Origin of the sequence: Microlunatus ginsengisoli, assembly GCF_039537205.1 — a bacterium.
Taxonomy (GTDB): domain Bacteria; phylum Actinomycetota; class Actinomycetes; order Propionibacteriales; family Propionibacteriaceae; genus Microlunatus; species Microlunatus ginsengisoli.
Genome location: NZ_BAABAB010000056.1, coordinates 1 through 57,275, shown reverse-complemented (window position 1 = coordinate 57,275; position 57,275 = coordinate 1). Strand labels below are relative to the sequence as shown.

The 57,275-nt window shown below is 67.6% G+C and carries 53 protein-coding genes and 2 pseudogenes (1 of these 55 running past the window's edge); 29 read left to right on the top strand and 26 right to left on the bottom strand.

The genetic code is table 11. The features are described from left to right. The 3 genes from ABD747_RS25960 to ABD747_RS25950 form a co-directional block, all read right to left on the bottom strand. A protein-coding gene (locus tag ABD747_RS25960) for a flavin-containing monooxygenase (RefSeq protein ID WP_344810057.1) crosses the window boundary here: on the bottom strand, positions 1–1,465 show its 5' portion. The gene continues 23 nt to the left of window position 1, outside the view; the window shows 1,465 of its 1,488 coding nt (coding positions 1–1,465); its start codon is at positions 1,463–1,465; its stop codon lies off the left edge, out of view. Between the two features lie 114 nt (positions 1,466–1,579). Continuing rightward, on the bottom strand, positions 1,580–2,401 hold the full coding sequence (locus tag ABD747_RS25955; RefSeq protein WP_344810056.1) for an aldo/keto reductase: 822 nt from the start codon (positions 2,399–2,401) through the stop codon (positions 1,580–1,582). A gap of 165 nt (positions 2,402–2,566) precedes the next feature. After that, positions 2,567–3,454 carry an SDR family NAD(P)-dependent oxidoreductase gene (locus ABD747_RS25950; RefSeq protein ID WP_344810055.1) on the bottom strand — a complete coding sequence of 296 codons (888 nt, stop codon included), beginning with the start codon at positions 3,452–3,454 and terminating at the stop codon, positions 2,567–2,569. 223 nt (positions 3,455–3,677) lie between these two features. On the opposite strand from ABD747_RS25950, the gene tsaA reads away from it, so the two are divergent. Both tsaA and ABD747_RS25940 read left to right on the top strand, forming a co-directional pair. After that, entirely contained in the window at positions 3,678–4,481 is an 804-nt protein-coding gene (tsaA, locus tag ABD747_RS25945) for a tRNA (N6-threonylcarbamoyladenosine(37)-N6)-methyltransferase TrmO (protein ID WP_344810054.1), read from the top strand. A 229-nt stretch (positions 4,482–4,710) separates the two neighbouring features. Continuing rightward, positions 4,711–5,583, top strand: coding sequence for an LLM class F420-dependent oxidoreductase (locus tag ABD747_RS25940; RefSeq protein WP_344810053.1), 873 nt, complete (start codon positions 4,711–4,713; stop codon positions 5,581–5,583). 94 nt (positions 5,584–5,677) lie between these two features. Here ABD747_RS25940 and ABD747_RS25935 read toward each other — a convergent pair whose 3' ends face one another. Then, a complete protein-coding gene (locus ABD747_RS25935; protein WP_344810052.1) occupies positions 5,678–6,961 on the bottom strand; it encodes an MFS transporter in 1,284 nt (427 codons plus the stop codon). 514 nt (positions 6,962–7,475) lie between these two features. Between ABD747_RS25935 and ABD747_RS25930 the strand changes: the two genes are divergently transcribed. Then, positions 7,476–8,285 carry a hypothetical protein gene (locus tag ABD747_RS25930; RefSeq protein WP_344810051.1) on the top strand — a complete coding sequence of 270 codons (810 nt, stop codon included), beginning with the start codon at positions 7,476–7,478 and terminating at the stop codon, positions 8,283–8,285. A 23-nt stretch (positions 8,286–8,308) separates the two neighbouring features. Continuing rightward, positions 8,309–8,725, top strand: coding sequence for a nuclear transport factor 2 family protein (locus ABD747_RS25925; protein WP_344810050.1), 417 nt, complete (start codon positions 8,309–8,311; stop codon positions 8,723–8,725). A 443-nt stretch (positions 8,726–9,168) separates the two neighbouring features. Here ABD747_RS25925 and ABD747_RS25920 read toward each other — a convergent pair whose 3' ends face one another. Together ABD747_RS25920 and ABD747_RS25915 are read right to left on the bottom strand one after the other, a co-directional pair. Further along, positions 9,169–9,954, bottom strand: coding sequence for a nucleotidyltransferase domain-containing protein (locus ABD747_RS25920; RefSeq protein ID WP_344810049.1), 786 nt, complete (start codon positions 9,952–9,954; stop codon positions 9,169–9,171). Between the two features lie 60 nt (positions 9,955–10,014). Next, on the bottom strand, positions 10,015–10,878 hold the full coding sequence (locus ABD747_RS25915; RefSeq protein WP_344810048.1) for an NAD-dependent epimerase/dehydratase family protein: 864 nt from the start codon (positions 10,876–10,878) through the stop codon (positions 10,015–10,017). Between the two features lie 254 nt (positions 10,879–11,132). Between ABD747_RS25915 and ABD747_RS25910 the strand changes: the two genes are divergently transcribed. The 4 genes and pseudogenes from ABD747_RS25910 to ABD747_RS25895 all read left to right on the top strand — a co-directional run. Beyond that, entirely contained in the window at positions 11,133–11,618 is a 486-nt protein-coding gene (locus ABD747_RS25910) for a DUF2975 domain-containing protein (RefSeq protein WP_344810047.1), read from the top strand. Further along, positions 11,618–11,854, top strand: a complete 237-nt coding sequence (locus tag ABD747_RS25905) for a helix-turn-helix domain-containing protein (RefSeq protein WP_344810046.1) — start codon at positions 11,618–11,620, stop codon at positions 11,852–11,854. The genes ABD747_RS25910 and ABD747_RS25905 overlap by 1 nt, the downstream gene beginning before the upstream one ends. An 18-nt stretch (positions 11,855–11,872) precedes the next feature. Then, positions 11,873–12,259: an SRPBCC family protein gene (locus ABD747_RS25900; protein WP_344810045.1), complete on the top strand. Its 387-nt coding sequence runs from the start codon at positions 11,873–11,875 to the stop codon at positions 12,257–12,259. Between the two features lie 94 nt (positions 12,260–12,353). After that, positions 12,354–13,730: pseudogene (locus ABD747_RS25895) on the top strand (sensor histidine kinase); the annotation flags it as partial. Here the strand turns inward: ABD747_RS25895 and ABD747_RS26835 are convergent. Further along, positions 13,731–14,138, bottom strand: a complete 408-nt coding sequence (locus ABD747_RS26835) for a phosphatase PAP2 family protein (RefSeq protein WP_425562589.1) — start codon at positions 14,136–14,138, stop codon at positions 13,731–13,733. It abuts the pseudogene before it with no gap. Here ABD747_RS26835 and ABD747_RS25890 point away from each other — a divergent pair. Both ABD747_RS25890 and ABD747_RS25885 read left to right on the top strand, forming a co-directional pair. Continuing rightward, positions 14,107–14,292, top strand: coding sequence for a hypothetical protein (locus ABD747_RS25890; protein ID WP_344810043.1), 186 nt, complete (start codon positions 14,107–14,109; stop codon positions 14,290–14,292). The genes ABD747_RS26835 and ABD747_RS25890 overlap by 32 nt on opposite strands. Positions 14,293–14,660: 368 nt before the next feature. Next, the gene (locus ABD747_RS25885; RefSeq protein ID WP_344810042.1) at positions 14,661–15,386 is read left to right on the top strand and encodes a response regulator transcription factor; all 726 of its coding nucleotides are present in this window, start codon (positions 14,661–14,663) and stop codon (positions 15,384–15,386) included. Positions 15,387–15,444: 58 nt separating this feature from the next. Here the strand turns inward: ABD747_RS25885 and ABD747_RS26830 are convergent. From ABD747_RS26830 to ABD747_RS25870, 4 genes and pseudogenes are all read right to left on the bottom strand, one after another. After that, positions 15,445–16,419, bottom strand: a pseudogene (locus tag ABD747_RS26830) (glycosyltransferase); the annotation flags it as partial. Between the two features lie 3 nt (positions 16,420–16,422). Further along, a complete protein-coding gene (locus tag ABD747_RS25880) occupies positions 16,423–17,628 on the bottom strand; it encodes an NAD-dependent epimerase/dehydratase family protein (RefSeq protein WP_344810122.1) in 1,206 nt (401 codons plus the stop codon). Positions 17,629–17,675: 47 nt separating this feature from the next. Next, complete coding sequence (locus ABD747_RS25875) at positions 17,676–18,266, bottom strand: DUF2127 domain-containing protein (protein WP_344810041.1); 591 nt, start codon at positions 18,264–18,266, stop codon at positions 17,676–17,678. A 157-nt stretch (positions 18,267–18,423) separates the two neighbouring features. Next, complete coding sequence (locus ABD747_RS25870) at positions 18,424–19,938, bottom strand: glycosyltransferase 87 family protein (RefSeq protein WP_344810040.1); 1,515 nt, start codon at positions 19,936–19,938, stop codon at positions 18,424–18,426. Positions 19,939–20,268: 330 nt separating this feature from the next. Between ABD747_RS25870 and ABD747_RS25865 the strand changes: the two genes are divergently transcribed. Further along, positions 20,269–21,162 carry an aminoglycoside phosphotransferase family protein gene (locus tag ABD747_RS25865; protein WP_344810039.1) on the top strand — a complete coding sequence of 298 codons (894 nt, stop codon included), beginning with the start codon at positions 20,269–20,271 and terminating at the stop codon, positions 21,160–21,162. Between the two features lie 48 nt (positions 21,163–21,210). Here ABD747_RS25865 and ABD747_RS25860 read toward each other — a convergent pair whose 3' ends face one another. Continuing rightward, a complete protein-coding gene (locus tag ABD747_RS25860; protein ID WP_344810038.1) occupies positions 21,211–21,498 on the bottom strand; it encodes a hypothetical protein in 288 nt (95 codons plus the stop codon). A gap of 548 nt (positions 21,499–22,046) precedes the next feature. Here ABD747_RS25860 and ABD747_RS25855 point away from each other — a divergent pair. Together ABD747_RS25855 and ABD747_RS25850 are read left to right on the top strand one after the other, a co-directional pair. Continuing rightward, positions 22,047–23,039, top strand: coding sequence for a fatty acid desaturase family protein (locus ABD747_RS25855; RefSeq protein ID WP_344810037.1), 993 nt, complete (start codon positions 22,047–22,049; stop codon positions 23,037–23,039). Between the two features lie 89 nt (positions 23,040–23,128). After that, positions 23,129–23,935: an SDR family oxidoreductase gene (locus ABD747_RS25850; protein WP_344810036.1), complete on the top strand. Its 807-nt coding sequence runs from the start codon at positions 23,129–23,131 to the stop codon at positions 23,933–23,935. A gap of 228 nt (positions 23,936–24,163) precedes the next feature. On the opposite strand, the gene ABD747_RS25845 is transcribed toward ABD747_RS25850, so the two are convergent. Together ABD747_RS25845 and ABD747_RS25840 are read right to left on the bottom strand one after the other, a co-directional pair. Continuing rightward, positions 24,164–24,361 carry a hypothetical protein gene (locus tag ABD747_RS25845; protein WP_344810035.1) on the bottom strand — a complete coding sequence of 66 codons (198 nt, stop codon included), beginning with the start codon at positions 24,359–24,361 and terminating at the stop codon, positions 24,164–24,166. Positions 24,362–24,480: 119 nt separating this feature from the next. Further along, entirely contained in the window at positions 24,481–24,963 is a 483-nt protein-coding gene (locus ABD747_RS25840; RefSeq protein WP_344810034.1) for a hypothetical protein, read from the bottom strand. A 263-nt stretch (positions 24,964–25,226) separates the two neighbouring features. On the opposite strand from ABD747_RS25840, the gene ABD747_RS25835 reads away from it, so the two are divergent. The 3 genes from ABD747_RS25835 (at position 25,227) to ABD747_RS25825 (ending at position 28,667) form a co-directional block, all read left to right on the top strand. Next, positions 25,227–26,258, top strand: a complete 1,032-nt coding sequence (locus ABD747_RS25835; protein WP_344810033.1) for a YihY/virulence factor BrkB family protein — start codon at positions 25,227–25,229, stop codon at positions 26,256–26,258. Positions 26,259–26,305: 47 nt separating this feature from the next. After that, positions 26,306–26,890 carry a phosphoribosyltransferase family protein gene (locus ABD747_RS25830; RefSeq protein WP_344810032.1) on the top strand — a complete coding sequence of 195 codons (585 nt, stop codon included), beginning with the start codon at positions 26,306–26,308 and terminating at the stop codon, positions 26,888–26,890. A 538-nt stretch (positions 26,891–27,428) separates the two neighbouring features. Then, complete coding sequence (locus ABD747_RS25825; protein ID WP_344810031.1) at positions 27,429–28,667, top strand: alpha/beta hydrolase family protein; 1,239 nt, start codon at positions 27,429–27,431, stop codon at positions 28,665–28,667. On the opposite strand, the gene ABD747_RS25820 is transcribed toward ABD747_RS25825, so the two are convergent. From ABD747_RS25820 to ABD747_RS25790, 7 genes are all read right to left on the bottom strand, one after another. After that, positions 28,621–31,308 (bottom strand): LuxR C-terminal-related transcriptional regulator, encoded by a 2,688-nt coding sequence (locus ABD747_RS25820; protein WP_344810030.1) that lies wholly within the window; start codon positions 31,306–31,308, stop codon positions 28,621–28,623. The genes ABD747_RS25825 and ABD747_RS25820 overlap by 47 nt on opposite strands. A gap of 370 nt (positions 31,309–31,678) precedes the next feature. Then, entirely contained in the window at positions 31,679–32,047 is a 369-nt protein-coding gene (locus tag ABD747_RS25815; protein ID WP_344810029.1) for a nuclear transport factor 2 family protein, read from the bottom strand. Positions 32,048–32,213: 166 nt separating this feature from the next. Continuing rightward, positions 32,214–33,347, bottom strand: a complete 1,134-nt coding sequence (locus ABD747_RS25810; protein WP_344810028.1) for a hypothetical protein — start codon at positions 33,345–33,347, stop codon at positions 32,214–32,216. Between the two features lie 451 nt (positions 33,348–33,798). Continuing rightward, positions 33,799–34,437, bottom strand: coding sequence for a YdeI/OmpD-associated family protein (locus ABD747_RS25805; RefSeq protein ID WP_344810027.1), 639 nt, complete (start codon positions 34,435–34,437; stop codon positions 33,799–33,801). Positions 34,438–34,496: 59 nt separating this feature from the next. Next, on the bottom strand, positions 34,497–35,525 hold the full coding sequence (locus ABD747_RS25800; RefSeq protein ID WP_344810026.1) for an NADPH:quinone reductase: 1,029 nt from the start codon (positions 35,523–35,525) through the stop codon (positions 34,497–34,499). Between the two features lie 282 nt (positions 35,526–35,807). Continuing rightward, entirely contained in the window at positions 35,808–36,458 is a 651-nt protein-coding gene (locus ABD747_RS25795; protein WP_344810121.1) for a response regulator transcription factor, read from the bottom strand. Between the two features lie 32 nt (positions 36,459–36,490). Then, positions 36,491–37,690 carry a sensor histidine kinase gene (locus ABD747_RS25790; RefSeq protein ID WP_344810025.1) on the bottom strand — a complete coding sequence of 400 codons (1,200 nt, stop codon included), beginning with the start codon at positions 37,688–37,690 and terminating at the stop codon, positions 36,491–36,493. Positions 37,691–38,053: 363 nt separating this feature from the next. On the opposite strand from ABD747_RS25790, the gene ABD747_RS25785 reads away from it, so the two are divergent. Continuing rightward, positions 38,054–39,628 (top strand): Ig-like domain repeat protein, encoded by a 1,575-nt coding sequence (locus ABD747_RS25785; protein WP_344810024.1) that lies wholly within the window; start codon positions 38,054–38,056, stop codon positions 39,626–39,628. Positions 39,629–39,922: 294 nt separating this feature from the next. Here ABD747_RS25785 and ABD747_RS25780 read toward each other — a convergent pair whose 3' ends face one another. Both ABD747_RS25780 and ABD747_RS25775 read right to left on the bottom strand, forming a co-directional pair. Beyond that, positions 39,923–40,456, bottom strand: a complete 534-nt coding sequence (locus ABD747_RS25780) for an AAA family ATPase (protein ID WP_344810023.1) — start codon at positions 40,454–40,456, stop codon at positions 39,923–39,925. 290 nt (positions 40,457–40,746) lie between these two features. After that, the gene (locus ABD747_RS25775; protein ID WP_344810022.1) at positions 40,747–41,460 is read right to left on the bottom strand and encodes a hypothetical protein; all 714 of its coding nucleotides are present in this window, start codon (positions 41,458–41,460) and stop codon (positions 40,747–40,749) included. A gap of 574 nt (positions 41,461–42,034) precedes the next feature. Between ABD747_RS25775 and ABD747_RS25770 the strand changes: the two genes are divergently transcribed. Then, positions 42,035–43,027, top strand: coding sequence for a serine hydrolase domain-containing protein (locus ABD747_RS25770; RefSeq protein WP_344810021.1), 993 nt, complete (start codon positions 42,035–42,037; stop codon positions 43,025–43,027). Between the two features lie 540 nt (positions 43,028–43,567). After that, entirely contained in the window at positions 43,568–43,798 is a 231-nt protein-coding gene (locus ABD747_RS25765) for a hypothetical protein (protein ID WP_344810020.1), read from the top strand. Positions 43,799–44,825: 1,027 nt separating this feature from the next. On the opposite strand, the gene treS is transcribed toward ABD747_RS25765, so the two are convergent. Continuing rightward, a complete protein-coding gene (gene treS, locus ABD747_RS25760; RefSeq protein ID WP_344810019.1) occupies positions 44,826–46,910 on the bottom strand; it encodes a maltose alpha-D-glucosyltransferase in 2,085 nt (694 codons plus the stop codon). A gap of 942 nt (positions 46,911–47,852) precedes the next feature. Here treS and ABD747_RS25755 point away from each other — a divergent pair. The 6 genes from ABD747_RS25755 (at position 47,853) to ABD747_RS25730 (ending at position 51,614) form a co-directional block, all read left to right on the top strand. Then, entirely contained in the window at positions 47,853–48,155 is a 303-nt protein-coding gene (locus ABD747_RS25755) for a hypothetical protein (RefSeq protein WP_344810018.1), read from the top strand. After that, on the top strand, positions 48,152–48,766 hold the full coding sequence (locus ABD747_RS25750; protein WP_344810017.1) for a hypothetical protein: 615 nt from the start codon (positions 48,152–48,154) through the stop codon (positions 48,764–48,766). The genes ABD747_RS25755 and ABD747_RS25750 overlap by 4 nt, the downstream gene beginning before the upstream one ends. A gap of 69 nt (positions 48,767–48,835) precedes the next feature. Next, entirely contained in the window at positions 48,836–49,336 is a 501-nt protein-coding gene (locus tag ABD747_RS25745) for a MerR family transcriptional regulator (protein WP_344810016.1), read from the top strand. Then, positions 49,333–50,349 (top strand): aldo/keto reductase, encoded by a 1,017-nt coding sequence (locus tag ABD747_RS25740; RefSeq protein WP_344810015.1) that lies wholly within the window; start codon positions 49,333–49,335, stop codon positions 50,347–50,349. Before ABD747_RS25745 ends, ABD747_RS25740 begins: the two co-directional genes overlap by 4 nt. Before the next feature lie 183 nt (positions 50,350–50,532). Beyond that, positions 50,533–51,033, top strand: a complete 501-nt coding sequence (locus ABD747_RS25735) for a DUF998 domain-containing protein (protein ID WP_344810014.1) — start codon at positions 50,533–50,535, stop codon at positions 51,031–51,033. Positions 51,034–51,125: 92 nt separating this feature from the next. Next, positions 51,126–51,614, top strand: coding sequence for a RidA family protein (locus ABD747_RS25730; protein WP_344810013.1), 489 nt, complete (start codon positions 51,126–51,128; stop codon positions 51,612–51,614). A gap of 663 nt (positions 51,615–52,277) precedes the next feature. Here ABD747_RS25730 and ABD747_RS25725 read toward each other — a convergent pair. Then, the gene (locus ABD747_RS25725; RefSeq protein ID WP_344810012.1) at positions 52,278–52,490 is read right to left on the bottom strand and encodes a hypothetical protein; all 213 of its coding nucleotides are present in this window, start codon (positions 52,488–52,490) and stop codon (positions 52,278–52,280) included. Beyond that, positions 52,487–53,923 carry a glycosyltransferase family 2 protein gene (locus ABD747_RS25720; RefSeq protein ID WP_344810011.1) on the bottom strand — a complete coding sequence of 479 codons (1,437 nt, stop codon included), beginning with the start codon at positions 53,921–53,923 and terminating at the stop codon, positions 52,487–52,489. Before ABD747_RS25720 ends, ABD747_RS25725 begins: the two co-directional genes overlap by 4 nt. Positions 53,924–53,994: 71 nt before the next feature. On the opposite strand from ABD747_RS25720, the gene ABD747_RS25715 reads away from it, so the two are divergent. The 4 genes from ABD747_RS25715 (at position 53,995) to ABD747_RS25700 (ending at position 57,231) form a co-directional block, all read left to right on the top strand. Beyond that, complete coding sequence (locus ABD747_RS25715; protein ID WP_344810010.1) at positions 53,995–55,194, top strand: phosphotransferase; 1,200 nt, start codon at positions 53,995–53,997, stop codon at positions 55,192–55,194. A gap of 484 nt (positions 55,195–55,678) precedes the next feature. Continuing rightward, positions 55,679–56,047: an ArsR/SmtB family transcription factor gene (locus ABD747_RS25710; RefSeq protein WP_344810120.1), complete on the top strand. Its 369-nt coding sequence runs from the start codon at positions 55,679–55,681 to the stop codon at positions 56,045–56,047. A 22-nt stretch (positions 56,048–56,069) separates the two neighbouring features. After that, positions 56,070–56,516 carry an SRPBCC domain-containing protein gene (locus ABD747_RS25705; protein WP_344810009.1) on the top strand — a complete coding sequence of 149 codons (447 nt, stop codon included), beginning with the start codon at positions 56,070–56,072 and terminating at the stop codon, positions 56,514–56,516. 376 nt (positions 56,517–56,892) lie between these two features. Beyond that, positions 56,893–57,231, top strand: a complete 339-nt coding sequence (locus ABD747_RS25700) for a DDE-type integrase/transposase/recombinase (protein WP_344810008.1) — start codon at positions 56,893–56,895, stop codon at positions 57,229–57,231. Positions 57,232–57,275 lie beyond the last annotated feature (44 nt).

The following is a 57,275-nucleotide window of genomic DNA, read 5'->3' as shown; positions in this document are numbered from 1 at the left end:
GCGACCGGGCGCGCAGCAGCCGAAGGGAATCGTCGAGCACCGGCGCGTCGTGGAGCATCGCCACGTCGTCGCGGTAGCGCATCGTCATCCGCCACGGATCGACATCACCCTGCCGGGGTAGCGCGTCCTGCGCGCGCCGGACGTAGCCGGCCCCGAGCTCGAGCAGCGGTCGCACCCGCAGACCGGCGGGACGGACCGGGACGCAGGCGTCGTCGCCGTGATCGCGGAGGTAGCCGACCAGCCGGGTGAAATGATCCGCCACCAGGTCGACCTTCAGCGTCCAGGACGCATTGGTGTAGCCGATCGCGAAACCGAAGTTCGGCACACCGTCCAGCATGAAACCCTTGTACACGACGTGCTCGGGCAGGGTCACCGGAGTGTCGTCGACGGCGATCGGGAAGCCGCCGAACGGCTGCATCACCAGTCCGGTCGCCGTCACCACCACGTCGGCGTCGAGCTCTCGTCCGGAGGTCAACAGCAGGCCACGTTCGGTGAAGCGGGTCACCGAGTCGGTCACCAGCTGGACACTCCCCTCCCGGATGGCGGCGAAGAAGTCACCGTCCGCGGCAATGCACATCCGCTGGTCCCAGGGGTCGTACGGAGGATCGAAGTGGGTGTCCACGTCGAAGCCGGCCGGCAGCCGGGCGACGTTGATTCTCCGGATCAGCCGGCGGGCCGTCCGCGGGTGGCGTCGGCAGAACCGCCACAGTGCGGCCTGCGTGCCGACCTTGAACCGCCGCGCAGCCGCGTAGCCCCGTTCGGGACCGAGCACCCGCTCGAATCGGCCTACCAGCTTGTCCTCGCCCGCCACAGGGAGGACGTACGTCGGCGTGCGCTGCACCATCGTCACCAGGGCGGCTCGTTCCGCCAGTGCCGGAACGAGCGTGATCGCCGTCGCTCCGCTGCCGATCACCACCACCCGGCGGTCGGTGACATCGAGGTCGTCGGGCCAACGCTGCGGGTGCACCACCGTTCCGCCGAACCGGTCCAGCCCGTCGAACCGTGGCGTGTAGCCGGTGTCGTAGCGGTAGTAGCCGGCTGCGGCGAACACCCAGCGGCTCGTCAGCTGCAGGCGCTGCCCGGTGTCGGTCCGCTCCACGTCAACGCTCCAGCGGGCGTCACTCCCCGACCAGGAGATCGCGGTGACCCGATGGTTCAACCGGACGTGCTCGTCCACACCACCCGCCGCCGACGCGTCCCTGACGTAGCGAAGAATCTCGGCGGCGGGCGCCAGCATGACGGGCTCGCGCCAGGGCCGGTCGGCGTAGCCCAGCGTGACCATGTCCGAGTCCGCCCGAACACCGGGATATCGGAACAGATCCCACGTTCCGCCCGTCGCGGCCCGCGCCTCGAGCACGACGTAGCGCAGGTCCGGGCGCTGCCGAGACAGCCGGCGCGCCACACCGATCCCGGACAACCCCGCACCCACGACGACCACGTCGTACGTCGCGCTCGGCTCGGTCATCCGGGAAGTCTGCCACTCCTTCCCGAGGGTTGAGCACGTCGAGCGACGCCGCGCTCGGGCATCGCCTGCCCGTCGTACGTGCCAGCAAGCCGGCAGCGGCTATGGAACTGCCGGTCAGTCGACTGAGTTGGAGAGTTGGTCGAGGGCAGCCACGTCGTCTGCCGCCAAGTCGAAGTCGAGTTGAGCGTTCGCCTCGATCCGCGCGGGTGTCACCGACTTCGGCAGCGGCAGCACGCTCTTCTCCAGCAAGTAGCGAATCGACACCTGAGCGACACTCTTGCCGTACTTCTCGGCGATGCCGGACAGGCGGTCGTCGTCGAGCAGCTTGCCGGTGGCGAGCGGAGAATAACCCTCGACCAAGATGTCGCGGTCGTGGCAGTAGGCGGTCGTCTCAGGCTGGGTGTTGCCGATGAACCAACGGATCTGGTTCGCGTGCGGAGTCACCTCGGTATGGCCGGCCAGCGACTCGAGATCCTCGACGTCGAAGTTGGACACGCCGATCGATCGGACCTGTTCGGCTGCATACAGCTCCTCGAAGACCTTCCAGACCTCGATGTTGCCCGCCTTGTGATCCGAGCCGATGTCCTGCCAAGGCCACGGGGCGTGGATCAGCCAGAGATCGATGGGGCCGAGATCGAGATTGCTCCTCGATGTCTGGAAAGCCTCGCGCGCACCCTTGGCGTCCTTGATCTCAGCGGGCAGCTTCGTCGTGATGTAGACCTCCTCGCGCGGCACGCCGGAGTCACGGATGGCCCGACCCACGCTTCGCTCGTTGCCGTAGGCGAGCGCCGAGTCGATGTGGCGGTAGCCGACCCTCAGTGCCTCGGTCACCGCGTCGTAGGCCTCGGATCCTTCCGGAATCTGCCAGGTGCCGAACCCGACCTTCGGGATGCGGTGGCCGGAGGAGAGCGGAAACGTTTCGGTGAGAATGGACATCATGTGAAGCTACCTCTGTCAGCTCCTCACCTACCGATTGGGTACGCGCCGCAGCGTCGAGTGTCCTTCCCAGAGTGGGGTTGGCGACACCGGGCAGGAGGTCAGCGTGCTTGCCTCGGCACGGACGACTGCGGCAGCCGGACCACGTCGAAGGTGGCTCGGCGGCTACTCGACGACGTCAGCGCCGCCCGCGGAACGTTCCCCCACACCGCCGACGGATGTGTCATACCCGGGTTCGTCGGGGGTGAGCGAAACTGCACCCGGATGGGGATCGACCAGCGTGTAGACCCTCGCGAGCTCCGCAACCGTCACGCACTTCCCGGCATGCTCGGCCGGGTCCGGATCCCCGGCCAACGCGGCCACCGTGTTGCCCACGTGGATCGGTGACTCGGCGCTACTCATGTCGAAGTACTGCGCGTTCAGCTGGACGATCTCGGTGCGGACCAGGCCAGGATGCAGCCCCACGGACGTGACGCCGTACGGCCCCAAGGCGGCCTGCCACTCCCGGACGAGCCGGTTGGAGACGGTCTTGGCCGCCCCGTACGCCGGGTCGCCCGGATCGCAGTCGAACGACACCGTCACGACCAGCCCCCGGCCGGACTCGACCATCGCCGGCGCGGCCGCCCTCGTCACCACGTACGACCAACGCGGGCCGGCGAGGTTGATGTCCCACCACGACAGCGACTTCTCCCAGAACGGCGTATCGGGCGCTTCTGCGGCCCCGGTGGCATAGCCCTCGTAACCGGCCCAGGCGTTGTTCACGAGCACGTCGAGCCGACCCTGCTCGTCCAACACCTGTTGGACGGCCGCCTCGGACTGCTCGTCGTCAACGTGGTCGCAGACGATCCCGGTGACCCGACCGCCGCCGGCCGCGGCCTCGGCGACCGTACGCTCGACGCTGCCGCCGACCGGGACAGCCCCACTACCCTCGGTCCGCGTACGTCCCGTGATGTAGACCGTGGCGCCCGCAGCTGCAAGCGCGAGCGCGATGCCCTTGCCGATCCCTCGTGACCCTCCCGTCACGAGGGCCACCTTCCCCTCGAGTGTGCCCATGCTGCGGCATGCTGCCGCAGCCCACTGACAACTGAGCCCCGCACGACTCGGATGACGCCCGCTTCGAGGTTTCGGGTCAGAATCAGGCAGCAGATCTGGCGGCGCCAGTCCGGCGGACGGTATCGATCGTGCGAACAGCGTCGGGGTCGGTGTCGTGACACGGCAGCGCTCGCAACCGATGTCCGCCGAGGCACCATGGTCACGAGACCGGAGGGAGCCAGCGATGGCGACAGTAAGCATCCGCTACATCGTGGACGACATCGACGCAGCGATCGCCTTCTACTGCGGGCAGCTGGGCTTCGCCGAGCTGATGCATCCGGCGCCCTCTTTCGCGATGCTGGCACGCGGCGACCTGCGCCTGGTGCTCAGCGCGCCGGGGGGCGGTCCCGGCGGCGGCCAGGCGATGCCCGACGGCACTCTCCCCGCGCCCGGTGGCTGGAACCGGTTCTCGATCGAGGTCGACGACCTGGCCGAGACCGTGCGCACCCTGACCGCGGCCGGAGCGAGGTTCCGCAATGAGATGGTCACCGGTGTAGGGGGTCGGCAGATCCTGGTCGAGGACCCGGCCGGAAACCCGGTCGAGCTGGTCGAGCCGACCCGCCAGGAGGCGGCGTTGGCGGCCGGCGGCTATGACATCCGGCCGATCGGGCACGTCGAGTCGGCCCTGACCGATGTCGCCGAAGCGCCTCGCCAGGACTTCCTCGGCGCGCCGGACGCCTGGCTGGTCATCGATCCCGATGTCGTCGAGGGGATCCGCGATATCGCACCCGGCGCAGACCTGCTCGTGCTCACCTGGCTCCACCGCTCCCGGCGCGACGAGCTGACCACGGTGCCGGGCGACGACCCGGACGGGCCGGCGCGCGGCGTCTTCAGCACCAGGTCTCCCGCCCGGCCGAACCCGATCGGCCTGCACCGGGTCTCGGTGGTCGACGTCGCCGACGGCAGGTTGCTCGTCCGGCCCCTCGAAGCTGTCGACGGCACGCCCGTGGTCGATATCAAACCCGTCCTCCACGCTCAGGAGGCCTGACGACTGCCGTCCTTCGACGCGCGCTCGACGTCGCGCACCTCCCCCACTGGCCGGTGGTAGCAGCTGAGGCGAGACCCACGTTCTTTCGAGTACCTCTGGCGTTCTGTCGAGTACCTCTGGCGGTGGCCGGGTACCGGGTAATGGTGGGCGAGAGGATGGACACGTCGACCTCTGCCTCGGCGGCCGGCCCGCCCGAGGCGACCACGGCAAACGCTAACGAGGAGTGGGCATGAAGCTAGGACTGCACATCTCGGACTTCACCTGGGACGGTGGCCCCGCCGCCCTGCGAGAGCACCTGGGTGACGTCGCCGCCCGGGCCGAGCAGGCGGGCTACGACCGGGTCAGCGTGATGGACCATCTGTGGCAGATCGCGCACCTGGGCCCACCCGAGCACGAGATGCTCGAGGCCTACACCACGCTCGGGTTCCTCGCGGCAAAGACCGAGCGGGTGAAGCTGCTCACGGTCGTGACCGCGGTCGTCTACCGAGACCCCGGTCTCCTGGCGAAGGCGGTCACCACGCTGGACGTCTTGTCCGGCGGGCGCGCGATGCTGGGCATCGGCGCCGCCTGGAACGAGGAGGAGTCCCGGGGCCTGGGCCTGCTGTTCCCATCCACCGCCGAGCGGTTCGAACGGTTGGAGGAGGCGCTGCAGATCTGCCGGCAGATGTGGGCCGACGACGACGGCCCGTACGAGGGCAAGCACTACCGGCTCGAACGGACGTTGAACTCACCCCAGGCCCTGAGCCGCCCGCACCCACCGATCCTCGTCGGTGGTGCCGGTGAGCGGAAGACGCTCCGGCTGGTCGCCCAGTACGCCGATGCCTGCAACATCTTCGACAGCCCGGAGCTGGCGCACAAGCTGCAGGTCTTGCGCGACCACTGCGAGCGGCTCGGGCGGAACTACGACGAGATCGAGAAGACTGCCCAGCTGCGCTTCGATCTCGGCCCGAGCGGAGAGCGGGTCGAGGAGACGATCGAGCACCTGCACGAGCTCGCCGATCTGGGGATCGAGGTCGCGCACGGCGCCCTTGCCGGCGTCAGCAGGCCCGGCACGCTGGAGCTGATGGCAGAGCGCGTGATTCCCGCCGTTGCGGATCTCTAGCCGCCTCACCAGCGGGCAGATCATACCGTCAGTGGGAGATGTCGTCGTCCACCACCGCTGTCGCCGGTGGCCGGATCGAACACCGGCCGGACCGTTAGCTACCGGCGCCCGGCGTTGCCGTCCGAGTCTCGCCTATTGATTGCTCTCCCGATTCACCGCGAGGCGCGAGTGATCGCGCCAGCAGGCTGACCGCAAGCGCCAAACCAACGATCACCCAGAGGGCGGATCCCAGCGAGATCCGGTGGGCGAGCAGCCCCATTGCCGGCGCTCCGATCAGGAAGGCAGACCAGGCCATCGTCCACACGGTGGCGACCGTACGCGGCGCCTCCGCACCGCCGACATCGCTGGCGGCGGTCACGGTCAGCGGCAGGACCACCGACAAGCCCAACCCCCACAACGCCGCACCGAGATAAACGGCGGCACCCGGCAGGATGATCGTGACCGCCACCCCGACGGCCGCAAGCAGGCCGCAGATGCGGACCGTCCAGACCCGGCCGATCCGATCGATCACTCGGCCCCCGGTGAAGCGGCCGATCATCTCTGCAACCGCGTAGGTGGTCAAGACGGCGGCCGCGAGTGCTTCGGTGAAGCCCTTGTCGTCGTGCGCGTGGATCGCCAGCCAGTCCGATGTAGCGCCCTGAGCCATGGCACAGCAGAACGCCAGAAGACCGATCAGCAGAACCGGCATGGTGAGCGTGCTGGAGCGTCGCCCGCGACGAGGGCCAGTTCGTGGCTGCATGGGCCCGGCGTCGCGCTCCACGGTCGACGCCGTCTCAACTGGTGTGGTGCCGGCGCCGGCGGCATCCCCCTTGGTCCAGAACGCGGTGGCGACAACGACCGTCCCGGTCAGCAGCGGCACGACAATCCAGAAGTGCAACCCCAGCCCGACCCCGGCGGCGGCCAATAGCGCACCGCCTGCCGTGCCGAGGATGATGCCGCCGCTGCCCGCGCCATGAAACGCGGGCATGACGGCGCGGCCGAACTGTGCCTCGACGCCTGCCCCGTGCACGTTCATCGTCACATTCCAGATGCCGTAGCACGCGCCGGTCAGCAACAGCACGGCGGCGAAGGCCACCGTGGGGCGCTGGAGTGGAAGCATCGACATGAACAGGCCACCGCCGATCGTGCCCACCAGACAGACCGGTCGCGCCGAGAAGCGCTGGATCAGTCGACCGGCGAACGGCATCGAGAGCATGGAGCCGATCGCAAAGCACAGCAGGACGAACCCGAGCGTGCGGAGGTCGGCATGAAGCTGGTCACGCACAGCCGGGATACGCGAGAACCACGTACCGGCCACGGCCCCGTTCGCCGCGAAAACGACGAGTGTGGCAGCGACGTCGCGGCTGATTCGTCGACGCGCGACGGAAGTATCGGTCATCCCGCGCCCATCATGCACACCCCCACGCTGGCTCCTCCGCCGAGGCTGACCGGTGCAGTCATGCTCTCACAGGGATCCCGGAGGCGCCTGCCACCAGCACACGTACGTAAGGAGCCTTGGACCGGGCACCGGTGACGTCCCGATGGCTGACGACACGACCGCCACCGCCCGACCCCAGAATCTGATGACAGAAAGCAATCACCAGCAATAGAATGTCCTTCATCAACAGCGGTATTGTTGCCATGCCCGCCGGCGAATGCCTCTTGCAATTGTGGCCGCGAGACTATTGTTCTCTTTGACGTGCCGGTGCCATAGTCGTTTGCTGTGAGCGCTTCACCAAGCGACCGGCTCGACCCCGTTCAATCTGCATCGTCGACGACGGCACGATTGTTCTCCGCTCGACCTTCGCACTCGCCCAAAAAGAGACTCGCGATAAAGACAGGTCGCGATGCTCGCCGTTGACCACGAGTATCTGCCGGTCGGCTGAACACAGAAGGAACCGACGATGAAGAATATGGCCCGATCCGTAGCCGCCGCGATCAGCATTTTGGTGATCATCACCAGCTCTACCATCGCCCACGCGACCCCGGCCGCCCGTGACGGGAAAGCGGCGCGCGATCCTTCCGAGCCGTCGCTGCTGTCCTACCGCGAGAGCGGCTGTACCGAGATCAGCTATCAACGAGGTGGTCAGTCGAGCGTTCTGCGTCCACTGGTGCCCGAGAGGTTCACACTAACCGACTTCCCGCCTGCGCCCGGGCGGGTCTACCTGACCGTCACCGAGGTGACCTGCGACCGTCACCACGCCCCGCACCGCGGGTCGAGCCGAGGCGCCTACACATATCTGATCGTCAGCGCCCCGGTGACCGCAACCGAGGGCGCCCAACGCGGCGGGGAGTACGTGATCTTCTACGTCACCGAGGACCGGACTCAACTGACTGAGTTTCGTCGGCTGGGCTGGCCGATGACCGCCCTCAGCCAGCACACCAGAACACAGGTGACTCGAGACAGCGACGGCGTCGTCCTCGGCGCGGCCCTCGACGTCGTCGGGGCAGGCTGGGACCATGAACTCGCGGCCCTGGCCAGCGAGCGGCCCGCGGGTGCCGAGACAAGGACCGCGGAGTACTACCGCGACACCCCGACCGGGGCACAGACACTCTGCTTCATCAACCAGATCAGCGTCACGCCGGCGATCTACAGCGGTGATCTTCGCGGCACTCCCTTCGACACGATCGCCTATGCTCATGGTCCCCTCACCGCCTTTTCTGGTTGGCTGGTTCATGGCGGATGGGACGCCACCGTGACGACCCAGAATTGCCCGACCTGACGGGTGGCACTTGGTGTCAGAGAATGCGTGACAGTCAGCCGCAGCACTCCGCCCTCGAACTCTTGCAGCGCGGCCTTCAGGCCCTTGCCGCAAGCGACTGGGACGCGCTCCGATCATTGTGCGACGACCGGATCGTCTGGCGCCTCCCCGGGCGCAGTCCGATCGCCGGTGAGCTGGTGGGACCGGATGCCGTCATCGCCCGATTCCAAGAAATGCGTCGGGTGACCGCAGCGGACACGCCGGCCACGCTGGTTGCTCTGCTCGATGGCGGTGACTATGCCGCGGTTGTGCAACGCAACCACATCACCGGCGGCGGTCAGAGCGCCCAGCCAGTCACTGCCGTCACCCTCGCCGAAGCGAAAAACGGGCGGCTGATCGAATTGCACTACCTGGTCTCCGACCAATACGCGGTCGACGACTTGTGGTCCAGAATGCTCTAGGAAAAGAAGTCTCCGGGATGCACCGATCGCCCGCAGGTCAAGCCGCGACGGTCTTTAAGAGCAACTCCTGGTCGGGCCGATCACAGGCGTTTCGTGTGACTGCGGGCTCGACACTCCTTCGACTCCCATATCTGGACTACCTGTCAACCATCGATGGTCGGCTACCAGTCGAATAGCGGGTCTGGCACGCGACGACCGTGGACCAGGCAAAACGGGCTGCCGGCGACCGATCACCAGCGCGTCGACCCGTACCGCCGGCCGCGATGGCCGGATGGCGAGCACCCGCAGCACCTCCGTGCCGAGGATCTCGGCGTAGAAGTCGGCCAGGGCGCGCGGATCGGGCAGTGAAGACAGTCTTCTCGAGTCGGCCGATCACCTCCATCCTGCACCTGCGGCTCGACCGGGTCGGCTGCGGCCGCTTCGCGCGTGACCGACCCCTACGGCTATCCGGAAGGCCCTCGATCGGCGGCCGAGATCTCTTCCAGGACGCGTCGTTGGAACCTGCGTGCCCGCGAACCCGACGGCGGGAGTGCACCGAACCGCGCAGCGATCGACTGCTCTATCACCTCGACCGGCGTCCAGCCGGCCGCGAGCAACCGGCGGCCCGCCTCGACCTTGGACAGCCACGTCCCGTAGCGGTATCGAACCAGCGCCCGGCACGCTCCGAGGACTGCGTCATCGGCTCCGGTTCCTGGCTGATCGTCAGCCGGACCAGGCAGCGCCATCCACCAGCGCAGCGACTCGATGAGCAGGTTCCGCAGATCATCCGGCGGAAGGTCGGCGAAAACCTCCGAGGCTGGCGGACCCGCCAGCGCCCGGCCGCATTGGTGCAGGATGCTGCGGTCGAGGCCGTACCAGAAGGTTCCGTCGGCATCGGGACGGTCCGCTGGTCGGAGGGTCTGCCGGAAGGCCATGGCCGCGCCGTCGTTCAGCTCGACCTCGAATCCCGGTTCAGCGGTGCCCGACTGCGCCGTCCCCACTGTGAAGACGACCAGTTCCAATCCGCGAGCCGGACAGGGCAAGGCGCTGTGCCGCAAGCGAGCGATCAGCGTCAGCTTCACGGGCTCGCTCAACTGGTCACGGCAGAGCAAGGCGACGTCGATGTCACTTCGGCCAGCGTGGAAGGCGTTCAGGGCCAACGAACCAGCTGCGTACGCGCCGACGAACTCTGCGCCGAGCACCTCCCGCGCCGCCTTCACGACGGCATCGAGATACCGCTCCACGCTCATACCCGGCACCACCCCACCGTCCCGGTCCCTCGTGGTCCTCTGCGACAAGGAGGTCTGAGTTCAAGCCTGACGCGAGGGCTGTTCCCGCCAGCTGAATTGCGGGTCGTATCCGAGCAGGCGACGGGCCTTGTCGATCGAGAGCAGGGTGTCGTGAGTACCCAGCTCACCGCGCACCTCGACGGTCGGAAAGCACTCGGCCAAGAGCTCGGCGTTCGGCCGCTCCATGACGGTGTCGGCGTTGGCAATGACGAAGACCTCGCAACCGGTCAACTCCGACTCGAGTGCGCGGCGAACCGCCTGGGCGCCGTCTCGTGCGTCGATGTAGCCCCACAGGTTCCACTTCCGCTTCGTCGCGTCGTCCTGGAAGCCCGGAAACGCCGCATAGTCCTCGGGCCGCATCACGTTCGAGAAACGCAGCCCGATCATCTTCAATCGCGGATCCCAACGGCACAGCTGTGCCGCCATCGTCTCCTCCAGCGTCTTGACCAGGGAGTACGTCGACTCGGGCCGCGGCGCATACTCCTCGTCGACCGGGACGTACGGCGGAGGCGTGTCGAACGGCAGTCCCAGCACGGTCTCGCTCGAGGCCCAGACGATGTTGCGCACCAGCGCCCGCCGCGCTGCGCTCACGACATTCCAGGTCGAGTTCATGTTGTTCGCGAAAGTGGAGTGATCGGGCACGAGGCCCGGCGCCGGCACCGCCGCAAGATGGACCAGGGCATCGACACCGGAGTAGCGCTCCTCGACCCCGAGCATCGCGTCCAGCACCTGGCCGTAGTCGGTCAGGTCGACCGGAAGATAGACGGCGCCCTCCGGCGGCGTGGCCCGGTCGAAGATCACGACGTCCCAGCCGTGTTCACCCAAATCCGCCACCACCGCCCGACCCAGCTTCCCGGCGCCTCCGGTTACGACCACGGTCGGCATGCCCGCCCCTTTCGTCGACAGAACAAGCGTCACTGAAACGAATCACCAACGTACTCGGCCCCATGGCAGCGCTGAGAGGCAGCCGTCCGATCCTGGGCCGAGCACAGCCAGCGCACCAGGCAGCGGCGGCCGTCTCGGCTGCGGATCCGACATCGGGGTCGAGGCGTACTCCACAGGCAGTTCTCGCAGAAGCGCTTGCCCGTCTATCGATATTCGATAGAATATGATCGTCTTTCGATGAGAGGGGTCGATCGGTGGGAAAGCTGACAGTCGGCGCGCTGCGGGTGGTGCTCGTCGCGGTGTTCGTCGGCATCGTGGCAGTTCAGGCCGGGATGGTGTGGGCATTGGCCACGAAGCCGGACGACGGATCGCTTCCGCTGACCGCGCTGCGCATGGTCACCGTCCTGGGTTTGCTGGCGATCCAGGTCATCGTCGCCTGTGTGTGGCGGTTGGTGACGATGGTGCGGCGTGGGACCGTGTTCTCCCACGCCGCCTTCCGGTACGTGGACGTCGTGATCGGGGCGATCGTGGCGGCTGCTCTCGTCTGGTTCGCCGTCACGGCGCTGAACGCTCCGGGTCAGCGGGACGACCCGGGCGTCACTGTCATCATGGCCGGGATCGGTGTCGCCATCTTGGGAGTCGCGCTTCTCGTGCTCGTGCTCCGGATGCTGCTTGCGCAGGCCGTCGCGCGCGACATCGAAGCCGCACATCTGCAGGCTGAGCTCGACGAGGTGATCTGATGCCGATCGCGGTCGACATCGACGTGATGCTGGCCAGGCGGAAGATGTCCGTCGGTGAGCTGGCGGATCGGGTCGGGATCACCCCCGCCAACCTCGCAGTCCTCAAGAACGGCCGCGCCAAGGCGGTCCGCTTCGCGACGCTCTCCGCACTCTGCGAGGCGCTTCAATGCCAGCCCGGCGACGTACTGCGTTGGGAAGCCGAGGACGCCGCGAACCAAGGCGCGAGTCTGTCCTGATCGAAGCGAGGAGGGCGCATGCGATGGACCCTGACGCAGACAGAGCTTGCTGCGCCGGACCTGGTATGGCAGCGCTACGCCGACCTGGATGCGTGGTCGCAGTGGGCACCGCTCATCAGCGGAGTCGAGGCCGACAGCCGTGAACTCATCGGCGGTCTCAGCGGCACCGTCCGCGCCGTGGGCGGCCTTCGCGTCCAGTTCGCCGTCCTCGACCTCGACGACGCCACGCGATCGTGGACGTGGCGGGCAAACGTCGGCTTCGTCCACATGACGTTGCCGCACGGGGTGCTGTCCGATCCGGACGGCAGGACCCGCGCGGTGCTCGACCTCGACGGCGCGCCGCCGGTCGTCATCGGCTACCTTCTCCCGGCCACTCTGGCGCTGCGATCACTTGTGCGCCCGTAGCGCCCCGGCCCGCCCCGCCCCGCCGCGACACGCTTTGACAGTTCTCAGGACCGGCGTGCTCAACTGGAGGCACGGATACGGAAGGGCCGGTTCGATGATTCGCTCCGGGTGGCGCCGAGTCTCGGCTCTCACTCGCCAACGCGGGATACGACTCCGCTCGGTGGCGGCTGCCGTGACCGTGGTCTTGATCGCTCTGCTGGTCGGTGGCGGCGCGTTGCTCTACGTTCTGCAGGCCAACCTGGAGATCACGGCGAGAGCCGCGGCGACGACCAGGGCGGCGGAGGTCGCCGCGATGGTCCGCACACAGGGAGTCAGCGAGGCGACGACGACGATCCGAGCCGAGTCCCGTAGCGGTCAGCTGGTCCAGATCCTGACGGCCGATGGAGCGGTGCGCGGTGCGTCGAGCCACCTGGTGGCCACCCGACCGATGTCGCCACAACGACCGGCTCCGAAGACCACGACCATCACCGAGGAGGACCTCGACCATGTCGGGCCAGGCGGTGACTGGATCGTCGCCTCCACGGGACTCTCCGCCCACGGCCGGGCCTATATCGTCCAGGTGGCCGTTCCGATCGAGGTGCAGCACCAGACCGTTCAGACGGTGGCCGTCTTCCTGCTCGCCGCCAGCCCGGCGCTGCTCGTCGCGGTCGCGGTGGCGGTATGGCTCCTCGTCGGCCGGGCGCTCCGGACGGTGGAACACATCCGGTCCGAGGTGGCCACCATCGACGATCAGCGACTGGGACGCCGGATCGACGTGCCGGCGACACACGATGAGATCGCGGCGCTGGCGGTGACGATGAACACCATGCTGGATCGACTTCAGACATCCCAGCAGGCCCAGCGCGCATTCGTCTCCGATGCGAGCCACGAACTCCGCAGCCCGCTCGCGACCCTGACGACCGCGACCGAGCTTGCGATGACGGCCGATGAAGCCGGCCGAACGCGTCTTCTCGGCACCATCGGTGGTGAGCTCGGCCGGATGCGGGCGCTGGTGGACAACCTGATGACACTGGCCCGGGCGGACGCGCACGATCTCGTCATCGTCCGCGAGGACGTGGACCTCGACGACCTGGTCGACGCCGAGATTCGCCGTCTTCGAGCCACCAGCACGCATCGTGTGCTGGCCCGGCTGGAGCCGGTGCGGCTGACGGGCGGGGACCCGCTACGGATCGCCCAGGCTCTGCGGAACGTGGTGGACAATGCGGAGCGGCACGCGCGCACCACGATTCGACTCACCCTTCGGGCCGGCACCGACGCAGCAGTGCTCTGGGTGGACAACGATGGCGACCCCGTCCCGATCGCGGACCGGGAACGGATCTTCGAACGATTCGTCCGCCTGGACGAGAGCAGGAGCCGCGACGCAGGCGGCAGTGGTCTCGGCCTGGCCATCGCGCGCACCACCATCGACTCCCACCACGGAACCCTGCTCGCCGCCGAGAGCGACGACGGCTGGTGCCGGTTCGAGATGCGGCTACCGCTGCCAGGACCCGCCGGTGTCGCCGGACCCGTCGATCAGCGCGAACGCGTCGATCTGACGTCCCAACTGGAGCATCAAGCAGATCACGGTGATGGCGATGAGCCAGCCACTGATGACATCGGTCACCCAGTGATAGCCGAGATACACCCGGCTGAGTCCGATGGCGGCACAGACAAGGCAGGCGCCGATCATGGCGATGCCTCGGATCCGCCGATCAAGACCTACCGTGAGCAGGATGGTGGCGAGGACCCAGGTCACCGTGCCGTCGGCGGTATGCCCCGAGGGGAACGCATAGTCCCAGGTCGGGCCGTTGACCAGTAATGCGGTGGGCGGCCTCGGCCGCGCGATCGCGGCCTCCAGCAGGACCACGGTGCCGGCCACCGTAGCCAAGCCGAGCAGCATGATCACCGATCGTCCGATCCGCCCCGTCGACAGTGCCGTCCTTGCGGTGACCAGCACCGCGATCACCACCAGCACCGGGGACCTGTCGAGATTCGTGATCATGATTGCGGCGGATGACGCGGCGGGTGTGCGCAGCGATGCCGCCGAGGTCTGAACCGCTGCATCGAGCTTCGTGCTGCCATGCCCCGCGAGCACGACCAGCATGGTCACGAAAAACAGCGCCGCACTGGCGGCAGCCAGGAAGGCAAGGGTGTGTGTCGAACCGCGGATTCGGGAGTTCGAACCGGTCGAGCCGCGTACTGTCAGGTGACTCACGACAAACGTCTTTCGTTCTGGGTCTTTCGTTCTGCATCTTCGTTCTGGCCGGACCGTGCCGCCCGGCCAGGCCAGGGTGGCGGGTACGGACTGAGCGGTGGCTGAGCGCGTGACTGGCACGGCCCCGGAGCATGGGAGAGTGCGCTCAGGTCCGGCACAGGAAGAACGCGAGACGATGTGTGCGTCGTGGATGGAAGGTGAACGCGAATGCGAGTCCTGCTGGTGGAAGACGAGGAGGCGCTGGCGCACACCGTCAAGGAGGGCCTGGTCGGCGAGGGTTTCGTCGTCGACATCGTCCCGGACGGAATCTCCGCCGTATGGGCCGCGGCCGAGTTCAGCTATGACGTCGTCGTGCTCGACATCATGCTGCCGAAACTGAATGGTTACGACGTGCTCAAGCAGCTACGGGAGCGCAGGATCTGGACGCCTGTCCTGATGCTGACAGCCAAGGACGGCGAGTACGACCAGACCGACGCCTTCGATCTCGGCGCGGACGATTACCTCACCAAACCATTCAGCTTCATGATCTTGGTCGCCCGGCTGCGGGCACTGGTCCGGCGCGGGGCGCCGGAGCGTCCCGTACTGATCAGCGTCGGATCGCTCATTCTGGATCCGGCCCGACATCATGTCGAGCGGCGTGGTGTGGTGATCCGGCTGACAGCAAAGGAGTACGGGCTGCTGCTGTTCCTGATGCGCCGAGCGGGCGATGTGGTCAGCAAGTCCGAGATCCTCGACAACGTGTGGGACGCCGCGTACGAGGGCGGCGACAACGTGGTGGAGGTCTATGTCAGCTATCTGCGGCGCAAGATCGACGAGCCGTTCGGCCTGCAGACGTTGCGGACGGTGCGCGGACTCGGCTATCGGCTTGATCCCGACGATCCCGCCGACGGCGGTCCACCACCACGCGATATGCCGCGATCAGTTCGACGGTGACCTCGCCCCACGAAGCGACCGCGGCCGGTGCCGGTGGGCGACGACGACAAGCATCGTCGATCGCACGCACCCAGCCGGACGGCGATGCGCCGGCAGGCACCAGAACCGCCGGATATCCCCTCAGCGTGTACCGGGACGAAGGCGTGTCCGCGGCCACGATCGGCGCGCCGCAGGCAGCGGCCTCGAGCAGCACCAAGCCGACCGTCTCCGTGCGGGACGGCATGATCACCGCATCGGCTGTCCGATAGGCGTCGGCGACCTCGGCCGCAGGCCGGCTGCCCGCGAAGACAACCGGAAGTCCGCTGAATCGGCGCTGCAACCTACGGCGTTCCGGGCCGTCTCCGACGAACGTGAGCCGCCAGTTCAGACCGCTCTGCAGCCCTGCTCGCAACACGTCGGCCAGCAACTCGAGGTTCTTCTCCGGAGCAAGCCGCCCGACACAAACGACCTCCGAGCGCCCAGCGGGACGATCGGCGGCCCCGTTCTGATTCGGTGCGGTGAAGACGGCGGTGTCGACGGCAGCGGGCCAGAGGTCAGCCGTGACACCAAGCCGTCCTAGTCGCCGCTGCCCCGTCGGCGAGGTCGCCAGCACCAGGTCCGCGTGCCGGTAGGCATTGCGCATCAGCGATCGCAACACGGGTCCCAGCGGATTCAGCCCATAGCGGCTGAGGTAGGCCTCGAGATCGGTATGGAAGCTGGCCACCAACGGATATCGGGGAGCGAGTAAGCGCACCGCACCAGCGCCCATCGCTACCGGGTTGACGACGTGGACCACGTCGGGAGCGAATGTGGCGACCGCGGCCTGCAGCGGTTGCCGCGTCGGCACTGCGACCCGGCGACGCCGGTCGATGAGCGGCAGCGCGAGACCCGGCAGCGTCAGCTGCGTGACCCCGCGCATCGCGGGACCGGCGGTGGGTGCCAGCACCAGGATGTCGTGGCCGCCCGCGGCAAGGTGTTCGACGGTGTGTACCAGTCGGGTGACCACACCGTCGACGGACGGCAGCCAGGTTTCAGTGACGACCGCGACCCGCACGGATCATCCGTGCCCGGCGACGAGGTGCAACTCGGCCGCGCAGGATGGGGAACCCGATGGCGACGCGAGCCGACGCGGTCGCCACTGCGTCTCGGGCAAGATCGTATCGGCGTCGATCAGGCCCCGGTGGCGGTCGGCCGCCGCAAGCAGTTCGTCGATCACTGTGTCGGTCAGCGGATGCGGGCGAAGCCCGAGGTCGAGCAGGCCGGTGTTGATCGCGCGGTAGTGATGGTGTTCGAGCTCGACCCGTGGATTCGGCAGATGGTCCACCGCGACACCACTGCGCTGCGCCACGCGTTCGGCCAGACCGAGAACGGAGAACGTCTCCGTGAATTGGTTGAACACCCGGAACTCGCCGGGCTCGGCGGGATGCTCGGCCGCCAGCTCCAGGCAGGACATGGTGTCGAGGATGTTCAGGAACCCGCGGGTCTGCCCACCAGAACCGTACACGGTGAGGGCGTGGCCGGCGACGGCCTGCACGACGAACCGATTGAGGACTGTGCCGAAGGTTGCGTCGTAGTCGAAACGGGTCGCCAAGGCGGGATCCTGTTGTGTTTGGGGAGTGTCGCAGCCGTAGACGACACCCTGGTTCAGGTCCGTCGCACGCAGTCCCCAGGCGCGGCAACAGAACATGATGTTGTGGCTGTCGTGGACCTTCGACAGATGGTAGAACGACCCGGGCTGTTTGGGGAACGGCAATGTGTCCGACCGGCCGCGGTGGGTGACGTGGAGCCAGCCCTCTTCGATGTCGATGTCGGGCGTGCCGTATTCACCCATGGTGCCCAGCTTGATGAGGTGAATGGTCGAGTCGACCTCGGCGATCGCCCAGAGCAGGTTGAGCGTGCCGACCACATTGTTCACCTGGGTATGCACGGCATGCGCTCGATCGACCATCGAATAGGGGGCCGAACGCTGCTCAGCGAGGTGGATGATCGTCTGCGGCTTGAACCACTGCAGGGTGTTGGTGAGGAACTCGGGGTCGGTGATATCGCCGATGAAGCAATCGATCACGGTTCCGCTGACCTCGCGCCAGCAACCGATCCGGATGGAAAGCGGTGAGATCGGGACCAGGCTCGCCGTGCCGAGTTCGTCGTCATACCTGCGTCGCAGATAGTTGTCGACCACCGCCACCTCGTGTCCGGCCGCGGCGAAATGCAACGCGGTCGGCCAGCCGAGGTAGCCGTCTCCACCGAGAACGAGTACGCGCACGATCAATCACTCCATCGTCGAGGGCCGGACGAGCGGCCGGCTGGTGATCACAACGGTGATGCCTGCACGCTGAGACGGGCCTGAGCCGTGCCCTCGTCCGTCGAGGCAGCACGTGTCGACGCGGACTCCAGCGCCCGGCGTCCGCTGCGCTGACGGTGGAATTCCCGCCATGTCAACACGAGCACCACGACATCGAAGAGGCTCAGTACGACCAGTCCCGCGGACGGTCGATGCGCAAGCTGATAGCCCTGGAAGACGAGGAATCCGATCAGCACCGCGATCATCAGCGGATAGGCCCACAACTTGTTCCGAAGCAGCGCTCCGACGAGAACGACCTTGACAACCCCGTGAGCCAAGAGATACGAGGCCCCGAACGCAAGCCCGGTGATCGTCACGTGCTCCGCCGCGGTCACGGCCCACGCCGATACCGCGTCGGGAAGTAGCGATCCAACGAGGCTGCCGGCAAACTGGGCCGCTGCCGCCTCGACCTGTGGTGGGGTGATCAGCAGCAGCGCCAGTCCGGCGACGAGCTCGACGAGCCCGTCGAGACCCTTGATCACAACACTGACCGCGAACAGCCTGTCGAGGGTGTCTCGCGGCTGGAAGACGATCAAGCGGCGGGTGGGCGTGGGATGCATGCGGTCTCCGTCAGCTGGCGGGTGAGCCGAGTGACCGGCTCCGAACTCGGGTGCCGTCGACGGCCACGTCACACCCCAGACTGTGGGACCTGCGCTGAGCCGACGCTGAGCAACGCACCATCGCCGAGCCACGATCGCGGAGCCATCGCGTGACCGGTCAGTTCGGCATCCGCACCGCGTATCGGCCCGCTCTGATGATCACCGGCCACCTGGAGACCGTCGCGGTCGTTGTCGGAGCGAGCGCACCGAGCCCGCCGAAGCGGCAGGAGAGGGTGACATCACCCGATGCCAGATAGCCCAGATAGAGCCGCTGCCACCGCGGGTCGTCCTCCCGCCGGACCCACCCACCGCGCTCGGTGGCGAGCTCATAGGAGAACCCGCCGAGATCGGCGACGAACGGGCAGCCGTGATCCAGATCGCGAGTCAGCACGTTCAGGGCCACCAGGGTGGCCGGGTCGTCGGCCGTGACGCAGTCAGTCGGCGGCAGGGCGCGCATCGCGACAGCGAGCCGCTGTGCCGGGAACGCTGTCCCTAGCCGCAGAGCCGGCAGCGGTGCCGCACCGAACGCCAGGAGCAGACCGACCAGAACAGCGGCGCTCGCGCCAGCCCACCGGCGTCTCGCTGCCGCAGCACGAATCAGGAAGCCGGTCCCGGCGCCCACGCTGACCGCGAGCGGCCCGGTGGCCAGCCCCGGATAGTGCAGGAACCACGACGGGCTGATGGCCAGCAGCGTGCTCAGGCTCAGTGTCAACACCACGCACAACCTGGCCGGTGCCACCCGCGTCGCGGCCACGAGCACCGCCACTGCCACCACGAAGGCACCGGCGAGCAGCGCTGGGTGTGAGATCAAGCGGGCGTGCAGACCGAGGTCCAAGATGGCGGCGAGCCGCCGCGGGACACTCATTGCCGATCGGTTCCGACCCAGCTGATCGGTCACGACCATCCGCCACATCGCAACCGGCGCTGCGGCGAAGAAGGGAAGGCAGACGATGGTGGTGCCGGCGGCGGCGCCGAGCGCGATCCAACCGCCGGCACGCCATCGGCGCCGAAGGCCGTACCAAGCGAGCACGGTGACCACTGCGACGACACCCCAGATCTTGAACGTCGCCGAGATGCCGAGGAGGCCTCCTGCGCAAAACACCGGGAGCCACCGTGCGTCGCTATCTGCTTCGCAGCGGGCGAGCAACGCGACCGAGGCAAGGAGGCAGGTCTGGGCCGGCCCTTCCAGCAGCGGCGTCCACTCGATGTAGATCGCAGGGAAGGCGGTCGCGTAGAACGCCGCACCGACGAGCGCATGCACCCGACCGGCTGGCCGCAGGATGACCGCGACCAGCAAGGTGTTGATCGCCCCCAGCAGGACACACCCGAGTCGAGCAACAGCAAGTCCGGTCGGGTCGTGTCCCGCGACGCCGGCCAGCCCGAAGGGTGCGAGCAGCAGGATGATGCCGGGTGGATGGAGAAACACGTAGTCGCGGTAGGGAAGCAATCCGTGCAGCAGTGCCGTGCCGGCCGAATAGTAGACGCCGTCGTCGTAGTTCCCCAGCCCTGTCAGGCCGCCACCTCGGAGGAGGGGCAGCAGGCGCGCGGCGATAGCCAGCGTCGCCAGACCGATCGCCGTCAGAGCGACATGCCCGCGGTGATCCAGCCGGCGCCACCGCTCGTCCACGGACATCTGGACCTCACCCCACCCAATCGGAGCTCGTCGGACGACCGACGTGCGGCGACCGGGCAACCCCACGAGCGTAGGGAGAAACGCGTTCCCGACGCCAACGAAGCGGCTAAGCCTCATCTCAGGTTCGAGCCCGCGCCGAGATCCCTGGCTGATCCAGGCTGGACGAACTTGCCACCTGGGTACGGCGGCGGGAGCCGGTGACGAGAAGGGCCATCTGAGTGACTACTCCGGCGCCGTACGCTCTCTACTGACACGCTGAGCTGTTGTGCCTGCTCCGCACGACCCGCGGCGTCGGACAGTCATTTTCCACGCCACCCTGCAAGGAGGCACGTGATACTCGATGTCCCGGACGAGGTCCGCAACAAGGTGATCGCCGATGGAAACGCCACGTGGCTCGATGAGTTGCCGTCGGTGGTGGAGTCTCTCGCCGGGGACTGGTCACTCACGATCGGCGACACCCTGCGCGGCGGCCACGCGGCGCTGGTCGTCGACGCCACCCTCGCCGACGAGACGGCCGCCGTACTCAAGGTAGGCGTACCGGGGACCCGACGCGATCTGACCTTCGAGGCCACCGCGCTCCGACTCGCCGACGGCGCCGGCAGCGCCAGGCTGTTGCGCGACGACCTCGACCGCAGTGCTCTCCTGCTCGAAAGACTCGGGCCGGCCATGTACGACGTCGTGCCTGATCCTGCGACGCGGCACGACCTGCTGTGTGACGTCGCTGCCCGGTTCTGGCGCCCGGTCAGTCCGCTGGTCGACCTGCCGACGGGCGCAGACCGAGCAGGCGAGTACTGCGACCTGCTGCCCCGACTATGGGAGGAGACGGGTCGGGCGTGCTCGGAGGCAACCGTCGACGACGCCCTGGTCTGCGCCCGGCGTCGCCGCCGCGCCCACAACGAGCGGCACGCGGTGCTCGTGCACGGCGATGTCCACGACCTGAACGCGCTGCGGGCCGCCGACGGCACCTTCAAACTGGTCGACCCCGGCGGTCTGCGCGCCGAACGTGCCTACGATCTCGGCACGATCATCCGATGCAACCCCGACAGCGGCGACGACCTGCGAGCCAGGGCGGAGAGGCTGGCCGCCCGCACCGGTGTCGATGCCACCGCCATCTGGGAATGGGGAACGATCCACCGCGTGGTCGGCGGCCTTTACAGCCGGAAGATCGGGTTCCAGCCATTCGGTGATCTGTTGCTCGCCCAGGCAGATCACCTGACGCAATGAATCGAGGCACGGTCGACGGTGGTGGAGCTGGCTGGAGCGAAGCGAGTTCTACGCCCGGGCGTAGCGGCGCCGACCGGTCACGCCTCCACCGACCCAGTGACCGACGTCGAAGATGAAGCCGAGGACCACGAAGATCCAGCCCCAGCCGCTCAACCCCCCGAGGATCGGGTTGAACGCCAGCACATAGAACAGGGTCGCGTACGGGAAGAGGAGCAGCCCGAGCAGCGGGATGACGAACCCGTTGAAGGCGCGGTCGACGAGGTTCGTGAAGATCCATACCAGAGCGAGCGCGATTCTCGGGGCGAACCCGGCAAGCAACGCGAGGAGACACCCCATGAGCGGGCCCTTTCCGTCGGGCCTTCGTGGTGGCCCGGTCGACTCGATTGTGACAGCGTCACGGGGCTGCCCGCCTCACCCGTCTTGGGCGACCCTCGTCGCCAGAGGTCGGTTGGTTCCCGCCCTCGGCCGCTGGGTAACCGGGTGCCGATGATCGTTCCGTCTCGCCCGCGAACCTGAAGCCCACTCCGACCGAAAGGGATGTGGTGCATGACTGAATCCCTCGGGATCGGGCCGACCGGTCCCCGTGACGGCAAGAGGATGCGCCAGCGACCGAACAACGGCCGGCCGGGGTTTCGGCAGCTCGCCGACGGGTACGAGGGAGGTTCATCCAGCAAGAAAACGCACCGTCGAACGCCATGGCTGAGGTAGCCCATCGCCTGCCGCATCATCCCTGGGCGCAGACCCGAGCACCGGATCCCGACGACCTCCGCCAGGCCGCCGCCAGCCGGCACCCTCCGTAGAACGGAAAGGCGACAATGAGCAATTCAGGGCCCCCACGGGTTGGGCACGCAGTGACCCAGAGTTACACCAGTCTGGCTCGCACCGTGCGCAGTCTCGGACTGCAGGAACGGACCCGCTGGTTCTACGGACTGCTCTTCGGTGGCCTGGTGCTGGCCATCGGCGGCACGGTCACCGGCTTCCTGCTGCTCGAGGACTCCTGGCTGCAATTGCTGCTTGCGGGCGCCATGGGCGTCATCCTCACCCAACTCGCCTTCCTAGGTCATGAGGCCTCCCATCGGCAAGTGATGGCCTCGGGTCCGGCCAACGATCGCGTCGGCTGGGTGCTCGCGGTTGTCTTCGTCGGGATCAGCTACTCGTGGTGGATGAACAAGCACACCCGGCACCACGGCAACCCGAACAAGGTGGGCAAGGACCCCGACATCGTGAGCGATGCGTTCTCCTTCGTCGAGCAGGACGCCGTGGGAAGGCCGCGGATGCCGGCCTGGGTCACGCGTCGGCAGGGTAGATTCTTCTTTCCACTGATGCTCTTGGAGGGCCTCAACCTGCACGTCCAGTCGGTGCGCAGCCTGTGGGTGAACAGGCGCAACCCTGGCCGGTCACTCGAGTTGGCCGTGCTCTCGATCCGCTTCGTCGCGTACGTCGCAGCCGTGCTCTGGCTGCTCCCGCTGGGCATGGGACTTGCGTTCATCGGCGTACAGCTCGCTGTCTTCGGCCTCTACATGGGCGCCTCGTTCGCCCCGAACCACATCGGGATGCCCATCGTGGAGCGCGACGTGAAGCTCGACTTCTTCACCAAGCAGGTCTGCACGTCTCGCAACGTGACCGGCGGATGGTGGGCGACCGTGATCATGGGCGGCCTCAACTACCAGATCGAGCACCACCTGTTCCCGAGCATGCCGCGGCCGCACCTCGCGGCCGCGCGCCGCCTGGTCCGAGAGCACTGCAGAACCCTGGATGTGCCTTACACCGAGACCAATCTGATCGCCGCCTGGGAGATCGTCGTCCGGCATCTCAACCGGGTCGGTCTGGCCGCCGGTCGCGGCTTCCAGTGCCCCGTCGCCACCGGCCTCCGCTAGGCGGCGATCGGCCGGCGCCCGCCATGGGCGCGCGCCTCGGAGCCGGCATGCCGGTTTCGTGACGTGGCCGCCGGGATATCACCGCGGGCATGACCTCGAGCGACTTCAGCCCGCGTACCGCGATCGTGACCGGATCGGACTCAGGCATCGGCCGAGCCACCGCCGTAGCCCTGGCGCGGGCCGGACTGGACGTCGGCGTCACTTGGCACAGCGACGAGCAAGGTGCTCAGGACACGGCGGGCGAGGTGCGCCGGGCGGGAAAGAATGCCGTGGTGGCACAGCTCGACACCACCGACCTGACCGCCGCCGGCGATGTGATCGACGGGATGATCGAGGCGCTGGGCGGCTGCGACGTGTTCGTCAACAACTCCGGAACCGGTGACAACAAGCCGTTGCTGGAGCTGTCCCTGGACGAGTGGCGGCACACGGTGGCGGCCGATCTCGACGGCGCATTCGTGTGCATCCAGCGGGCGGCGCGGCAGATGGTCGCGGCCGGAAACGGCGGTCGGATCATCGCCGTGACCAGCGTGCACGAGCACCAGCCACGGGTCGGGTCGAGCGCATACGACGCTGCGAAGCACGGACTGGGTGGACTGATCAAGACGGCCGCCCTCGAGCTCGGACGGCACGGGATCACCTGCAATGCCGTCGCTCCCGGAGAGATCGCCACACCGATGACCGGTCAGACCGATACCGACCCCACGCAGGAGAAGCGGCCCGGCGTGCCGCTCGGCCGGCCGGGCAATGCCTGGGAGATCGCCGATGTGATCGCCTTCCTGGCGTCCCCGCAATCGAGCTACGTGACCGGCAGCTCGTGGGCGGTCGACGGCGGCATGCTGCAGATGGGCCCGCAGGGTGGTTCGCACATCACGTCGGACGAGTGGCGCGACGGCTGATCATGCCCCCCTCGTCGCGACTGCCGTCGGGCTGAGCCGGTGACGCCGGTCGCGCCGTGGTTATCCGCCTCCCATGGCCGCGACTGCGATCTTCGACGCCGACGGCAGGCTGAGCCGGCTCGGCGTCGGCATCCTCGAGAAAGAGCCTGATTGCACTCGGCCCGGGGTATACGACGTGGGTGAGCATCGGTCGAGCGCAGCTCACTCCAGTCGAAACCCGCGTTCTGGCTAGAGGCCCAGCTTGCCGGCGATGCCGCCGGCCGCACCACCGAGGAGATCGTTGATGTCGATGCCGAATCTCTGCAGCAGGTCGGCGTGCTGATCGGTGTCCACGTGGTCCGGCAGCTCGCTCTGGGCCTGCTGTGCCTGGTCATTCTTGCCCTGGTTGCGAAGAAGATCGAGGATCTGTTGCTTGTCGATGTTCATGGCGAACTCCTACCCACGACGCCGTGCGTCCACGCACCAAGCGGACATCGGTGACCGGCGCCACGTGACGCGTGCGCCGGCCGGGCCATCACTCGCGACCTCGCCGGCAAGAGCCCCGACTAGCCGGCCACGGTCAGGATCTCGCCGGCCACGGTTGCGTGGATGAGACGGAGCTCTGCCAGCTGATCGTCCGCACGACTGATCAACTCCGCCACCTGACGATCCTCCGATGCCGGCAGCGATGCTGCCGCGAGCGCGTACCAACCGGCCCGCTTCGCGCTGACGGCGTCGATCAGCGCCTCGATCTCGACGAGATCGCTGAGGGGTGCCCGGCGGACGATGCGCCCGTTCGGCTTCAGCCGACCCACCCGCTCCCCCACCTTCAGGACGACTTCGAGCAGCGGGTTGGACCCTACCTGCACGGCGCGCATGATCTCGCGCAGTCGCTGCCGGTCCTCCTGAATGGCGACACACAGCTTATGGAGGACGGGTCCATGCGGTCGCTTGCGCTGGTGGTGAGCCGCTCGCCGGCACAGGTCGATGCCGGCTCCGGCCGCAGCCTCATGGTTTTGCAGATAGATTCCGAGCGCCGACTCCGTCATAGGAGGCCCGTATCCTCCTGGCGGAACGGGAAACCTCGAATCTCGATCGATCCAGCTGCGCTGGTGAGCCGTGGCGGGATCGGCGTACGCCCTGCCGCTCGTCGGGGCTGTGCCGGGAACCAGCACGGTCGCGCCTCCCGATCGCGCCATCGTTTCCCGATCATCCCCGCGAAACCGCGGACAGGCCCGATCAGCACCCTGAGTTTACGCAGTAAACTACCTGCAGTTCCGACAGTCGATCCCGAGATTCGAGTGTGGTGGTCATGAGTTCTGCAGTACGCGATACCGATCGTCCCGACTACACCGACGTCCCCGGCGGCGACGCAGATCGACCCAGCCAGATTCCTCGACGAGGCTGGTTCCAGATCGCCAAGCGGGGATGGGCAGAGGCCAAGGCGGATCAGGTGCCCTTGCTCGCGGCCGGCCTCGCCTACTACGCGTTCCTGGCCATCTTCCCGGCGATCATCGCCGCGGTGTCGCTGTACGGGCTGTTCGCCGACCCGACCCAGATCGTCGGGCAGCTGTCGCAGGTCTTGCAGGGAATTCCGGCCGAGGCCCGGGACCTGATCATCGATCAGCTCCGCAACCAGAGCTCGCGCCGGGTGGGCTTGGGGATCGGCGCCGTGGTCTCGATCGTGATCGCACTCTGGTCGGCGTCCGGCGGGGTCGGGCAGCTGCTGACCGCGGTCAACGTCGCCTATGACGAGGAGGAGAAGCGTTCCTTCGTGGCCAAGCGCGGACTCGCCCTGCTCGTCACTCTGGGCGCCATCGTCTTCATGGTCATCGTGTTCGGACTCGTCGCGGTCCTCCCGGCCGTTCTCGCCCGGCTGGACCTGGGCCCGCTGAGCTGGCTGCTCCAGATCGTGCGCTGGGTGCTGATCGCCGCGGTCGTGTCCGTGGCCCTGGCGGTGATCTATCGGATCGGACCCGACCGCGACGCACCGAAGATCCGCTGGCTGTCGGTCGGAGCGGCGCTCGCCACCGTGCTCTGGCTGATCGCCTCCATCGGCTTCGCGATCTACGTGGCCAGCTTCGGCAGTTATGCCAAGACGTACGGCGCCGTGGCCGGCATCGTGGTCATGCTGTTCTGGCTGTGGATCACGTCGTACGCGATCCTGCTCGGCGCCGAAGTCAACGCCGAGGCCGAGCAGCAGACCGTCCGCGACAGCACGCGCGGCCCGGCGCGGCCGCTCGGTGAGCGCGGTGCCGTCAAGGCCGACTCGGTCCCCGACGAGGATTCCGACGATGGTGCGCCGAGCGACAGCCGTACGACTGCGGGCCGCCGTGACGGCTGATTCGACGATCGAAACCCACTGAGCGACGTTCCCGGCAGACTGTTGCCGTGGGCACCAAGGATCGAGGACCGCGACCAAGAGCTGATCCGGACGCGCAGCTGCTGAGCGATCTGCGTGCGGCGTTCCGCTGGCTGTCCGACCGGACCGACGACCGCTACGCCGCGGAGCCAACCGGATGGTGGGCCGATGCCAGCATCCTGCGCCGGCTCGGACCAGCCCTGGCCGAGCCGAGCCGTGGGTCCGTCATCTCGCATGTCGTCGGACCCGAGTCGCGGGGCGGTCTGCTCGGAGCTCTGGTCGCGCTCGAACTCGACGTCGGTCTGGTCGAGCTCCGCAAGGACCCTGAACCTTCCACCGACAGCGACCGCTGGCTCACCGCGCGGACGCCACCGGACTATCAGGACCGCAATCTCAGGCTGGGCCTGCGCCGTGACTTGCTGCCGTCGGGATCACGTGTCCTGTTCGTCGACGACTGGATCGACACCGGTGGTCAAGCCGTCGCAGCTCGCAAGATCGTTGAATCAGCTGGGGCAACCTGGTGCGGCGCGTCGGTAATCGTCGATGCCCTGACCGACGCTCGGCTAAGACGACATCTTGCCGTCAACTCGATCTTCCGCGAGCGGGATCTGTGAGCGTGCCGTAGGAGGGTCGCCTTGCGGTACCGGGATCGTGGAGATCGCAGCGCCATTCATCCCATACGCACGACGCCTTGCGGGCCCCGCCGTGGATCGCGATGCCATCTCTCCAGCGGTCACCCGATGCCCAGCCGGCCTCCATCGAGAAGCTGGCCCTGCAGCTCGACGATCGAACGCTCGATGGCGCTCAGGACGCGCTCGCAGGCGGACGATCCCTGCGTCCCGCATAGCGACCCAGCCAGACCCTGGTCATTGTGACCAGGGCCCGTTGTCGACAGAGGCCCCAGGCTGGACCTTGCCGGCGCCCCATCAATCCTCGGCGGGTGGAATGACGGCAGGAGTGGAGTGGGGATGTCGGAGAGGAAGAGGACACGAGCGCGTACGTCTGGGTTGCAACAACCACCGGTGAGCTCGGAGTCGTCGACCACGCCGCCTGGATTTATCGCAGCGGCTGGCTCTCCAGCCTGGCAAGGCCTGACACGTCCGCCGAGTAGCGGCGGGCACGACCACGAGAAGACACGAAGAGAGTGAGACGATGATCATCGACGCGAACCACGGGAGCCGTCTGCTGGACAAGGGCTTCTTCAGTGACGAGAGCCTGGACTTCGCTACCCGGGGAGTGCTGGGTCGCGCTGTGCACGGTGCCAGTGAGCTCGGAGAGGTGCTGGCCACGATCGGTCGCATTCGACACAACTCGGACTGGGCGCCCCAGTGGGCGCTGACGGCGCAGACGGTGCAGCGTGAGGCGGACGCTGACAGGAGTGGCGGTCATCTCGTCAGCGCGGCTTCAGGTTATCTACGGGCCGCTACCTACTGGGCCTGCGTCGTCGACGGGGTGTCTACCAGCACTGACGCGGAGGCTGAGCTGCTGGCCACCTTCCGGTCGCACCGGCAGGCCTGGGACGCCTTCGTCGACTGCTCGCAGGGAGCGCACCTGCGGGTCGAGGTCTCCTACGAGGACCGCTCGCTGCCCGGCTACCTGCTCCGCCCCGACGCGAGCGGCATTGCCCGCTCAACCGTGATCATCACCAACGGCAGCGACGGGGCCGTCAGCGACCTGTGGACACCAGGCGCCGGCGCTCTGAGCCGGGGCTGGAATGCGTTCGTCTACGACGGCCCCGGGCAGCAGTCGATGCTGTTCGAGCAGCACACACACTTCCGGCCGGACTGGGAGGCGGTCCTGACACCGGTGGTCGACACCCTCAGCGCCCGCGACGACGTCGACCCCGAGCGCCTCACCGGATGGGGCGTCAGCCAAGCCGGCTACTGGCTCACCCGCGCCCTCGCTTTCGAGCACCGGCTGGTCGCCGCTGTCGTCGATCCCGGTGTGGTGGACGTCTCCGCCAGCTGGACCCGGCACCTCAGCGCCGCCATGGTGCGGATGCTGCACGACGGCAGCCGCGACCGGTTCGACCGGGACATGCGCCTGGCGACCAAGGTCCCCAGCCTCGGGCGCACGTTGGCGTGGCGCAGCCGACCCTACGATCACACTGACTGGTACGACCTCTACCGCACGGTCATGGACTACCGCGTCGATGCCGAGCTCGCCGCCCGGATCCGCACCCCGATGTTGATCACCGATCCTGATCATGAGCAGTTCTGGCCCGGTCAGTCCCAGCAGCTCGCCCAGCTGGTGCCCCATGCCGAGACGGTCTCGTTCAGCGCGTCGGAGGGCGCTGATCATCACTGCCAGCCACTTGGTCGCCAGCTCACCGAGAACCGGGCCTTCAACTGGCTCGAAGAGCGGCTGGATTCGCCAGCACATACGCGGTGAGGTCGTGCCGCGAGCGGACCCCGAACTTGGCGTACAGATTCGAGAGGTGAAAGGCCACCGCGCTCCTGGTGACGAACAGCTGGCCTGCGATCTGTTGGTAGCTCAAGCCCTTGGTGAGCAGTGCCAGGACGGCACGTTCGCGTTCGGTCAGCGCCGGGAGGTACACCGACGCGGACGCCGGCGATGACGTCAGCTCCGGCCCGCACGGGGCCACGAGCCGAGTGAGGCGCTCCTCGTACGGCGACGCGCCGAGCGCCTGGTAGATCTGCAACGCCTGGCGCCGAGCCTGTTGCGCCTCGGACGGACTCGACGGGAGCAGTGCCTCACCCAGATCCGCCCACATGTGGGCCCGATACAGCGGAAGCTCTTGCTGGTGGTCGTCAGCGGCCGACCGCAGCAGGTCGATGGCTTCGGCGCCGGGAGTCCTCGACGCCAGCAGGCCGCGCAGCCACAGCGTCAGCGCCCGGTGGGAGCGGGACGGCTGGAGCGCACGCTCCATCAGGTCGGCGCAGGCATGCGCGACGCCTGGACGGCCCGACCAGTGGGCGAGCAGACCGGCGTGCAGCACGATCGACCCGTCGGCGGCGGAGACGACCTCCAACATCTGGGCCAGATCGTGGTAGTCGGCGGCCAGCGTCGCGACTTCGGCCGGTTGCCGGCCGGCCGCGTGGACGCGGGCGACCCGCGCCACCATCACCTGGAGCCGGCCCTCCGGCCAGGGTGCCCGCCGGACCGCCGCAGCTGCCTCTCTCAGCTGGGTGTCCGCGTCGTCGAACCGACCCCAGGCCGAGTTCAGCAGCGCGCCGCCGATGTCGGGACTCCAGTGCTTCGAGGGACTGTTGTCGGAGAGACCCTGAGCGACGCCGGCCGATCCCCAGTCCCCGGCGTACCACTGCGCCAAGGCGAGCTGGGACTGCAGCGGAGACGCATCGCGCCGGCCGATCGCCCGGTCGATCATCGCCTCCAGATCGCCGGCGGCCTCGCGCACCTGCAGCGAGTGCACCCGGTAGACGGCACGCCACCCGAGCAGGCCCAGCATCGGTTCGGGGACGTCCATCGGGTTGGCGGGCAGCTGCGCCAAGGTCGTCGGGATGGCGCCACCGTCACCGTCCAGCCGCGCGGCCACGAAGCCCCGCGTCGGCGACTCCATCGTCGCAAGGGCCGGGTCGCGCACCTCGGTCCGGTCGAGCGCTTCCAGGGCCTCGACGACGCGCGCCGTGCTCTGGCCTCCCACCAGCCTGGTGTAGGCGGTCAGCAGGTGGATGCGATAGCGCGTGATGGGCGCCGCCCGTTGCAGGGCGTCGTCGTCGAGATGGTCCAGTCGTCGGGTGGCGGCCACGATGTCGCCGTCCCGGACCAGGTGCAGAGCGGCCACGCTGGCCGCGGCGGCATCCTGAGGGCCGGACGGGTCGATCATCGGGTCGGCGTTGCCGGCGTGAGCCGACAGCACGTCGCTCCACCGGCTCTCCAGATCCAGCGCGCGCCGCGCCGCAGGTTCCTGCGTCAGGTCCCGAGCCACTCGAAAGTAGTGTGCGGACTGGCGGTGGGCCCCCTGCGCATACAGCGTCGCAGCATGCCGCGACGCCTCGTGGGCGAGTACGTCGTCGTAACCGTCGGCCGCGGCCACCCGGTGGTCGAGCGCCTCGGCGCCCGAGCGGACCGACGCCGCCCGCCGGTGGAGCTGGCGGCGAGGTGGCAACGGCATCAGCTGGCGGACGGCGGCCCCGACCAGTGCGTGCGCGGGCCGTACCGACAGGTGACCGGACAGTCGTACGTGCACGAGATCAGCGTCGACGAGCTCCTGCAGCGCCTCGAAGGGTGCCGCCTGGTCGGCGACCACAGCGACGTCGGGAACCGCCGACCAGCTCGCGCTCAGCACCACGGTCGCCCCGAGGATGTCGCCCGCTCGGGTCGAGAGCCTGGCGAGCTTGCGGGCCACGGCGGCCGTGAACGCTCGGGGCGCCGGCAGCTCTCCCTGCAGGCCGTCGAGCTCGTCGCTGTCGAACTCATCCAGGAGCGACGAGAGATAGAGCGGGTTGCCGCCGGTGTGCCGCCACAACTCGACGGCCGCGGCGGCGCCGATGTGCGGATGCGTCGAGCAGACCAGCCGGGTGGCGTCCTCGACCGTCAGCCCCTGGAGCCGCACCCGGCGCTGCCGCGAGCGCGGTCGGACCAGGTCCTCGACATCAGGCGAGCCCGGGGACGGCGTCCGCCGACCCAGCGCCACCAGCAGCGGTGTCCCGACCAACCGCCGGACCAGAGACCGCAGGGCAGCGACCGACTCCGGATCGGCCCACTGCACGTCGTCCAGCAGCCACAGCACGGGCTGGTCGGCCCCGATCCGGTCGAGCGCCCAAATCAGCTCACTGGTGGCCCGTGCTGTGGCGTCGTCGCCGAGCGTCCCGTCGCCGATATCGATGCCCCAGTCGTGCAGCACGCCGTACGGAATCGGCACGGCACTGCTTTCGACACCGTCCGAGGTCGCGACCACGAAACCGACTGCCCGGTCGACCAGTTCGTCGAGCAGACTCGACTTCCCCATGCCGGCGTCGCCCTCCACCAGGAGCACCGTCGGGACCCCGGCACGCGCAGCATCGAGAGCGTCGTCGACGACCGCCAGCTGGTCAGCTGTCCAGTACATCTAGACGTCCTACCCTTTCCCGCCGGCGGCGCCGGCCACAACCGCAGCATGATCAAGAACGGCTCAATCGACGGCAATCAGCCACCTGAGGGCAAGGTTGAGGGCCGAACGTGATCGTCCTCCGAGGTGCCGTCTTTCAGCTGCGCCGGTGAAGATCATGCTATCGATGCAGCAGATCTGAATTGCTCCCCGATCCGTGGGATGCTGAGACGCCGAACTCCCCTGCTGGCCCGGACTCGCTCGGTGAAGCCGAGCCTGTCGGAGCTCCCCGTCGGTCTCGCATGGCGCTACGACAGGAAGATCGGGAACGCGGCGCGGGGATCGTGCTGCAGACGTGCCGGTGGATGCCGCATCCCGCCCTCGCATCCAATCAGAACTGTTCCTGGTCGTAGGTCTTGAAGGCCTCGAGCGAGGACCAGTCGGGCCAAGTCAGCTCCCAGAGCCGATAGATCTTGCCGTCGAGCAGCGAGGCGATCAGCACGACCTCCAGGCGCTTCGGCTCCTCCCCGGGTCGGCTGGTCGTGATCCACAACCGTCCGGCGACCTGGTCCTCGGTGCTGACCCAGGCGTCCTCGTCGTACTCGACCGCGTACGCGATCGGGGTGGCGTAGACGGTCGCGTGGCCGCGGGCGAAGGCTTCGTAGCCCTGGGTCATGCCGTTGGTCGTGAGCTCGAAGTCGGGATGGTAGTAGCGCTCGATCATGTTCGGGTTCTTGACGATGACCATGTGGTCGAACATCTCGACCAGCAGATCCTTCGCCGTAGTCCTGGGGGCACAGTCGGTGATGGTGAGGCTCCTGTCGGGGTCTTGGTGAGGGTGAGGGTCAGGCGAAGGTCGCGATCCGAAGACGATGCGTTCGAGAACCGCTGACCGATCCGGCGAGGATCGGTCAGCGGTCTGCCTCCTACTTGACGGTCTTGGGGTGCTCGGGGGCGGCCACGGTAACGGTGTTGTTGTTGACGCCGGGCGCCGCGGGGAAGTCGTTGGTCTGGTCGCCGGTGTAGTTGGACGCCGACTTGTAGACCATCGCGCCGTGGGGGTCAGGGTAGTCGAAGGTCGATCCTTTGAAGTGGAGGCTGGTGTTGCCGGCGGTGACGGTGAAGTCTCCGCTGGAGTGGATCAGGGGTGCCTCGCCCCAGATGACTCCGGTGCTGTCGCCGGGGATGTTGATGCTGTAGGAGGTCCCGAAGTTCTGCGAGGTAGTGACCGAATAGCCGACGCTGGTCGTGACCCCGACCGTGACGGCATCCATGAGCTGGACTTCGCTGGAGTACGTCGTGTCCCAGCTGTTGGTGGTGCTCTGTTCGTACCCTTGCTCGGTCGACACACTGCTGCTGTCTCCACCGGCGGGGTTGGCGTTGTACGCCGAGGCGAGCACGACCGGATCGGCGCGCGTATCGGTCGTGGTGACGTCGTCGTAGCTGCAGTTCTTGCTCAAGCACTGCTGCTTGAGAATCGAGGACACCTCGTCCTGGGTCCAACCGTTCTGGCCCGGAGTAATGTCCACATCGGTGTCGCCGCTACCCTTCATGTCGGTCACAGTGACGTCCTGGAACGTACCGGGATCAAAGGTGGTGTTGACCGTCCAGCTAGACGGATTGATCACATTGTTGTTGGTGTCGTACTGCGTGATCGTCGATTTGCCCAGCGTCCCTGCGTCGAAGTGGAAGTCGATCGAGCCGGTGGTCGTGCCTTCGGCGTTGACCACGGAATACCAGGCGTCGCCGCTGGAGTGACCGCCAGGGCCGGGATAGTGCAGTTGGAAGTTGACCTTGTCGAACGGATACACGGTCGACTGGCTGGTGGGCGGAGCCGGCAGCTTCCCGGTCACCTTCTGAAACACCAAGCGTTGCCCGCTCTCGTTGAGCACGTTGTAGCCGAGCGTGGAGCCGACCGGCTGCTGCTTTGCTGGACTGCTCTGCTGATCGACGGGCAGGACGGAGTCTGACAGGTTTGCCGAGCAGCCGGTCGCGCCGGCGAGCAGGCCGAGGGTGGCAACGGCAGCAAGGGTGACGCCGATTCGGTTGGTGCGAGACATGGTGGTGCGCTTTCTGCGTGTGTGACAGGACACCCGGTTGGTGCCCTTCTGAGGTGGTCCGGCCTCGGCGGAAACTTGTGCGGCGAGCCCGACAACGCAAGCGTGGCGAACTTCGCACCCGGAGTGACTGGCCAAAGTGGACAGGTTTGTCCGACACACCACCGTCGAGTAGCCGGCTCTCGCAGCGGGGCGGGCAGCGCCGTGCAACCTGGGCAGCCCTGCAGATCATCAGCAGCCAGAAGGATGTCACCTACGGACCTGACAACCCGCTACTGGATGGTCGTCGTGCGCCTCCGTTTCGGCGGCCTGGTGGGGTCAGACCTGAACTGCGAGAACGGCCCAAACGGCTGGGCGTACTGGCTCCAACGCAGCTGACCAGACGGCGCCGGGCGAATCGCCGACCACGGCAACGGCTCGCGGCGTGCGTCCGGATCGGCGCCGTCACGCTCGGTCATGGAGACCCCGCTTCCCCGTGCCGACGCCCGGGCGTGCCCATCCGGGGGTGACCCGCCTTCTGCGGGTAGAGCGTCTCACCGCGCCCCAGCATCGCCACCATCTCGGTGATCTTGCGGGCCCGGCTCTCGGCTCGCTTCATGCTCTCGACGCGATGGATCAACGCGAACCGGTTGGCGCTCGTGAGCACATCGAACATCGCCTGCGCGTCCGGCTCCGCCGCGATCGCCGCGGCCAGGTCGTCCGGCGGCCGCCGGGTCGCCGGACCGGCGTACGCCGCGGCCCACCGCCCGTCGGCGCGCGCGGCCTCGACCGCGGCGCGCCCGGCGTCAGTCATCCGGCCCTGATCCTCGAGCATCGCCACGAGGTCGACGTTTCGCTGTGACCAGCTGCCCTTGGGCCGGCGCGGGGTGATCCGCACGGTGTAGCTGACCTCGTCGCGCTTGCCGGCCTGGCCGTCGATCCAGCCGAAGCAGAGCAACTCCTCGACTGCGCCCGGCCACGTGAGCGTGGTGTCCGAGCCGCCCTTCTTGGTCAGCACCAGCCGGGCACCCGACGATGTTGCGTGGTGCTCTTCGAGCCACGCCCGCAACGCGGCTGAGTCGGTCACCAGCAGTTCGGGCAGCGGCGTCACCATGGATCCGACGCTAGCCGCGACCGCCGACACCTCCATCGATCACCCGGTCTCGGACTCGATCAGTCGGAGTTGACGTCGATCAAGACCTTGCCTATAGCCCCATCCTCGACTGCCTGATGGGCGGCGCCGGTGTCGACCAGCGCAAACCGGTGCAGCGGCAGTCCGGCACCCTCACCGACCGGCAGCACCCCGTCCCGCAGCGCCGCGGTGATGTCGGCCACCGCGTCGGAGAGGGCCAGGTCGCCGACCGTGTACAGCAGGACGAACTGCCAGCGCAGGTTCTTGACCATGCTCGCTCGTACATCCAGGGCTAGCTTGGCACCGCCGTCGTTGGCATAGCTGGCGATCGAGGTGCGTGACCGAGCCACGGCCTGGTCGAGTTCGGCGTTGGCGCCGACGGCGACCTCGACGATCAGGTCGACCCCGTCCGGGGCGAGTTCAGCAATCGCAGCAGCGGCGTCCTGCTCGCGGTAGTTGACCACGTGGTGGGCTCCGGCTGCGGTGGCCAGGTCGGCCTTGGCCGGCCCCGAGATCGTGCTGATCACGGTTGCCCCGGCCCAGCGAGCCAGCTGGATGGCCGCGTGACCGACCGCACCGGCACCCCCGGAGACGAGGACGACTTGACCGTCGAGGGCACCGGGTTGCAGGCGGCGCGGGCCATCCTCGGCCACGGTCAGCGCCCGATGGGCGGTCATAGCCGGCACTCCGAGGCTGGCGCCGACGTCGAAGCTGATCCCGTCGGGCAGCCGGACTACCCGCTCCGCCGGCAGGGTGGTGTACTCCTGCGCGGTGCCCGTTGGTCGCTGATGGCCGGACAGATAAGTCCAGACCCGGTCGCCGACGGCTAGGTCGGTCACGCCGTCACCCACGGCGTCGACCACGCCGGCGCCGTCCTGGTTGGGCGTGACCTCGGCGAAGGGCAGCGCCTCGCCTGGGCCGGAGCCGCGACGGGACTTCCAGTCGGTCGGGTTGACCCCGGACACGATGACGCGGACGCGAACCTCGCCCGGCCCCGGTGGGGTGGGCTCACGGTCGACCAGCTGTAGAACGGACGGGGCACCGGTCTCGGTGTAGATGATGGACTTCATGAAGGCGACAACCTCGGACCCGCTCCGCTGATTCCTCCTGTCTCAGCGGAGCCGGCTGACCAGCCTCCACACGCCGGCCGCCATGGATCAAGCAGGGAGATCGGTGCCACCGCGACTCGCACGACCGACGACTACTGCGTGCTTCCCGCACAACAGTGGGCCCTTGTGATACTCGGGTCGGTTCGTCCGTTAGACGTCGGTCATGCGGAGCACTCATCGCTGCTCTCCGTCGATCGGAACTGGCCTCGCCACTCTCCACGTCAGCGCACGAGGTGGGCGTCCTCAGGGCGTCGCTCGACCGCTGCGGTATGCGTACACGACGAGAGCGGCCCGATCACGGCAGCCGGTCTTGAGGAGCAGGTGGTTCACATGTGTCTTCACCGTGGCTTCGGAAATGACGAGGCGCTGCGCGATCTCTGCATTGGTGCGACCGTCGGCGATCTCGACCAGGATCTCCGTCTCGCGGGCGGTCAACCCGTCCTCGATGTCGCCAGGCGGACTCGTGGGAACACCGTTACGCGCGCCGGTCGCGAGCAGGTCGAGCAGACGACGCTGGACCCGCGGTTCCAGGTGGGCCTCCCCGCTGGCCACGGTGACGACGGCGTCCCGGATCTCCTCGGGGGTTGCGTCCTTGGTCAGGTAGCCGCGGGCCCCGGCGTCGATGGCCCGGTACACCCAGTCATCGTCTAGATAGGTGGTCAGCACGACCACGCGGCACGGCGGGTTTCCCGCGGCCAGCCGGCGCGTCGCCTCGACCCCATTCATCGCCGGCATGTCCAGATCCATCAGCACGACGTCCGGACGTACAGCAGTCGCTTGCCGCACCGCGTCGCGGCCGTCTATCGCGGTTCCGATCACCGAGACGCCGTCCAGTAGCCCCAATATCAGCGCAAGGCCGTCACGGATGATCTTCTGGTCGTCCGCGATCAACACCGTGACCGGCCGTGGTCGGTCCGGGAATGTACTCATGACGTCCGCACGGAGTCGGCCGCAGCGGCTCGAACCGGCACCGTCAGCCGGACCCGCCAGCCACTCCCGCACGGACCGGTCTCGAATTGACCGCCAACCCGGGCACACCGATCCGCCAGGCCGCGCAACCCCCAACCACTTGGTGGCAAGCCGGCCGGCTGGCCGTCGCCGCCGCTGTCGACGACCTCGACAGATACCGCGCCGCTCGACCAGGACGCGGTCACCCGTACCGACGGGTGGCGCCCCGCGTGACGTGTGACGTTGGTCAGACTCTCCTGGACGGCCCGATAGATCGTCAGTCCCACCTCAGGCGAGACCGGAACGGGCGTCCCCTCGACGACGTAGCTGATCTGGATGTCGCCGGCCCGACGTGCACTGTCGATCAACGCGTCGAGGTTCTCGGGACCGGGCAACGCGCCCTCACCGCGAAGCGCCTCGATGGCCCGCTGCGCATTGACCAGGCCCTCGCGGGCGGTGGCCTGAGCCAATCCGACCTGCTTCGTCAGTGCAGGATCGGCTCCGGTCCGATCGGCCAGCAACGCCGCGCCGGCCAGCTGGAGGGACAGGCCAGACAGCGTGTGGGCGAGGACATCGTGGAGCTCTCGGGCCAGGTGACTTCGCTCGCCGAGGACGACGGCGCGTTCGCGCGCCTCCTGCGCCGCCTCCTGCTCGCGGAGCAGTGCAGCCGCCAACGCATGGGCGTCCTGGCTGGCTCGGGCGAACGTGGCTGTCGCGAACACGAAGCCAACGCCGATGCAGATGTTCAGGACAGAACTGAGCGGATGATGCGAGGTGAGCAGCTCGGCCACGACCGATGCCGCCGCAGGCACGCCGGCGGCAGGGGCACTGATGCGGAGCGGGTAACGTCCGGCGATCGCCGCGATCGCCATGAACACGACGATGTAGCCCGGCCCTTCGGGATTCAGATAGTCGAGTCCTGCACCGAGGACGCCGATCGCCACCAGCATGCCGACGGCCGGTCTGGCGTCGGGTAAGAACTGGACCACGGTCCAGAGCGAGATCACGACGGCTGTCACAGCCACGGTGGCCACCCGCATGCCGGCGTCGAGCGTGTGGAGTGAAAAGAATGTGCTCACGACCACGACGCCAGCCACCGCCCAGGTGAGCAGGGCCAGCACCCAATCGAGCCGGCGCGGCTGCCGGGCTCTGTCCGGGCTGTCCTCACGTATGCGCATGCCGTCACATCCCCTGGCGCGGACTTTAGAAAAGTATGCCCAGAAACGTCGCGGGCAAACCCTCGGACCGGTACATCGGGATGATCGACGCTGCTGGCGGGTCGGCGTCGTGGTGCGGCGCGCCTCCACCCAGGGGTGGAGGCGGACTGGGGTCAGATCAACTTCTCGATGGAAGCCGGTGGGCCAGGTACGTCCATACCGTGAGCGGAGCGCAATGCAGACGCCCACCTACCGAATGAGGTCACGATGGCACACGGATCATGGCAGACCCCGCTAGCGTCAGCTCGCGCTGGTGCGCTGAGAGCAGACCGGAAGGGTCGCCCACGTCGACGAGCGGCCGGTTTGCTCGCCGCAGCTTCCCTGGTGGCCACCAGCATCCAGCTGCTGGCGCCGAGCCCTGCGTTCGCGATCGTGACTCCCACCGGCTGCAGCCGCACCGGTGACAAGACCGTCTGCGAATACCGTGCTCGACGGGTGGACCAGATCCCGAACGGGGTGCAGAACTTCGTCGTACCCGACGGAGTTGCCTACCTCGACCTGACGCTCGACGGCGCAGGCGGCGGGACTGGTGGCCGGGCCCTCGATGCGATCCCCACGTCCGGCGGCATCGGCGGAGCCGGGCGTGAGGTCAGTGGGACCCTTCGGGTGCGACCGGGCGATGTCGTCCGGGTCCAGATCGGCGAGTACGGCGGCAAGGCGGACCGGGGCATGCCGCTCGACGATGACACCTGCACCCAGGACAAGCCGTTCTACATCGGTCGCGGCGGGGACAGCACGCCGGGCTACGGCGGGGCGGGCGCCGCCGGGTACGGGGGCGGATATGGCGGAAAGGGTGCCATCTGTGCGGGCGGGGGTGGCGGCGGCGGCGCAGCGTCCGTCCTTTCGCTCAACGCCCCGCTGTCGCAGCCGACGGTGGTCGCCGGCGGCGGTGGCGGCGGCGGCGGCGAGGGCCGGGTCGATGGCGAGACCGGCGGTGCCGGCGGACCGAACAACATCACCGGCCTGGCCGGTGCACCGGGAGCCGGGATCAGTGGGGGGGCCGGCGGACGACCGTCAGGTGGGTCGCCCAGGGGAGCCGACTCCGCCGACGGCGCCGGTCAGGGCGGTGGCGGTGGTGGCGGTGGCGGTTATCCCGCCAGCGGCAACGGCGGTCAGGGCGGCGACCACAGCGGAGGCGCCGGCGGGGGTGGCGCAGCCGGAGACAGCTACGATGGCGGGCCCGCCAACGTGGCCGGCGGACCGGGCACCCACCTGCTGTTCCCCTCCATGACGACATCGCCCAACGGAGCCGGAGCCGACGGGCTCCTGACGATCCGCTATGCCACGCCCACCGTGCAGTTCCTCGTCGATGCGCTGCCGAGTACGACGTATGGCGCCGAGCTCACGTACTCGGCAGCGGTCCAGTCGGCGTCGGGGGTGAGCGTCCCAACGGGCACGCTCACGGTCAGCGCGGCCGGGACGGTCCTGTGCCAGGCGCGTCTCGGCAAAGACCCGGACCACGACGCGCAGTCACTGGGCGCCTGCACCTCGGCCAAGACGCCACCCGGGGACAGCACCGTAACTCTCAGCTACAGCGGGGACGACGCCTTCCTGCCCGGCCAGCGGGCGGTTGCCGTCCGCGTCGATCCGGCACCCACCCGGACCAAGGCTTACGCCTCCGCCTCGGTGGTCAAGGTCGGTCAGCGCGTGGTGTATGCGGCGACCGTGCGGAACCTGCAAGGGCGACCCGAGGTCAGCGGCACTGTCACCTTCACCACCGAGACTGGCGTCACGCTCTGCAGCGCTCAGGTCATCGCACTCGGTGCGGCCTGCACCACCACGGCCACGCCCGTCGGTGCGCACCGGGTCACCGCCACATTCAAACCCGGCGGGCCGACCTCGAACGGCTATTACTACTCCGCACCGTCCAGCGGCTCGGTAGCCATCACAGTCAAGTGAACCCAGGAAACGGTACCCGCCAGTTGCTGCAGACGGCTCAGCGCACCCACAACCCAGGTCGTTGGGTAACACCTTCGTCGTGGCTGAACGCGACCTGGTCGTCCAGTTCGTCACCCGCTTGGTCGACGGCCGGATCTCCGAGCGGTCAACTCGGTGCGCTGCCGGCTTAGGCCCAAGCGGCCGCGTAGTCAGGGCCACCGATCCAGCCAGCAGCAAGCGGACAGCCGCTCTCGCTGGACGGTCCTTCCGGCGGCGGCGTCCGCACGACCGACCCTTGTGGTGCTCGACCGTCTGCTACGGATCAACTGTGCCGCGATGAATCACGTAGTGATCGACGGCAGCGAGTTCAGCTGCCGACGGAGGTTGGAACAGCGACCACGCCCATCGGAGCTCCTCGTACGTCATCGGATAGGCATCAGGCGCCCGGCTTTCGTTGCGCCTCTGTAACCGCGACCACAAGATGTCGAGCGGAACATCGAACACGTGGAAGGCGATCCGCGCGCCGCGGAAGCGAGCGTCGCCGAACTTCTGAGCCCGTTCCTCACCACGCCACAGGCCGTCCTCCAAGATCACGTCCGTGCCATGGCGAAGAAGATCAAGCGTGTGCCGGTAGAGCACGACCTGCAAACGGGCGTGGAAGTCGGCGTCTGCGTGCGGGTGGCCGATCGCGGCCTGCCAATCATCCGTGGAGATCCGCAGTCCAGCCCCGTCTGCCTCCAGCCGCCTCGCGAGTGTCGTCTTGCCGGCCCCCGGCAGGCCACAGAACAACGTCAGCGTCGGCGTACGAGCCACTTTGATCGTTCCGGCGCTGGAGTCGCTGCTGCTCACCGTCGGAGCCTTGCACAGATCCCGGTCGCGGTTATTGGTCCACCTCCTCCCAAGGAAGCAGCCCAGCCAAGGTGGCAAGACGGAGGGACAGTGCGTGCGTCCCGCAAGCCGGTCCCCCTCACGGCCACGGCGGCTGTCCGGTGGACCGACCTCCATCCACAGGTGTCCGCGGCTGAGGACGCTGTCGCCGTCACGCACGGCGGACTGGGTGGACCACCACGGTCGGCACCATGTCATGGGCTGCGATGATCGGGCCAGTGCTAGCCATCGCCCTGCCACGCACTGGCTGGCTAGGCGCAGCCGAGGTGTTGGGTAGTTTTCGGCCATAGAGCCACATCGGCTGGGTCGGTGCCCACGTAGGCGCAGCGACGATCCGGGGAGAACCACAGCCGCTCGGCTCCATGGCGATACGGCGACGCCACGGCATCCTGGGGCAGCGTGATGTGCGGCTTGTAGGGCTCGTCGAAGAAGTTGTGAAACTGCGACGCGTTTGCGGCGTACTGCACCGGTACGTCTCCCATCGGTCTGCCTTCGCCGATCTCCAGAAATCGGGCACCCTCGACACAGACCGCACCTTCGTGAGAGTTGATCACGTGGATCGGCTGCCGCTGGCCAGAGCTGTCGGTCCACACCTGCCAGCCGCTGGCCTCGGCTCGTTCATCGGGGAACTCGGCGATGTCGCAGCGAGCGTAGGACTCAAGCCACCATGCCAGGCCGTCCTCACCCACTCCAGTTCCCTTCGTGGCCGGTCCGTGGCGGAAGATCGCTGCCTGATAGTTCCGGCCCCCACGCTGATACACATACAGACGCCGGTCCGGCTCGTCCTTGGCCACTACGAGGTCATCGACGACACCATCGAACTGGCTCTCCTTCACCGCCAAACGAAGAGCTTCGTCGGCGCTATCGCCGACCTCACCGTTGTTGTACGGGCTCGGGTTAGTCCTGCCGAGGGCACCGAAGTGGCAGTCGACTACCTGACCGGCCGCCCCAGGATCTGCGTCCATCGGAACACCAGGAGTTGGTGCAGTCCACAACGGACCCGTGTAGGGGACCGACAGGGGCTCAGCCTCGAGCTGACGAGAGGCACACCCAGCAGCACCCGATCCCGTGGCCAGGATGCAGGCGATCACCCACGCCGCTGTTGCCCGTCGCCCCATCCGGCAAGTCTGACGAGGCTCGCGACGTTCGTCCACAACTCCTCCGACAGCGAGAGCAACGCCAGCTCGACACGTCGACCTACCAGGCCCAGCGCGGGTGGTCGGCCGGATCTCCACTTGAGGATCCACTTACGGCGACGGCGCGTCCGCTGGACCGACGATCACGCCGCACCTGTAGAGCAACTGCGTGCCTCCCGCGCTGCCGATCCCTTGCGGGATGCGCCAGTTTCAGATCAGATACTGAGCCGGGGGCGTGACCTATCGAGTCGGCCATGACGGCGCCGCGCCGCGGTAGCGCGGACCAGCAGTAGATCCGGCTGGCACAATAATGCGACCAGACGCCACCGGTTTCGTCTGACTCGACTGAGAGGTACTCCATGTCGTATGCGGTCAACATCGGCACCGCCCGTTGGCTGAGCTGATGGACCTCGGCGGCCTTCGCACGGTCCTCCGCGGGTCGGCCTTCACCGGTGTCGTGGTGCTCCGCCACGCCGGCGCGGTCGTTTTCAGCGAGGCGTACGGACACGCGACCGCACGCTGGCAGATTCCTAACACTGTCGACACCCGCTTCGACACGGCGTCGATTACCAAGCTGTTCACCAGCGTGGCCGTCCTTCAGCAGGTTGGTGCTGGCCGCCTCGACCTGGACGCCTCGATCCACCGTTACGTCGACCTGTCGGGAACGACGATCTCCGATGCCGTCACTCTGCGGCATCTCCTCACCCATACCAGCGGGATCGCCGACGACGCCGATGAGGACGCGGGCGAGATCTATGCCGACCTGTTCGTGGACACACCGTGTTACGCGATCATGGAGACCGTCGACTTCCTGCCGCAATTCGCCCACAAACCGGCACTAGCGGCGCCCGGGGTCCAAGCCCGGTACTGCAACGTGAGTTACGTGCTGGCCGGGTTGGCGCTCGAACGGGTCGCTGGGGAGTCCTACCGGACGTATGTGACCAGAGAGGTCTTCGAGCGGGCGGGCATGACGGGGGCCGGGTTCTTCGACCGTCGAGACCCCGTGCCGGGAGTGGCCGAAGGCTGGGACCTGGTCGACGGGGCGTGGCGCGCAAACATCTTCAGCTATCCGCCGATCGGCTCGCCGGACGGCGGAGCGCATGCGTCTGCTCAGGACTTGTTCATCTTTCTCGACGCAGTGCGGGCTGGACAGTTGCTGACACCCGAGCTGACGGAGCAGTTCCTGACTCCACAGGTCGCTCGAGACGAGCAGGTCCGTTTCGGCTTCGGTTTGGAGTTCCGACGATCGACGCTCTACAAGGAAGGGAGCAATGCCGGGGTCAGCGCCCTGCTCGCCCGGTATGGCAACGCTGACGTCGATGCGGTCGTGCTTTCCAACACTGCCGGCGCAGCCTGGCCGGTCACTGCGGAACTGAACCGACGCTTCGACTCCTGAGCCCCTACGCAGTCCCGAACGAGAGGTTCGAGAACACGGCGTCCGTGCCGCACGTCGGTCGCCCCGCCCTCGCCGCCCGCCGATCCGGAAACACCCTCGTCACCAAACTCGGCCGGCTCGCACGGTCCCTCCCAGACGCCCACGACATCCTCACCGAACTCTCACCGCCAAGAACGTCCCACAGCCTCAGCGGATCCATCCACGACCCCACCGGCCAGATCGGCCGGCGGCACCAATCAGCAGGCGCGACCCTCGCCGGCTCCCCCGAGGCAGCGGGTCGCCTCACCGGGCATGGACGTGAGCCGCTCGCGAATGGGCCGCGTCATCAGTGAGCCCTGAAAGCGTCTTCACCATCGCAGAGACCGAAGGGCTCGACCATGGAGAGGGGATCACGTGCCATCGAGCACACCTACCTGCGACGGGGACGACGTCTGCGCGGCCGATGGATCGTCAGTTGCCGAGCTGAGGTCCGAGACGCCGCCCGGCCCGGTCGCGGTGATCATGGACTTTCTTGCCATGACCGTCGATGACTATGAACGGATGACCAAGCAGCTGGAGCTCGGCGGAGGTCCGCGCCTTTCGCGACGCCTGTACCACTGGATGCGGGCCTATCCCGATGGCGTGCGCGTGATCGAGATCTGGCCGGACATCCGTCCCTTCGTTCGGTTCCTCGACAGGGCCGTCCGGCCTGTCGTGTCCAGTCTCCGGCTGTCCGAACCGAAAGTGAGCTTCCACCCCGTTCCGAACTATCTCACCGACGACGGCGTCTGAGGGACGAGACAGGCGTGAGCTCGGACTGGGTCGCAGGACGGGCCGCAGCCGTCGTCTGTCTCGAAAATCTCGACCGGCGCGGGCGATGGGTCGCCCGCCCGCCGCTGCGCACCATCCGGACGGATCTGGGGAGGCTGCCGACCTCAGGGTTCCCGAGCTCACCGGGCACGATCAACCAGTGATGGCTCAGCTGGCCGTACGGCTCCGAATCCAGGGTGACGCAGCCGCACGAACGTCGCTCCTGGGGTCAACCTCCGCCCCCGAGTGCTTGGCGGGCGGAGCAGCGGGTAATGAGACCGTGCGAGGAATTGGGGAGGCTCGCACACCTGTCCCAGCGCGAAGGAGCCAGCATGAATCGGGGAATCATCGGAGTAATCATCGGCGTGCTGATCATCATCATCTTGGTGATCGTGATTCTCCGGCTGACCTGAGCGCCAGCAGCGACCCTGGACCGAGACGTCTCCAGTCCACTGCCCGGCTGTGATGCAAGCCGCCGCCCGAGAGGTCGTGTTCGCGAACGACCAGGAACAGCTTGTCGCGCGGATCCAGGACGTACTCGGGGTGAAGTAGTGGGGTTCGTGTAGGCGCTGGAGCAGTTCGCGGTGCGACGGACCAGTTTCGAGATTCGTCTCGCAAAGAGCGATTCGAGCCTGCTGCGCCATGGCGGGCTGAGCATGGGGGCCATGGCGCAGCTGGGCCCGAGCCACCGTCAGCGGTCCCCGGTGAGCGGCGTCGCAACGCCGCATCTGACGGCCGATCCCCCCGTTCGACGCGATCGTCGCGGATCGCGCAAACCGGCACGGCGCCGCTGAATCGGCGGTCGCCGGCCGGTGTCGGCGACCGCCCAAGGCAAGGGTGAGTGAAATCGGCAGGCACCTGGGCAGATCGCAGCGGAGCCGGCCAGGGGGATGGACGGGATCGTCGATCTTGATCGGCTTGACTGTTGATCGGTGCGGGATGCGTGCTGCCACCCCGCAGGTTTGATGATGCGCGGTGGCGATTGAGCTTGGCTGACCAGAAGCTCGTGTCAGTGGACTCGGGTGTTCGTCGGATCCGTGACCAGCAGCGAGACTCCGGCATGCGGCTTCAGACGGACGTGAATGGTTCGGTCCGTTCCGACCTGGCCGATCAGTTGGCCGGTCCGTAGGTTGATCACTGCGGCACCGACGTCGAAGTGCTCGGATCGGGCCGCGCCGGAGATCGGTCGCCCCGAGAAGTTGAGGGCGGTTGCCTGGGTGCGCCCATCGGGAAGCCGATGGATCATGACGAGCAGGGCGGGTTCGGAGACTTCGGGCACTGCCAATTGTTGGCCGACAGCGATACCGCAGTGGTGCCGGACGGCAAGGATGGAACGCAGCCGGGACGCGAACGACGTCGGGTCGGCGAGCTGCCGCGGAAGCGGGCCGTAGAGGCTGACGCCGCGCGGCATGCCGGATGCCGATTTTGCTGCTGCCGGCTCGTAGTCCATCAGGTCATACGCGGCGCGATGGATCCATCGGTTGTCTCCGCCTGAAAGGATCTCGGGGATCAGCCCGGGATCGACCGTGAGCGCGCCGGACAGGTCCCAGCCTGAGAGGGCGAACACTCCCGGCTGCCAGGCGTTGAACATGGCGAGCAGCAGGTGTGCCCGAGTGATGGACTCGACCTGCTGCGGTGAGAGCTCGGCGAGGTCGGGATACCCGAGGGCTGCGGCGCAGATCGTCGTCAGAGTGGAGGAGATCCCGTTAGTGGTGAACGTCTTGTTGTACGGCGCGGCCGGGCCGGTGAGTCCGTCGATGAGTTCGGATCGGATCAGCCGCGCTAGCTCATTGCCACTGCGGTCGATCCCGCGGAAGCGGAAATGGTCGGTGCTGTGCGTTGCGGCGAAGTGGGTCAACTCGTAGGTCATCTCGTCGTGGTTCTGCAGGGCGTGCACCAGACCGATCGGCTGGACGTCCTGCTCGAGCGCTGCGTTCAGCGTGAGGCGCAGAAACTCGGTGTCGCCCGTCGTCAGGGCGTGAACGTATGAAGGGCGATTGACGAAGTCGTAGGACAGATCGGCTCCGTGCTCGGCGGTCCTCTTGATGTCCTCGATGGCCAGGTTGAGCTCCTGGAAGGTGAAGCCACCCATCTTCCGCACCATGCTGGCGATGAGCTGATTCACTGCGTCCGACAATGGATGGCCTTCCGACCAGGCCGGCTCGCCGGACCCGTTGGCCGGCTCGAGGCCTAGGAAACCATTGGCGTCGAGCCGCAACGCGCCAGCTCCGAGATGCTGGAGGGAGTGCAACGCGTCGCCGACCACGAGGCGCATGCCGGAGAAGGTCGGATCCAACCAGTTGATCGACGGCTGACCAGCCTTGAAGTAGTGCAGATAGACCCAGCGGCGCTGCTCACCATCGGCGCCGGTCACGGGGCCCGTGACGCTCCAGTTGGTGTCCTTGGTTCCCGGATCGTGGAAGATCACCCGCTGCAGTGGACCGACGATGTAGCCGGCCTGCTCGAGCCGGTACTCGGTGTCGACGCCGAGATTGACCGAGTCTTGGCCGGCCGGGACATCGGGTAGTAGTCCCCAGTCCTCGGGAGGGATCTCCACCATGTGGTAGATCCCCGGATAGTCGCCGACATTCATTTCGGCCAGGCGGAAGTCGGAGCCCTTGCCGGTGTGGCCGGGCACGATGTCGTCGATCACGATGCCACCGTGCGCTGCGGCCACGTCGCAGAGTCGCCGGAACTCCTGCTCCGAGCCGAAGGTTTCGTCGATGCCGATGCTAATTCGATCGAACTGGCCGTCGACGCTAGGCGTGGCATTCCATCCCGAGATTCCGCCGGCCTGTTTCACCGGACCGGTGTGGACCGCGGCGATTCCCAGGGACTCGAAAGCCGCCCACAGTGCGTCGTCGCTCAAGGTGGCCAGGAAGGATTCTGTCGGCTTGGTGATCATGGACGCCGGATAGGCTGTGAACCAGACGGGGGCCCTCTCGATGGCGCCTCTGGGGTCGGGGTTGCCGAACGGATTCTGCATCATCCCACCGACGGCGGAGAGGCTCCCGGCGGCTGAGCTGGCGGCACTGAGCATTGATTTCCGAAGCAGCCAATCGACGTACCCCTGCCGCACCTCGCCCCTGCTCACGCCTGCCTCCCCGAGCCTCGTGCTCCCGTACGCGGATGTCCGGAAGCGCCTCTCGAACCTACAGGCATCGTGCCCCAGGTGCGCGGATCGCGGGCACTCACAGCCTGTTCTGGGCGTCAAGCGGCCATCGTCTCCAAGCTGGGTCTTCGGGCTGCGCTTGTCCTTGTGGTCGCGCTTGCCGGATGTTGCTTTCCCGGAGCTCGAGCTCAACGTCCGCCGACTTTGATCGCTGCCGCTGTTGCCGCTCGCATCGGATTGCCCGATGCCGAGCTGCTCGACGCGCCGACCCTGGGCTCGAGGCCCGGCGCGTCGACACCATTTCGGTGCCTGCGACGCAGGTCCCGGCGGTCTCCTGGTTCGGGGACCCTGCGACCCTCGCGGGGGGTGAAGTTCCGTGGCGGTCCCGATCGCCGGCGTCGCGTACAACGCCTGGGGGCCTCTCAACGGCGGTACCGCGCTGGTCGTCGTCGAGGCCCGTGGACCATCCCGACTCAGCCGGCTGTGGTCTGCGTTGAGCCGGGTTGTGTCCCGGAACCGACCGGACCGGTGACACCGGCGGAACGGAGGCATCGGTGCGGGTCCCGACCGCCTACGAGTGAAGTCGTCCGCCTAGCACTCGTGGCACTCAGTTCTCGCCGAGGATCTGGCCTCGCGGTGCAGATGTTCGAGGTTGCTGGCTGAAGGCCGGTCCGGGCCGCAGTCCTCGGCAAGGCCGATGCCAGTACTACCGTTGCCGTGCCCGGCGACGACCGCGGCAGCTCCGGGGAGCGGCCCAACCGTGCCGTTGAACCACAGCTCACGGCAACCGAGGGCGAGACGCCCGCTTGCGACCCGCGCCGGCGCCGGAGCCGACTATTGCTGTCAGTGCCCGCAGCATCGGCGGGCACCGACTTGTCGGGCCGGTGTCGTGATACCGGGTCGAGTGAGAGAAGATCCCCCCGTATGCCCCTCAGCGTGATCGCGGGAACCTTTCATTTGATCGGCGCCTCTCCCGACGGTGACAGCATCCGGTTCATTCCCGACGACCCCGACGCCTGGCAGAAGGCAGGCATTGCGGCGAAACCCAACGCGCAGGGCGCGGTCCAGCTTCGTCTCGATGCGATCGACGCGCTGAAAACCCACTACACCACCCCGCCGCACGCCGCACACCAGTGGCGCCAACCCGCAGAGTGGGGCGACGGTGCCCCGCCCAGCTCCTCACCCTGCTCGGCTTCAAGAGCGTCATCCGCGACGACCGGGGAGTGATCACCGCGGCACAGCCGGAGACCCGGCCGGGCTACATCCTCACGCGATTCGCCGACGTCTACGGCCGGGCGGTTTCCGTGGTCTACGCCGGCAAGCGGGTGGACGCGTCTCCGCCGACTGGACCGCTCACATCGACGTCGCCGAGCTGGAACGCTCAGTCAACTTCGCGCTGCTGGCCGACGGCTGGGGTCTACCCGACCTTCTACAGCAAGCTGTATTACGACTTCCGCGAAGCGCTGGCCGAGGCGACCGTGGACGCCCGGAAGCGGCGACCCGGGATCTGGGCCGAGGACTCCACCCTCAGCGGATTCGCCCTGACCAAGGGCAGTCAAGTCACCGACGACCTGGTGATCTTGCCGAAGCTGTTCCGCCGGCTCGCCGAGTACCTGACCGACAGCAACGGTGCGGTCTCCCTGTCCGGGTTCAAACCGTTCCTCGCCGCCCACGGCGACGACAGCTTGTACACGGTCCCGACCGGCCAGCACACCACCATCGACACCCTGATCGACATCGCCCGGCGAACCATCAAGCTCACCATCCCGCCCGAACAGATCGTCTTCATCGAAGCCCGACCGCGGCCGGCCGCCAAGCCCGAGCTCGACAGCCCCTGATCGTCTGCAACGATCCCGCCTTCCGACCCTCTTGACCTGGAGTCCACTCCAGATTGCAGAGTGGGCCACATGTCTCAGTTCAGTTCGACCACGCCCGGCCTATCGATCGGCGAGGTCGCCGCCCGAACCGGCATCCCGATCGAGACGCTCCGCTTCTACGATCGCAGCGGTCTACTCGGTGAGTTGCCTCGAACGGGAGGCGGCCACCGGGTGTTCGACGAGACGTCTCTCGGTCTGCTGGACGTCGTGGTCCGACTGCGTCGCACCGGAATGCCAGTCGAGGACGTGCGCGCCTTCGTAGAACGGGTGCGCGCAGACCGCGACCGCGCCGGCCGAATCGAACTGCTCAGGCGCCACCAGGCTCGGGTCCGCGCCCAGCTCGAGCAGCTGACCGCCGACCTCGCGGTGATCGATTGGAAGATCGCCGCCTACACCGCGAACGAGGCCGGTCGACCGGCCCCGATGCCACCGCCCCGATGGCCGGGCCCCGGTCCAGACCTGAGTTGGACTGACGACTTCGCTCTCGCCGACGAGCACCATCCACCGACCGAAGAAGGATCACGACCATGAGCACTGCGACGTTCGTCCCCGTTCACCCGCTCGGTTCCCATGGACCAGATGTCTCGGCTCTCGGGGTTGGCACCTGGGCCCTGGGGGGCCCGTGGACATTCAACGGGCGCGACGCGGGATGGGGCGCCGTCGACGACGATGTCAGCATCGCCGCCCTGCACGCGGCGATCGACCACGGCGTACGGGTGATCGACACGGCCGGCTCGTACGGGGCGGGGCACTCCGAGCAGGTGATCGGACGTGCCCTTCGCCAGCTTCCGTCGTCGGTCCGCGACCAGATCGTGGTGAGCACCAAGTTCGGGTTGGTCTTCGACGAGACGACCCGACGCGGTGGCGGTGAGGACGTGTCGTCGGCCGCCATCCGACGACAAAGTGCCGACAGTCTGCGACGGCTGGGCACCCGGGCGATCGACGTGCTGCAGCTGCACGGTGGTGCCCGCGACGGAACGCACGCCGAGGAGATCGTTACCACCTTGGAGAAGCTCGTCACCGACGGCACGATCCGCTGGTTCGGGACGGCGCAGGACGACGCGGCGGTGATCGATGTGTTCGCTCGGTCAGCGCACTGCCTGACGGTGCAGACCCAGGTCAACGTGTTCGGCTGGTCGTCAGCGGTTCTGGACCTCGCGCAGTCACACGGCCTGTCGGTTCTAGCCAGGTCGCCGCTGGCCATGGGTCTGCTCAGCGGCCGCTACACCACCGACCGCCGTCCGGCGGCCGGCGACGTCCGGCTCGACACCCCGTACTGGGACTACTTCGACGAGGGCACGATGGACCAGTGGCTGTCCCGGCTCGCCGCTGTCCGAGAGCTGCTGACCGCCGACGGTCGCACCCTGATCCAGGGCGCCTTGGGCTATCTATGGAGCGTGAACCCGGCGATCATCCCGCTTCCCGGCATCCGCACCGTCGCCCAGGCAGAGGAAAACGCGACCACCCTGGCGCTCGGCCCATTGCCTCCCGACGTGGCCGCGGAGGTCACCACGCTCCTTGCCGACTCTCCCGAACGGCGATGACCCCGAGGCTCCTCTTGGCGCATCGGTCGGTTTCCGGCGACGGACCGCCGCCACTCTAGGTCACCGGCAGCGCCTCTGATGCTCCGCAGAGCGGACGACCGTCGCGTGCATCCCGTACGACAGACGCCACTGCGTCGGCGCGGTTGAGGAGCGGCTGGCGCCCTAGCTAGCTGCCGAAGGATCATGCTGGAGCCGGTGGGCAAGTCCGGTGTTGTTTCCAGGTCTTCTCGGCGCCTGTGTCGAGCCGGCGCGACCGCGGGCATGGTCGGAGCAGCGCTGTTCGTCGCGGCGTTCTTGGTTCAAGGGTGGCTGCGTCCCGGCTATTCGTCCTCCGGCCCGTTCGTCACCGATCCGTCGACGGTGTTCGACCAGCACAGCGTCCACGGCATCGTTCACGGACTGTTCGGGGCACTGGTGTTCTCGCTGGCCCCGGCGAGCTGCCTGGTCATGTATCGACGCTTTCGACGCGACCTGTTCTGGCGCGGCCTCGCCGCCCTCACTCTGGCTGTCGGTGTCGGCTTGATCGTGGGAGTCATCGTCCTCAAGCTCGCCGAGCATCCGACCAGTGCGCTGTTCGCCTGGAAAGGGCTGATACAACGCGCCATCCTGATCAGTTTCTTGGGCTGGGTGTTCACTGTGGCCGCGATGCTACGACGCGCCTGCCCCAGTTCAGCGTTCTCGTAGGACGCTCGATCGACGGTCATCTCGGGGCTGTCCCAAGCTCCGCCGCGGGGGCGTCGCCAGGCCAATCCGCCGACCAGTGGAAGGATGCAGTCGTGACGGTCGAGGAGCGGCTTGCCCATCTGGGTCTGGTGCTGCCGGCGGCACCGGCAATGCCGCCCGGGGTTCGGATCTCATTTTCCTGGGTCCGCGTGGTCGGAGCGCGGGTGATCGTGTCGGGCCACGGGGCACAGGCACCCGACGGCTCCCCGCAGGGACCATTCGGCCGAGTGCCGGACGTGGTGTCGCTGGAGCAAGCTCAAGTTTCGGCCCGGGCCGCCGCCTTGTCGGTGATCTCCAGTGTGCAGCGGGCGATCGGTGATCTCGATCGGATCGAAGCCTGGTTGAGCGTCAGCGGGTTCGTCAACACCGTACCCGGCTACCCGCAAACAACCGCAGTGCTCAACGCCTTCTCCGAGGTAGTCCACGACGTCTTCGGCGACACGGTCGGAGCGCACGCACGCACAGCGATCGGAGTGTCCGCGCTGCCGCTCGACCTCCCTGTCGTCGTGGCGGCCGAACTCGAAGTTGCTGCCGTCGGCTGACTACTCATCGGCCGAACCACGAACAATCCTGAGACTGGTCTCGTTGACAGGGGCAAGCGTTCTGGGCTCGTGTGGCACCGGTCCCATCGACCGCCCTCCGTTGCGGGAGGCGTGAGGTTCCAGATGCGGTACTGAACCGGGCCGGCGACACACCGAGTCAGGGGTGAGTGCGCGTCGTGGTCGCGCCGACCAGTAGTGGAGCCGGCTGACACGATCATTCCGACCGGATGGCAGAGGTTCGTCTGACTCGACGGGAGTCAACTTCAGGTCGCAGCGGTCAGTATCGTCGACCGACCCCGCGCTGGGGCCAAGGTCCTCGACGTCGTCGAGGACCTATCTGGCACCGCCTCAGAAAGCGGCTGTTGTCGGTGTGGACGCGAAGAGCCAGGTGCAGGCCTCGGAACCGATCCAGAGGAAGCTGCCGATGCCTCTGTTCGGGATCTGACGATCAAGATCCGGGCCTTCATCACCGGCTGGAATACCGGCGTGCACCGTTCATATGGGCGAACCACCCGATGAGATCCTCGACAAGAGCGACCGCAAACGGAAGCTTGTCTCAACGACGAGCCACTAGCCGAGATGGCACGACGGCCGGACACTACGCGCGTTCCGCACGAGGGTTCCTCAGTGGTCACCCGATCCGGTCCGTGCTGAGCAGCGGGATCACGGGGTATACGGCTCGTCCGGATGAATGCTCCGGGTCTCCTTGCGGCGGCCGCGGCCGCCCATCCAGTCACTGACGTAGACCTTGGGCAGCATCTTCGCGATGGCCAGGGCGACGTACATGATCGTGTTGATGGCGACGAACGCCCCGAGGAACTGGAAGGCGGGTGTACTGAGGAACTCCTCGGGGAGCACGATGCCCATCGGGGTCATCGGCTGTCGCCCGACTTCGATGCGGGATTCTGGACGACGTTCACCCAACCAGCCTTCCGACGTGCGGCGATATCGAGAACGCCTTTCACGTAGACCAGATTCAGGAAGATCGCGTAGCCGAGTTCGGGAAACAAGGTGACGGCCAGCAACCGCGCCCGCCAGCCGCCGCGCCACACCGTGACCACCCGTTCGAGGACGAAGATCAGGCCAACCGCGATCCAGAACGGGAACCAGATCCAGTTGTCCATCGCGAGCAGCATCAGCAGAAGGAGCAGCAAGTACGCGGCGATCGCCACGACTCCATATCCGATCCCGAGCTGCTGGGCCCAGTAGCGGGTCACCGACGGCCGGAAACCGTAGCTGCCCAGGTTCTCGACGGCGCCGCGCTGCCAGCGCAGCCGTTGCACCCACAGCGCGCGCCAGGTCTGCATGACTTCGGTGACGACCGTGCACTGCGCCGGAGAGATCATGAGACCGCCGAGCGACTTGATCGCCAGCGTGAGCTCGTTGTCCTCGGTGAGGACCACCGTGTCGTAGATGTCCCCCGGCAGGCCGGGGATCGCTCGTCCCCGTTCTTCGGCCACCGTTCGTAGGGCCCGGGGTCGGAAGATCGACGCGGTCCCGGTGAGCACGAACACCCTGCCCCGTCGGCGGCCGATTTCCCGGGCGTACCGGGTGTACTCGTTGCGTTGGAACTGGCCGAGCATGCCGGATCCGTCCTCGCCGTAGAACAGGCCACCGACCGCCATCAACGCCCGATCGTCGGTCAGCCGGCGTACCGCGGCAGCCAGAAAGCCCTGGTCCAGCGTCGTGTCCGCGTCCATCACCATCACGGTGTCGTTGTCGCCGAGGCCCTCCAGGGCCGCCGGCAGGGCCTGGTTCAGCGCGCCCGCCTTCTTGTCGGCGTTGCCGGCGGTCTCGAAGACGTCGACTCCGGCGCTGCGGGCCAGAGCAACCGTTTCGTCGGTGCAGTTGTCCGCCACGACGACGATCCGTACTGGCTGATGGGACTGGGAACGCAACGAGGCGATGGTCTCCGTGATGCAGCCCGCTTCGTTGTGCGCGGGAATCAGCACCGTCACCGTCACCGGGCCGGCATACGCGCCGCGGGTCTCCGCCATCACTCGCTTGGGAGCCAACGGCATCTGCTCCCAGTCCTCGCTGGTCCGGGCGCGGTACGTGATACGGCGCTCGGCTAACCCGACGAGCGCAGCTACCAGCAGGGCGAACCCTGCGGCGCCGAGAACGACACCCGCTGGTGGCACCGACGTCGAATAGATCGGCCGCCAGAAGCCGAACACGATCGCCGTCGACGGCGTCTCCCAGCCGACGGGATCCTGCATGACGACGAGCGCCGCCAGGCCCACCACAGTGGCCCCGAGCAGCGCCAGGCCTACCAGGGCCACCCCAACGAAGCGTTCGAACTTTCCCATCTCAGGCGATCCGTTTCACTCGGCAACCGACCGAACTCGCCCCGAGTGTCTGACCGGCACTCAATCTAGCCGTGCCGCTCGTCCCTGCCGAGACCAGATGCCAGCGCGCCATTCACCGCTGGGCTCCCGCCGGGGTGGCCCGTAGCGCCAGCGTTTGCGAGAGCACCACCGACGAACCCGAGAAGACCATCCGCAAGGGGGTCGCCTACGGCGACAGCGGCGTCCGCTGGACCGGCGGTTTCTGGCCACTGGTTCCAGCGGGACTTGGACACCTGCTGACAGACTTGCGCAATGTCGTCCTTGGAGCAGCGCTTTCCCGACCGGCGACCTCGGATCCTGTCTCACGCGACCGCTTCGACCGCATGATCACGAGCAACACCGACAGCACCGCGGACCTGATCCAGGATCTTCTGCGCGAGCAGCACCCGGACCTGGCTGAGCTGCCTATCCGTGAGGTCGACGGCGGTTGGGGCAACCAGATGTGGCGCCTTGGCGATGATCTGGCGGTGCGGATCCAGCGGATGGACACCGACCCTGCTCAACTGCTCAAAGAAGGACGCTGGCTACCACTACTCGCCCCGTGCCTGCCCCTGCCGATCCCTGTTCCGGTCCGGTATGGGACACCGTCGCCGCGCTGCCCCAAGTGGTGGACCGTGGTCACCTGGGTGCCGGGCCTGCCGCTCGACCACGCCTCGATCACACGCGGCGAGGATGCGGCGGACACCCTGGCCACGTTTCTGAAGGCCCTGCACGTGGTCGCCCCTGCCGATGGACCCGTCGACACCACCGGCCACGGCGCTCACCCGAGAGACTCCAGGGGCGGGTTCGCCCACTTCCTCGCATCGTTGGACACCGACACCATCGGGGCCAACGCAGCCGACATTCGAGCCGTCTGGGACGACGCCGCTGCGGCACCCGCATGGCATGGCCCGCCGGTATGGGTGCACGGTGACCTGCATCCCGCGAACGTCGTCACCGCCAACGGAACGCTGGCAGGCGTCATCGACTTCGGAGCCCTGTTCATCGGCGACCCGGCGGCAGACCTGGCAGCCGCATGGGTCGTGCTGCCGGAAGGCGCGGCCGCACGCTTCCTCACCAGCTACCCCGACCTTGACGAAGCAACGTTCCGACGCGCACGAGGGCACGCCGTGCTGAAGAGTCTCTTCCTGCTGCTGATGGGCCAAAATGGGGACCGCGGACTCCCTGGCGGAAAACCGGCCTGGGGTCCAGCCGGCCGGGCCGCGCTTCATCGAGTCCTCGACGCTTGCTAGCCGGGCGCGCTTCGTAGCTGGGGTTGGTCACGATGATTCACCCAGACGATTTGCTGGAGAGTCCCGTCGCACCATCGGCCGGCGCCAAAGTTCACCTGACGCGCACCGCCACCGGTCACGCCATCGTTCTGGGCGGAGGGTGTCGTTGACGGCAACTCGAGCGCCGGTCACGAGTCGACTGCAGCTCGCGGCTCGTCGCCGCGAGCGGGTCGACCTCGAGGCTATTTTCAGATCAGACGTCCCGATGCCCCTAGCGCGCCAGCCCCGCGATCACGCCACCGGCGCCTCTCGGCGTCGGAGTCAGTGCTCGCCAGCTCGTCGGGCGCCCTGGGGTAGGCGCGGTCATGGTGCTCCACCCCGACGCGCGTCCGGGTGCGATCCAGTCGCGTCGCCCGTCTGGGTGGACACGTCGTCACCGGGCTCATGGCACGTACCGCCCCGGACGCTTGCACCGGGAGCGACGTTGTGCTTATTGTTGAACCCGATGGTTCAGTGTACGCACCAGCAGGTCGACCTCGACGCCGCCTTCGCGGCGCTCGCGGACCCGACGCGCCGGGGCGTGCTCGAGCAGCTAGGCCGGTCGGAGGCCTCCATCACGAAGCTCGCCGACCGGTTCGGCATGACGCCGACCGGCATGAAGAAGCACATCGCCATCCTCGAGGCCGCCGGCCTCGTGACGACCGAGAAGGTCGGGCGCGTGCGCCGCTGCCGGGTCGGGGCAGACCGCCTCGAGGACGTGGCGGCATGGGTGGAGCGGTACCAGCAGTTGTGGGACGCGCGCTTCCGCGCGCTGGACGACGTCGTCGCAGCACTGAGGAACAAGGAGAACACCGGTGGACAGGACAGCACGTAGCGAGCCCGCGGCGGCGCGACCCGTGAGCGTCGAGCGGACCTCCGAGCATGAGGTCGTGGTCAGGCGCATGTTCGACGCGCCCGCGCGCCTGGTCTTCGAGGCCTGGACGACGCCCGAACTGTTCCGGCAGTGGTGGCTGCCGCAGTCGATGGCCGCGCAGTTGCGCTCGCTCGAGATGGACGCGCGCACCGGCGGCAGCTACCGCCTCGACTTCGGCGACGGCATGGCGTTCTACGGCACCTACCAGGAGGTCACGCCGCACACGCGCATCGTCTGGACGAACGAGGAGGACGGTGAGAGCGGCTCGGTCACCACTGTGATCCTCCGCGAGCAGGACGGCGTGACGCACCTCGTCCTGACCGAGGTGTTCCCGTCGAGGGCGGCGCTCGAGCAGGGCGACGGCGCGCTCGACGCTCTGCACGAGACCTTCGCCCAGCTCGACGACCTCCTCGCGCAACTGCCCGCCTAGAACGAGAGACCTGCGCGCGAAGGTGTGGGTGCTGACGCCTCACCAAGGGCCGCTCGGACGTCTCCGTGTCGCACGCTCGTCTGACGCGGTCAGCGGCATGGCGCAGTCTTGGTAGCGGTTCGCCTTGGGCGACGCGTGTCGCTGGCCAGTCGCCTGACGGCGACGACCCGTCCAGCCCAAGCTCTCGACCCTGGCGCGAGCGTCAGTTGAGGCAAACCGGGCGTGTAGTGAAGCTCAAGTGGGGGTGACCCGTTTGACGGACATCCAAGATCACAGGCGTTTGCCTCGGAAGGATGTCCATCATGGAGAGCATGGGTAGGAAGAAGCCTCGCCCGCGCCGGTCGTTCACCCGACCGCGACACCGCCGCTGAATCGGGTGCGCCGCGACTTCGCGGTCGACGCCGCTAGGGTCAACACTCGCTGGTGCGGCGACATTACCTACATCAACACCTGGGAGGGCTGGCTGTATCTGGCCACCGTGTTGGAGCTGCGGTCGCGGCGCGTGGTCGGGTTCGCGATGGCCGACCACCTGCGCACCGACCTGATCGCCGACGCGCTCGGCAACGCCGTCGCCGCCCGCGATCCCGAGCCCGGGGTGGTGTTCGACTCCGACCGCGGCTGCGAATACACCTCTCGGCAATACGCCCAGCTGGCCGCTGACTGCCAGGTCGAGCTGTCGGTGGGCCGGACCGGCCAGTCCCTCTTAATCGGCTAATAGTTGCGTTCTGCCTTGTCAGCGACACGCCGCGGACGGTGACT

Coding starts and splice junctions, on each gene's coding strand:
- ABD747_RS25955 (WP_344810056.1), bottom strand. CDS start 2,401: ATGTCCATTCTCACCGAAACGTTTCCGCTCTCCTCCGGCCACCGCATC.
- ABD747_RS25950 (WP_344810055.1), bottom strand. CDS start 3,454: ATGGGCACACTCGAGGGGAAGGTGGCCCTCGTGACGGGAGGGTCACGA.
- tsaA (WP_344810054.1), top strand. CDS start 3,678: ATGGCGACAGTAAGCATCCGCTACATCGTGGACGACATCGACGCAGCG.
- ABD747_RS25940 (WP_344810053.1), top strand. CDS start 4,711: ATGAAGCTAGGACTGCACATCTCGGACTTCACCTGGGACGGTGGCCCC.
- ABD747_RS25935 (WP_344810052.1), bottom strand. CDS start 6,961: ATGACCGATACTTCCGTCGCGCGTCGACGAATCAGCCGCGACGTCGCT.
- ABD747_RS25930 (WP_344810051.1), top strand. CDS start 7,476: ATGGCCCGATCCGTAGCCGCCGCGATCAGCATTTTGGTGATCATCACC.
- ABD747_RS25925 (WP_344810050.1), top strand. CDS start 8,309: ATGCGTGACAGTCAGCCGCAGCACTCCGCCCTCGAACTCTTGCAGCGC.
- ABD747_RS25920 (WP_344810049.1), bottom strand. CDS start 9,954: ATGAGCGTGGAGCGGTATCTCGATGCCGTCGTGAAGGCGGCGCGGGAG.
- ABD747_RS25915 (WP_344810048.1), bottom strand. CDS start 10,878: ATGCCGACCGTGGTCGTAACCGGAGGCGCCGGGAAGCTGGGTCGGGCG.
- ABD747_RS25905 (WP_344810046.1), top strand. CDS start 11,618: ATGCCGATCGCGGTCGACATCGACGTGATGCTGGCCAGGCGGAAGATG.
- ABD747_RS25900 (WP_344810045.1), top strand. CDS start 11,873: ATGCGATGGACCCTGACGCAGACAGAGCTTGCTGCGCCGGACCTGGTA.
- ABD747_RS26835 (WP_425562589.1), bottom strand. CDS start 14,138: ATGCTGCTCGGCTTGGCTACGGTGGCCGGCACCGTGGTCCTGCTGGAG.
- ABD747_RS25885 (WP_344810042.1), top strand. CDS start 14,661: ATGCGAGTCCTGCTGGTGGAAGACGAGGAGGCGCTGGCGCACACCGTC.
- ABD747_RS25875 (WP_344810041.1), bottom strand. CDS start 18,266: ATGCATCCCACGCCCACCCGCCGCTTGATCGTCTTCCAGCCGCGAGAC.
- ABD747_RS25870 (WP_344810040.1), bottom strand. CDS start 19,938: ATGTCCGTGGACGAGCGGTGGCGCCGGCTGGATCACCGCGGGCATGTC.
- ABD747_RS25860 (WP_344810038.1), bottom strand. CDS start 21,498: ATGGGGTGTCTCCTCGCGTTGCTTGCCGGGTTCGCCCCGAGAATCGCG.
- ABD747_RS25850 (WP_344810036.1), top strand. CDS start 23,129: ATGACCTCGAGCGACTTCAGCCCGCGTACCGCGATCGTGACCGGATCG.
- ABD747_RS25845 (WP_344810035.1), bottom strand. CDS start 24,361: ATGAACATCGACAAGCAACAGATCCTCGATCTTCTTCGCAACCAGGGC.
- ABD747_RS25840 (WP_344810034.1), bottom strand. CDS start 24,963: ATGACGGAGTCGGCGCTCGGAATCTATCTGCAAAACCATGAGGCTGCG.
- ABD747_RS25835 (WP_344810033.1), top strand. CDS start 25,227: ATGAGTTCTGCAGTACGCGATACCGATCGTCCCGACTACACCGACGTC.
- ABD747_RS25825 (WP_344810031.1), top strand. CDS start 27,429: ATGATCATCGACGCGAACCACGGGAGCCGTCTGCTGGACAAGGGCTTC.
- ABD747_RS25820 (WP_344810030.1), bottom strand. CDS start 31,308: ATGTACTGGACAGCTGACCAGCTGGCGGTCGTCGACGACGCTCTCGAT.
- ABD747_RS25815 (WP_344810029.1), bottom strand. CDS start 32,047: ATGTTCGACCACATGGTCATCGTCAAGAACCCGAACATGATCGAGCGC.
- ABD747_RS25810 (WP_344810028.1), bottom strand. CDS start 33,347: ATGTCTCGCACCAACCGAATCGGCGTCACCCTTGCTGCCGTTGCCACC.
- ABD747_RS25805 (WP_344810027.1), bottom strand. CDS start 34,437: ATGGTGACGCCGCTGCCCGAACTGCTGGTGACCGACTCAGCCGCGTTG.
- ABD747_RS25800 (WP_344810026.1), bottom strand. CDS start 35,525: ATGAAGTCCATCATCTACACCGAGACCGGTGCCCCGTCCGTTCTACAG.
- ABD747_RS25790 (WP_344810025.1), bottom strand. CDS start 37,690: ATGCGCATACGTGAGGACAGCCCGGACAGAGCCCGGCAGCCGCGCCGG.
- ABD747_RS25775 (WP_344810022.1), bottom strand. CDS start 41,460: ATGGACGCAGATCCTGGGGCGGCCGGTCAGGTAGTCGACTGCCACTTC.
- ABD747_RS25770 (WP_344810021.1), top strand. CDS start 42,035: ATGGACCTCGGCGGCCTTCGCACGGTCCTCCGCGGGTCGGCCTTCACC.
- ABD747_RS25765 (WP_344810020.1), top strand. CDS start 43,568: ATGACCAAGCAGCTGGAGCTCGGCGGAGGTCCGCGCCTTTCGCGACGC.
- ABD747_RS25755 (WP_344810018.1), top strand. CDS start 47,853: ATGCCCCTCAGCGTGATCGCGGGAACCTTTCATTTGATCGGCGCCTCT.
- ABD747_RS25745 (WP_344810016.1), top strand. CDS start 48,836: ATGTCTCAGTTCAGTTCGACCACGCCCGGCCTATCGATCGGCGAGGTC.
- ABD747_RS25740 (WP_344810015.1), top strand. CDS start 49,333: ATGAGCACTGCGACGTTCGTCCCCGTTCACCCGCTCGGTTCCCATGGA.
- ABD747_RS25735 (WP_344810014.1), top strand. CDS start 50,533: ATGCTGGAGCCGGTGGGCAAGTCCGGTGTTGTTTCCAGGTCTTCTCGG.
- ABD747_RS25725 (WP_344810012.1), bottom strand. CDS start 52,490: ATGACCCCGATGGGCATCGTGCTCCCCGAGGAGTTCCTCAGTACACCC.
- ABD747_RS25720 (WP_344810011.1), bottom strand. CDS start 53,923: ATGGGAAAGTTCGAACGCTTCGTTGGGGTGGCCCTGGTAGGCCTGGCG.
- ABD747_RS25710 (WP_344810120.1), top strand. CDS start 55,679: ATGGTTCAGTGTACGCACCAGCAGGTCGACCTCGACGCCGCCTTCGCG.